The sequence below is a fragment of the Pseudomonas sp. Marseille-Q5117 genome (genome assembly GCF_946901175.1).
Lineage (GTDB): Bacteria > Pseudomonadota > Gammaproteobacteria > Pseudomonadales > Pseudomonadaceae > Aquipseudomonas > Aquipseudomonas iranensis.
This window is the reverse complement of sequence record NZ_CAMPPP010000007.1, coordinates 57062-114732: the sequence shown is the minus strand read 5'-3', so window position 1 is coordinate 114732 and position 57671 is coordinate 57062. Positions and strand designations below refer to the sequence as shown.

The 57671-nt window shown below is 55.4% G+C and carries 48 protein-coding genes and 6 pseudogenes (1 of these 54 cut by a window edge); 47 read left to right on the top strand and 7 right to left on the bottom strand.

All coding sequences use genetic code 11. The features are described 5' to 3' along the window. The 17 genes and pseudogenes from peaA to ccmI all read left to right on the top strand — a co-directional run. Positions 1-876: the 3' portion of a quinohemoprotein amine dehydrogenase subunit alpha gene (gene peaA, locus OC605_RS13545; RefSeq protein WP_262137670.1), read on the top strand. The gene continues 732 nt to the left of window position 1, outside the view; only the last 876 of its 1608 coding nucleotides appear in the window; its start codon lies off the left edge, out of view; it ends in the stop codon at positions 874-876. An 18-nt stretch (positions 877-894) separates the two neighbouring features. Continuing rightward, a complete protein-coding gene (gene peaB / locus OC605_RS13540) occupies positions 895-2337 on the top strand; it encodes a quinohemoprotein amine dehydrogenase maturation protein (protein WP_262137669.1) in 1443 nt (480 codons plus the stop codon). Next, positions 2334-2651 carry a quinohemoprotein amine dehydrogenase subunit gamma gene (qhpC, locus tag OC605_RS13535; RefSeq protein ID WP_262137667.1) on the top strand — a complete coding sequence of 106 codons (318 nt, stop codon included), beginning with the start codon at positions 2334-2336 and terminating at the stop codon, positions 2649-2651. Before peaB ends, qhpC begins: the two co-directional genes overlap by 4 nt. Before the next feature lie 48 nt (positions 2652-2699). After that, positions 2700-3812: a quinohemoprotein amine dehydrogenase subunit beta gene (peaD, locus tag OC605_RS13530; protein WP_262137665.1), complete on the top strand. Its 1113-nt coding sequence runs from the start codon at positions 2700-2702 to the stop codon at positions 3810-3812. 45 nt (positions 3813-3857) lie between these two features. Then, positions 3858-5561 carry an ABC transporter ATP-binding protein gene (locus tag OC605_RS13525; protein WP_262137664.1) on the top strand — a complete coding sequence of 568 codons (1704 nt, stop codon included), beginning with the start codon at positions 3858-3860 and terminating at the stop codon, positions 5559-5561. Continuing rightward, a complete protein-coding gene (locus OC605_RS13520; RefSeq protein WP_262137662.1) occupies positions 5558-6223 on the top strand; it encodes a S8 family serine peptidase in 666 nt (221 codons plus the stop codon). The genes OC605_RS13525 and OC605_RS13520 overlap by 4 nt, the downstream gene beginning before the upstream one ends. Then, positions 6220-8379 carry a cytochrome c biogenesis protein CcsA gene (gene ccsA / locus OC605_RS13515; protein WP_262137660.1) on the top strand — a complete coding sequence of 720 codons (2160 nt, stop codon included), beginning with the start codon at positions 6220-6222 and terminating at the stop codon, positions 8377-8379. Before OC605_RS13520 ends, ccsA begins: the two co-directional genes overlap by 4 nt. Beyond that, positions 8376-9755 carry an NAD(P)/FAD-dependent oxidoreductase gene (locus tag OC605_RS13510; RefSeq protein ID WP_262137659.1) on the top strand — a complete coding sequence of 460 codons (1380 nt, stop codon included), beginning with the start codon at positions 8376-8378 and terminating at the stop codon, positions 9753-9755. The genes ccsA and OC605_RS13510 overlap by 4 nt, the downstream gene beginning before the upstream one ends. Positions 9756-9979: 224 nt before the next feature. Beyond that, positions 9980-10583 (top strand): annotated as a pseudogene (ccmA, locus tag OC605_RS13505) (cytochrome c biogenesis heme-transporting ATPase CcmA); the annotation flags it as partial. Further along, positions 10576-10713 (top strand): annotated as a pseudogene (locus OC605_RS13500) (heme exporter protein CcmB); the annotation flags it as partial. The pseudogenes ccmA and OC605_RS13500, both read left to right, overlap by 8 nt. Positions 10714-10791: 78 nt before the next feature. Beyond that, entirely contained in the window at positions 10792-11547 is a 756-nt protein-coding gene (locus OC605_RS13495) for a heme ABC transporter permease (protein ID WP_262137657.1), read from the top strand. Next, positions 11544-11720 (top strand): heme exporter protein CcmD, encoded by a 177-nt coding sequence (gene ccmD / locus OC605_RS13490; RefSeq protein ID WP_262137656.1) that lies wholly within the window; start codon positions 11544-11546, stop codon positions 11718-11720. The genes OC605_RS13495 and ccmD overlap by 4 nt, the downstream gene beginning before the upstream one ends. Continuing rightward, entirely contained in the window at positions 11717-12172 is a 456-nt protein-coding gene (gene ccmE / locus OC605_RS13485) for a cytochrome c maturation protein CcmE (RefSeq protein ID WP_262137654.1), read from the top strand. The genes ccmD and ccmE overlap by 4 nt, the downstream gene beginning before the upstream one ends. A 3-nt stretch (positions 12173-12175) precedes the next feature. Continuing rightward, entirely contained in the window at positions 12176-14164 is a 1989-nt protein-coding gene (locus tag OC605_RS13480) for a heme lyase CcmF/NrfE family subunit (protein WP_262137652.1), read from the top strand. Next, the gene (locus OC605_RS13475; protein WP_262137650.1) at positions 14161-14697 is read left to right on the top strand and encodes a DsbE family thiol:disulfide interchange protein; all 537 of its coding nucleotides are present in this window, start codon (positions 14161-14163) and stop codon (positions 14695-14697) included. Before OC605_RS13480 ends, OC605_RS13475 begins: the two co-directional genes overlap by 4 nt. Beyond that, complete coding sequence (locus tag OC605_RS13470) at positions 14694-15167, top strand: cytochrome c-type biogenesis protein (protein WP_262137648.1); 474 nt, start codon at positions 14694-14696, stop codon at positions 15165-15167. The genes OC605_RS13475 and OC605_RS13470 overlap by 4 nt, the downstream gene beginning before the upstream one ends. After that, entirely contained in the window at positions 15160-16362 is a 1203-nt protein-coding gene (gene ccmI / locus OC605_RS13465) for a c-type cytochrome biogenesis protein CcmI (protein ID WP_262137646.1), read from the top strand. The genes OC605_RS13470 and ccmI overlap by 8 nt, the downstream gene beginning before the upstream one ends. Positions 16363-16435: 73 nt before the next feature. Here ccmI and OC605_RS13460 read toward each other — a convergent pair. After that, a pseudogene (locus OC605_RS13460) lies at positions 16436-17092 on the bottom strand (Tn3 family transposase); the annotation flags it as partial. Between the two features lie 8 nt (positions 17093-17100). Between OC605_RS13460 and OC605_RS13455 the strand changes: the two are divergent. The 6 genes and pseudogenes from OC605_RS13455 to OC605_RS13430 all read left to right on the top strand — a co-directional run. Beyond that, a pseudogene (locus OC605_RS13455) lies at positions 17101-17404 on the top strand (Tn3 family transposase); the annotation flags it as partial. A gap of 346 nt (positions 17405-17750) precedes the next feature. Further along, entirely contained in the window at positions 17751-18632 is an 882-nt protein-coding gene (locus tag OC605_RS13450; protein ID WP_262137645.1) for a transporter, read from the top strand. Positions 18633-18662: 30 nt separating this feature from the next. Next, a complete protein-coding gene (locus OC605_RS13445) occupies positions 18663-19841 on the top strand; it encodes an MFS transporter (protein ID WP_262137644.1) in 1179 nt (392 codons plus the stop codon). Positions 19842-19919: 78 nt separating this feature from the next. Continuing rightward, on the top strand, positions 19920-21368 hold the full coding sequence (locus OC605_RS13440; RefSeq protein WP_262137642.1) for an amidase: 1449 nt from the start codon (positions 19920-19922) through the stop codon (positions 21366-21368). A gap of 186 nt (positions 21369-21554) precedes the next feature. Continuing rightward, positions 21555-22613, top strand: coding sequence for a response regulator transcription factor (locus OC605_RS13435; protein WP_262137640.1), 1059 nt, complete (start codon positions 21555-21557; stop codon positions 22611-22613). Positions 22614-22874: 261 nt separating this feature from the next. Beyond that, positions 22875-23008: pseudogene (locus OC605_RS13430) on the top strand (hypothetical protein); the annotation flags it as partial. A gap of 208 nt (positions 23009-23216) precedes the next feature. On the opposite strand, the gene OC605_RS13425 reads toward OC605_RS13430, so the two are convergent. Further along, a complete protein-coding gene (locus OC605_RS13425) occupies positions 23217-24671 on the bottom strand; it encodes a tyrosine-type recombinase/integrase (RefSeq protein ID WP_262137638.1) in 1455 nt (484 codons plus the stop codon). A gap of 689 nt (positions 24672-25360) precedes the next feature. Between OC605_RS13425 and OC605_RS13420 the strand changes: the two genes are divergently transcribed. The 16 genes from OC605_RS13420 (at position 25361) to OC605_RS13345 (ending at position 41701) form a co-directional block, all read left to right on the top strand. Then, positions 25361-26887: a CoA-acylating methylmalonate-semialdehyde dehydrogenase gene (locus OC605_RS13420; protein ID WP_262137637.1), complete on the top strand. Its 1527-nt coding sequence runs from the start codon at positions 25361-25363 to the stop codon at positions 26885-26887. Between the two features lie 75 nt (positions 26888-26962). Then, positions 26963-27772 (top strand): NAD-dependent epimerase/dehydratase family protein, encoded by an 810-nt coding sequence (locus tag OC605_RS13415; RefSeq protein ID WP_262137635.1) that lies wholly within the window; start codon positions 26963-26965, stop codon positions 27770-27772. After that, the gene (locus tag OC605_RS13410; protein WP_262137633.1) at positions 27772-28860 is read left to right on the top strand and encodes a mandelate racemase/muconate lactonizing enzyme family protein; all 1089 of its coding nucleotides are present in this window, start codon (positions 27772-27774) and stop codon (positions 28858-28860) included. Before OC605_RS13415 ends, OC605_RS13410 begins: the two co-directional genes overlap by 1 nt. 42 nt (positions 28861-28902) lie before the next feature. Beyond that, positions 28903-29718, top strand: a complete 816-nt coding sequence (locus OC605_RS13405; protein ID WP_262137631.1) for an HpcH/HpaI aldolase family protein — start codon at positions 28903-28905, stop codon at positions 29716-29718. After that, complete coding sequence (locus tag OC605_RS13400) at positions 29718-30500, top strand: alpha/beta fold hydrolase (RefSeq protein WP_262137629.1); 783 nt, start codon at positions 29718-29720, stop codon at positions 30498-30500. The genes OC605_RS13405 and OC605_RS13400 overlap by 1 nt, the downstream gene beginning before the upstream one ends. 125 nt (positions 30501-30625) lie before the next feature. Continuing rightward, positions 30626-31396, top strand: coding sequence for a lysine/arginine/ornithine ABC transporter substrate-binding protein (locus tag OC605_RS13395; protein ID WP_262137627.1), 771 nt, complete (start codon positions 30626-30628; stop codon positions 31394-31396). A 70-nt stretch (positions 31397-31466) separates the two neighbouring features. Continuing rightward, the gene (locus OC605_RS13390) at positions 31467-32177 is read left to right on the top strand and encodes an ABC transporter permease (RefSeq protein ID WP_262137839.1); all 711 of its coding nucleotides are present in this window, start codon (positions 31467-31469) and stop codon (positions 32175-32177) included. A 3-nt stretch (positions 32178-32180) separates the two neighbouring features. Next, the gene (locus OC605_RS13385; RefSeq protein WP_262137625.1) at positions 32181-32864 is read left to right on the top strand and encodes an ABC transporter permease; all 684 of its coding nucleotides are present in this window, start codon (positions 32181-32183) and stop codon (positions 32862-32864) included. Positions 32865-32931: 67 nt separating this feature from the next. Then, positions 32932-33723: an amino acid ABC transporter ATP-binding protein gene (locus tag OC605_RS13380; protein WP_316044670.1), complete on the top strand. Its 792-nt coding sequence runs from the start codon at positions 32932-32934 to the stop codon at positions 33721-33723. A gap of 33 nt (positions 33724-33756) precedes the next feature. Beyond that, positions 33757-34503, top strand: coding sequence for a GntR family transcriptional regulator (locus tag OC605_RS13375; protein WP_262137623.1), 747 nt, complete (start codon positions 33757-33759; stop codon positions 34501-34503). 61 nt (positions 34504-34564) lie between these two features. After that, a complete protein-coding gene (locus OC605_RS13370) occupies positions 34565-35644 on the top strand; it encodes a phosphotransferase (protein WP_262137622.1) in 1080 nt (359 codons plus the stop codon). An 81-nt stretch (positions 35645-35725) separates the two neighbouring features. Further along, the gene (locus OC605_RS13365) at positions 35726-37075 is read left to right on the top strand and encodes an aspartate aminotransferase family protein (protein WP_262137620.1); all 1350 of its coding nucleotides are present in this window, start codon (positions 35726-35728) and stop codon (positions 37073-37075) included. A gap of 69 nt (positions 37076-37144) precedes the next feature. Then, positions 37145-38101, top strand: a complete 957-nt coding sequence (locus OC605_RS13360; protein ID WP_262137618.1) for a Gfo/Idh/MocA family protein — start codon at positions 37145-37147, stop codon at positions 38099-38101. 22 nt (positions 38102-38123) lie between these two features. Beyond that, positions 38124-39053 (top strand): amidohydrolase family protein, encoded by a 930-nt coding sequence (locus OC605_RS13355; RefSeq protein WP_262137616.1) that lies wholly within the window; start codon positions 38124-38126, stop codon positions 39051-39053. 27 nt (positions 39054-39080) lie between these two features. Next, entirely contained in the window at positions 39081-40814 is a 1734-nt protein-coding gene (gene araD / locus OC605_RS13350) for an L-arabinonate dehydratase (protein ID WP_262137614.1), read from the top strand. A gap of 110 nt (positions 40815-40924) precedes the next feature. Beyond that, complete coding sequence (locus OC605_RS13345; RefSeq protein ID WP_262137612.1) at positions 40925-41701, top strand: lysine/arginine/ornithine ABC transporter substrate-binding protein; 777 nt, start codon at positions 40925-40927, stop codon at positions 41699-41701. A 45-nt stretch (positions 41702-41746) separates the two neighbouring features. Here OC605_RS13345 and OC605_RS13340 read toward each other — a convergent pair whose 3' ends face one another. Both OC605_RS13340 and OC605_RS13335 read right to left on the bottom strand, forming a co-directional pair. Then, positions 41747-42499 carry a GntR family transcriptional regulator gene (locus OC605_RS13340; protein WP_262137610.1) on the bottom strand — a complete coding sequence of 251 codons (753 nt, stop codon included), beginning with the start codon at positions 42497-42499 and terminating at the stop codon, positions 41747-41749. Positions 42500-42664: 165 nt separating this feature from the next. After that, entirely contained in the window at positions 42665-43552 is an 888-nt protein-coding gene (locus tag OC605_RS13335; protein ID WP_262137609.1) for a D-hexose-6-phosphate mutarotase, read from the bottom strand. Positions 43553-43684: 132 nt separating this feature from the next. Here OC605_RS13335 and OC605_RS28175 point away from each other — a divergent pair. The 4 genes and pseudogenes from OC605_RS28175 to OC605_RS13320 form a co-directional block, all read left to right on the top strand. Then, positions 43685-44899 (top strand): annotated as a pseudogene (locus OC605_RS28175) (hypothetical protein); the annotation flags it as partial. A gap of 267 nt (positions 44900-45166) precedes the next feature. Next, complete coding sequence (locus OC605_RS28170) at positions 45167-45808, top strand: methyl-accepting chemotaxis protein (protein ID WP_410055999.1); 642 nt, start codon at positions 45167-45169, stop codon at positions 45806-45808. Positions 45809-46015: 207 nt separating this feature from the next. Next, positions 46016-47047, top strand: coding sequence for a 1-aminocyclopropane-1-carboxylate deaminase/D-cysteine desulfhydrase (locus OC605_RS13325; RefSeq protein WP_262137605.1), 1032 nt, complete (start codon positions 46016-46018; stop codon positions 47045-47047). 32 nt (positions 47048-47079) lie between these two features. Then, on the top strand, positions 47080-48462 hold the full coding sequence (locus tag OC605_RS13320) for an amino acid permease (RefSeq protein ID WP_262137603.1): 1383 nt from the start codon (positions 47080-47082) through the stop codon (positions 48460-48462). Between the two features lie 202 nt (positions 48463-48664). Here the strand turns inward: OC605_RS13320 and OC605_RS13315 are convergent, their stop codons facing one another. The 3 genes from OC605_RS13315 to rtcR all read right to left on the bottom strand — a co-directional run bounded on the left by OC605_RS13315 (position 48665) and on the right by rtcR (position 53880). Further along, the gene (locus OC605_RS13315) at positions 48665-49516 is read right to left on the bottom strand and encodes an AraC family transcriptional regulator (protein ID WP_262137601.1); all 852 of its coding nucleotides are present in this window, start codon (positions 49514-49516) and stop codon (positions 48665-48667) included. Between the two features lie 254 nt (positions 49517-49770). Next, positions 49771-51225, bottom strand: a complete 1455-nt coding sequence (locus OC605_RS13310; RefSeq protein WP_262137600.1) for a tyrosine-type recombinase/integrase — start codon at positions 51223-51225, stop codon at positions 49771-49773. Positions 51226-52275: 1050 nt separating this feature from the next. Then, positions 52276-53880, bottom strand: coding sequence for an RNA repair transcriptional activator RtcR (rtcR, locus tag OC605_RS13305; RefSeq protein WP_186565476.1), 1605 nt, complete (start codon positions 53878-53880; stop codon positions 52276-52278). Positions 53881-54075: 195 nt separating this feature from the next. Here rtcR and OC605_RS13300 point away from each other — a divergent pair, with 195 nt between their 5' ends. The 4 genes from OC605_RS13300 (at position 54076) to OC605_RS13285 (ending at position 57601) form a co-directional block, all read left to right on the top strand. Beyond that, the gene (locus OC605_RS13300; RefSeq protein ID WP_186565474.1) at positions 54076-55302 is read left to right on the top strand and encodes an RtcB family protein; all 1227 of its coding nucleotides are present in this window, start codon (positions 54076-54078) and stop codon (positions 55300-55302) included. 11 nt (positions 55303-55313) lie between these two features. Further along, on the top strand, positions 55314-56102 hold the full coding sequence (locus tag OC605_RS13295; protein ID WP_262137597.1) for a nucleotidyltransferase domain-containing protein: 789 nt from the start codon (positions 55314-55316) through the stop codon (positions 56100-56102). A gap of 9 nt (positions 56103-56111) precedes the next feature. Further along, the gene (gene rtcA, locus OC605_RS13290; RefSeq protein WP_262137596.1) at positions 56112-57140 is read left to right on the top strand and encodes an RNA 3'-terminal phosphate cyclase; all 1029 of its coding nucleotides are present in this window, start codon (positions 56112-56114) and stop codon (positions 57138-57140) included. Positions 57141-57313: 173 nt separating this feature from the next. After that, the gene (locus OC605_RS13285) at positions 57314-57601 is read left to right on the top strand and encodes a hypothetical protein (RefSeq protein ID WP_071171742.1); all 288 of its coding nucleotides are present in this window, start codon (positions 57314-57316) and stop codon (positions 57599-57601) included. The last annotated feature ends 70 nt before the right edge of the window (positions 57602-57671 follow it).

The following is a 57671-nucleotide window of genomic DNA, read 5'->3' as shown; positions in this document are numbered from 1 at the left end:
AATTACGCCAATGGTAAGACTGAAAAGGCCGAGGGCAAGGCAATTGTCTACACCGGCTATGAATGGCGCGGCAGCATGAAACAGGGAGAGCTCCAAGTTGCTCAGGTGTTCCAGCTATCTCAGGATGGTAAGACGTTGAGTGGACGCTGGCATCAAGCGGGCGTGGACTCTGTTGGTGGGCATCTGAAGGCAGTTAGGATCGATAAAAACGCGCCTACTCAGATCCTGGCCATAGCACCAATAGCAATCAAGGCCGGCTCGACTAAGGAAGTCACCATTTATGGAGCCAACCTGAGCGGCAAGGTCAACCTCGGTCAAGGTCTTACAATCAAGCGGGTGATATCAGAGTCAACGGACAAGGTCGTTGTCGAAGTCGCGGCTGATGCAAATGTTACAGATGGCATACGCAGTCTGGACGTTGGTGGTGTTCCGGCCCAGCAGGGGCTAGCGGTTTACAGCAAAATCGATTTTGTCGGTATCGAGCCCGACGCCGCCATGGCTCGGATAGGTGGAGGAGGTGGTCCGCTGCCAAAAGTACCGGTGCAATTTGAAGCTGTTGCCTACGCAGTTGGTCCAGATGGCAAAAAAGATACCGCCGATGATCTACGACTCGGATATGTGCCCGCAACTTGGACGATGGAAAATCTCAACGCCAATGCTGAGGAAATGAAAGATCTTGAATTCGCCGGGACCATAGAACCAGGCGGCTTATTTATACCAGGCGATGCGGGTCCAAACCCCAAACGTAAGTACTCCACAAACAACGCTGGTGAACTTAACGTTATTGCGAGTGTTGATGATGAGGGGAAGAAAGTTAAAGCTGCCAAACCCCTGATTGTGACTGTACAGCGTTGGAACGATCCACCCATCCGCTAATAAATAGGATACGCAGTCATGTCCATGTCCAATGTGTTCTACGTGAATCGCTATAGCTTTCATGATGTAGCAGTCGACGGAAAGCGGATGCTTTTTCATATTCCATCGAGTGGGTTGTTTCAGCTAGACGAAGTAGGAACCGCGTTAATCGATTTTTTGAAAGAGCACGATCAGATTTCGCTTGTAGATGTTCAAAAACGCTTCGGTAATTTGATATCGGATGATCATATTGCGGAAACAATGGGCAGCTTCAAGGAGCTTTCCATTCTGTGTGATGAGCCAGCAACACCTGATGATGGTATGAAGGTCGAGATTCGCGAATTTCCGCTGAGTACGATTATTCTCAATGTTAATACAGGCTGTAATCTGAGTTGCACTTACTGTTACAAAGAAGATCTGGCTATTCCCTCGAAGGGCCAGAAAATGAATTTTGAAACGGCAAAAAAAAGCGTCGAACTACTGTTGGAACAAGGTAAGTCGCGCGAGCAACTTAATGTCGTCTTTTTCGGCGGTGAGCCACTGACGAATTTAAAACTGATTAAAGAGGTCGTTGAATACACCGAAAAGCGTTGTGCGGAACTTGGGAAAAAAGCTGATTTTTCCATGACCACTAATGCCACATTATTGAACGAGGAGGTCGTGGACTACCTCGACAGTCATCGATTCGGAATTTCGATCAGCATGGATGGCCCGCAAGCTGTGCATGACCGTCGGCGCATTACCGTAGGGGGGCAGGGTACCTATCATGTGGTCGCAGCCAAAGCGCGTATGTTACTTAGCCGCTATCGCTCCAAACCTGTCGGTGTGCGTGTGACGTTGACTGCTGGCCATACCGACGTTGTTGGTATTCACGAACATTTAAAGAATGACCTGGGATTTGCGGAAGTAGGCGTTGCGCCCGCCACATCGGGGCCAGTTACGGTGTTCAACTTGAGCAGCAAAGAACTCCGTGAAGTCTTTGATAGTATGATGGAGTTGGGTCGGGCCTATCGGGATGCTGCCCTGCAGGGTCGAAATAACGGTTTCTCGAACATGCATCAGTTGATGAGCGATCTCTATGAGGGTCGCAAGAAGGCCTTGCCGTGCGGCGCGGGCGTCGGTTTGCTGGCTGTTGATAACAATGGCGACTTGAATCTTTGCCACCGTTTTACAGGGTCCGACATGCCTAAGTTCGGTAATGTCGATGAGGGAATAGAAAAAGAAAAGCTTGGGAGTTTTTTGGAAGCTGCGACCGACCGTTCAAATAAAGGTTGTTCGACTTGCAGGATTCGAAATTTGTGTGCAGGTGGTTGCTATCATGAGTCCTATGCCCACTTTGGTGATCCTCTTTCTCCTACCTATCACTATTGCGATTTGATGCGTGAATGGGTCGATTTCGGAATTGGCGTTTATACCGAAATTCTCGAAAAAAACCCAAGCTTCTTCAGAAAACATCTGAGTACTAGGAGTGTCCAATTATGAATCATATGAAGCCCATGAATCAGAAGGCGCATCAAGTTGAAGTGGCCGTGGCAAAAGGTGAAACCGAAGAAGTCTTGGCCATGTCGGCAGTCGCGGGTTGCGCCACGACCTTTGATCCAGGCTGGGAAGTCGATCCCTTTCTCGGTGTAGCGGGACTCTGCCAGCCTATGGAAGCAGACTTGTACGGCTGTTCGGACCCCTGCTGGTGGCCAGCACAGGTTCCCGATAGTTTGAACACGTATACCGAGTGGAGTGTGAGTAGTGATTCTGCGCCACAGGACTGGACTAATCTTCAATCCGTCTTCCCAAAATAACGAGATTCCACTAGTCATAATCCACGTGATGGGTTGATAGGAAGTCATATGAACAAAAATAATCAACTTCCAGCTCGTTCGGCGCTGTTTGCGACCGCGATTGCTGTTGGTCTTGGCTTTTACAGTCAACTGTCCTTGGCCAAGGATTTTCTGATTACTGCAGCGCGTCCAAACCTGATTATTGTAGCCGATGCAGAGCAACGAAAAGTTGTCAATACATTTAAGATTCCCAATACTTCCATGGGTAACAGCCCAGGTGCCTTGGCAGTGTCGAAAGATGGGAAGACTGTTTACGTGATCCATAATCGCTGGGAAAGCGTTTCAGGTATTGACTTGGAAAGCGGCAAAGAAGTTTTTCGCGCCGATCTATCAAGTGGTGGCGTACGCGGTAAAGCCCCTTATGCAATCGACATAAGTCCAGACGGCAAAGAGCTGGCCGTATATGTAACACAAACCGAGTTGCTGCCGGGCGAATATAAAATTAATGACCCCTTTATTGCCATCTTCGATACATCAAGTGGACTCTCCGCTAAACCCGTAAAAAAGCTGAAATCACCGCGGCGGGTCTCTACGCTTGTCTACTCGCCGGACTACAAGCGCCTTTATGCGTTCAGTTGGGACATGTTGGTGCTCGATCCAAAAACGGGCGAGCAGATTGGCAAACATCCTTGGCGCAGTTGGAAACGCAGCAATTTCGGGGAGCCGGATACTCTGGCAATCTGGCCGCAGTTCGAACAAGCCAACGAGTTTGCCACTCCGTACTACATTAATTACCAGAATAATGATAAATCCGTCACCCAGCGGGCGGGAATTTGGTCTTTGGATATTGTCAACGATAAGGTTCGCTTCAGCGAGTTCGAAGATGCGAAAATCGTCCTCTTTTCGACTGTGATCAACCCGGTTCGTCGTAACGAGGCATACACCGTTTACACACAGCTGACCAAAACAGACGTCGATACTGGCAAATTAATCAAGCGCATCGACTTGGACCACACATACTATAACGTGAACGTCTCCAGTGATGGTAAGGAGTTGTATATTGGCGGGACTGTTGATGACATTGCTGTATATGACTCGCAGACCTTGGACTTCAAGGGGAAAATCAAAATTCCCGGTGGCGGTGACCAGGTTCTAACGTCGCTCCGTATCGTACAGCGTTAGCCCTAAATCATGGCCTCAATGTTTCGCCATCAGGGCCCCGGGAGCATGCCTAAAGGCATGCTCCCATTACGGGCAAACCCCAGCCATTCGATGTGGCGTTGGCTAATGGGGTTTGTTCGTCCTCATTGGGCAGCTCTGTCTCTTGTTCTCGCTCTATCGCTGACTGCAGCGGCCGCAGGTCTCGTGCAACCTTACCTAACCCAGCGACTGATCGATGATGGCATCTTGAAGGGACAGTTGAGTGTCGTTTATGTGGTTGTCGCGATCATCGTCGTGATGGCTCTTCTTTCTGCCTTGTTGGGTGGCGTCACCCGCTATGTGTATGTAGGCACCTCGGCGAAGGTGCTGCACTCAATAAGGGAAGATCTGTTTTCTCATCTGTTAACATTGTCTCCCGTTTTTTTTGCTACGACCCGGCAAGGCGATATTTTGCAACGTCTCGATGGCGATATCGCCGAGATTCAGCGGTTCGCCGTTGACGCCATTTTGAGCGCGATCAATAACAGCGTAATGCTGATTGGATCGTTGATTATGTTGGCCTACATGAGTATTGAACTCATGTTGCTGATGCTGGTTGTACTGGTCATTAATGGAACCTTTCTGAAACTGATCAGACCTGCCTTGGAGCGCCTGACAAGGCTTACTCGCGAAAGCGGGGCGGACATTGCTTCGTTCTTTGTTGAAATTCTATCCACTTCGAAATGCGTTCAGATGTTCAATGGCCAGGATCGGGAAAAGGCTCAGCTCGCGGTTTTGCATAAAAATCTGCGTATCCAGACGTTGTCGCTGCAGATCTACAGTTACCTCGCGGGCTCTTTTCCCAGCGTTGTGTTCTCCCTGGCGGTTGCCGCGGTGTTTTGGGTAGGAAGCAACCGGGTTATCAATGAAGACGCCATGACTCTTGGAGTGCTCATTGCGTTCGTCACTTATATGCAAAAAGCCAACGGTCCCTTGCAAGCACTGCTGGGTCTTTACGTCGGCTACCAGCGTGCCAAAGTCTGTCTGAACCGTGTCCAAGAGCTAACACGACAAGAAACTGCGGTACCACAAACCAAATCGAACAGTATTTACAGCGTGCGCGGTGGAGGGGAGATTTGGTTCAAAAATGTGTTCTTCAGCTATCCCACAGCGGAAAAGAGCGTCTTCGAAAATCTGAGTTTTCATATCCACCCCGGAAGTAGAGTGGCGCTTCGCGGGGATTCCGGCATGGGAAAATCTACTATCGCAGATTTATTACAACGACATTTTGATCCTGATACTGGGCAGATTATCGTCGATGGTGTAGACCTTCGACAACACGATATTAAAGCATTGCGCCGCTCGGTCGTGGTGGTATCTCAAGATATTCACCTATTTAGCAAGAGTGTCTTGGAGAATATTCGCTACGGCCGTCCCAATGCATCCGACGAAGAGGTCCTTAAGGCGGCCAGCTTAGCAGGACTGGATAATCTCATTGAGCAATTGCCTAATGGCATCATGACCTCGATAGGACAACGGGGTGCAGCACTGTCGGGCGGACAGCGTCAGCGGGTTGCACTTGCAAGAGCTCTATTGATGAGCCCCTCTATCCTTATTCTCGATGAGAGCACGAGCGGCATCGACATGCGCCTAGAAGAACAAATCCATCAAGAAATCGACACATTGTTTGTGGGTAAGACACGGATATTCATTAGCCATCGTCCTTCGCTCCACAAAAAATTCGATGTGGTAATCGATTTGAACGTCCACGAACTGGAGAGGGTGAAGTGAACCCACGTATCGGCATTATCGATAGCGGAGTATCAGAGGCCTTGTTTCCTCATGTTGCCGTATCGAAGCGATTCGACGAGCTTCCCGGTGCCGATCCCGCTCAGCCCGATGCAGTGGGCCATGGAGATCAACTGGCGCGAATCATTTTGCGCCATTGCAACATGGCGGAACTTCACATAGCACAAGTTTTTCAGGCTACGCGGCAAGCGCCAATTAGTAGGGTTTTGGATGCTATCAACTGGCTGGTTGTAAGTGGTGCGCAGATAATCAATATGAGCTTCGGCATCGGCTTACCGTCCGATAAGCTCCGCGATGCTTGTGAATATGCCAAGGCACGAGGCGTGCTGTTGGTTGCGTCTGCGCCATCTACGGGAAAGATTGTTTTCCCTGCGGCTTATACGAGCTGTCTTTCGGTGACCGGAGATGTGCGCTGCAGTGTGGAACAGATTTCCTGGCTTAACCAAAAACATGCCGAATTGGGTGCCTGTTCGATGATCGACCCCAGCGACGCAGGACAGGGAGGCGGGGCCAGTCTGGCTTGCGCACGGGTAACGGGTATGGTTGCCCACCTAATGGCGGCGGAAAATATTCCTCTGCATAAAGTTCCTAACTATCTACGAAGTAATGCGTTCTATTTTGGCCCTGAGCAACGTCGAACATGATCCTTTCGCAGATGGGAGGAACACCTCGCTGGGTGTGGGTTAGTGTGGCCATGATCCTGACTGCGGCAGCGTTATATGCAAACTTCGCAATTGGTAATCCCCTGCTCTTGGCCACCGGCACTATTACGTTGGCGAGCATATTTCTCCCCAAATTGCGCAAGAAGATCCTCAGTCTATCTATCGGCGTGCTCGTGGGGACAAGCATCGCACTTGCTCTCGCTTTGGTTTTGGACAGGTTCGACATTCGCTATGTCTGGCTCTATAGCAGCGAAGCTTTGCCAAATTATCTGAAGATCGCCAACGTATGGGGGGGCGATGAGGGCACCGTTCTACTGCTGGCTACTTTTTGCCTGCCAGCAGCCCTCCGTGTTGCCGACGCTAATAGTTTTGAGGGGCGCTTCGCGCCATTGATTCCAGCCTGGTACATACTCACCGCAGCGTATCTTGGCCCCTTTACGCACACACCATCCGACTGGCAGGCAGCACAGAGCAGCCAGGGTATGAACGCTCACCTGCAGACATTCTGGATGGCGTTCCATGCACCGCTAATTCTCGCTGCATACGCCTGGGCGCTAGCTCCCGCGTCGAGCGCAGTACAAGCGTTGGTTGATGGCTCCGGAAGCTTCCGCAACACAGCTACACTTTATGGGCGTCGAGCATGGCTGGTGCTCACAGCCGGTATCGGCTTCGGCATGATCTGGGCCTTGGAGGATTTCACTTTCGGTCAACTCTGGCACTGGGACCCGGTCCAGACGTCGGCCTTCATTCTCTGGGCGCTCTTGGGTGCAGTTCTGCATGGAGTCCGCACCTGGAAGGTTGATGGCGCATTCGCGCATACTTTACCGCTTTTCAGTCTTACCATTGCTGCTTCGGCTTGTTTGGCCATGGCCATAACGCGTTCCGAAGTTCTCGCCAGCTCGCACCGCTATATTGGTACGACCTCCTGGATGAGTCATCTGTGTCTGGCGACTTTGATACTCCTAGTTGCGTTCGGGGTGGTACTGCGCAATTTCATTAGTAAAAAGGCCAACGCGCCATTGAGCCGAAGCACCACACTGGAGACGTGGCTATCTGTATATGGCTTTGTGTTCGCCGCGTTCTTCGCTATCTTCGGCCTCGCACAAGCTTATTTCTACGCCGGGATGAGCGCATCAAAGCCCAGTAGCCTGAGGCCTTTCTTTGAGACACTAAGCAATTGGGCCAGTTCGGCCGAAATGGATTCTCTGCGTCAGGCCTTCTCGCGCTGGGATGTCGATGGTCATACCTTAGGCCGCTGGCTGCTGCCAGTCATCGTCACGTTGGGCTTAGCTGGCAGTCATGTATTCATCCGGAAAGCCTTTCGAAGGGGCGTCTCTCGTACTTTTACCCTCATAGCAACTGTTGTCGTGGCACTCGTGTGCTGGCGTGGTGGTTATCTCTCATACGCCTATAAAGGTACCGGCGTATTATCCCAAACCATCGTATCAGCCATCCACCTAATAGATGCTGCTCTAGTAGCTGGCTTGTTCCTGTTGCTGGCCAGCCTGCTTTGGTGCATCACCAGCGTATGGCGTGGCCGAGGAGTTGGGGCGTTTCGCTATACCGGTAGTTTGGCGCTTATCCATGGTGGAGCAGTTATTGCGCTGGTAGGAGGTCTTGCGGCGACAGTGCTCAATAGTTATGCACCCGTGCTCGTACCTCCGACTGATGATCCTGCTCAGTGGCACAAGGTCGCTGAGGGTATGGAACTGCGTGTTTCGCCCGATAGTAACGCCGCTAATTTCTCCGGATATAAGGCAGTAGCCAATGTCGAGATCAGGCAGAACGGTGTGGTACTTGCTGGCCAAGCGCTCTTTCAAGACGCACGAAGTTTGCCACCAGGTTATCAGGGCCCGGTTAGACAATTGTGTGAACTCCTCGATTATCGCTATGCCAGGCATGCTGGAGATCCGGGATATCTGTTGCACCCGTTCATCGTGCGGGGCTGGGCGAGTGATCTGCAAATCTGGCTTCCCGCATCTCCTAGGCTTATGGACTCTATGAATGCTATTGGAGCGGACAACCAGACATTGATTATGGTTCGGCGCTATCCGTTGGTGTCGTTTGTCTGGGTTGGTTTTATATTGATGCTTCTAGGGATGTTGTTAATTCCTAGGGGCCAAGGGAGGTCAAAATGAAACGCATCACCGTGCTTGGCGCTGGACCTGCAGCGGTGGTTTCTGCATTGCTGCTACAGCAAATGAATTTTGCAGTGCAAGTTCTTGGTCGACGTCGTCGAGATTCACTTCTCGAGGGTGCCTCTTCTCGGGTTGCGGAGGGCCTGCGTCGCGCCGGTTGCAAGTATGCCCTTGAAGTTATGGGCCCCATATGGGAGCGCGCTTCCTCTTGGGGTGGCGAGTACCAGATAGCCAACGGAGAACATGTGATCGAGCGCAGTCTGTTCGATAGCGCTCTGATCGACGATTTAGAAGAGGCAGGTATCGACTTCCATGATCTGACAGTGATGGGTATTGATCGCATCGATGATGAGGTCCGTATTTACACTAGGCAACCCGACAATAGGCCGTTGACCTTCTTTGCTGATTATCTGATCGACGCACGAGGCAAGTCGACACCCAAGGTGGCGAAAAATATCCTGGCCGGACCTTTGAGCGTAGCACTCAGCCGCCACTACTCCGGAGGAAAGTGTGGAACTAGACGAACAATTTCCGAATCGTTCGAGGATGGTTGGGCGTGGGGCACTGCGGATGTGGACGGTAAGTGCAGTATACAGTTTGTTGTCGATCCATCCGTTCTGGAAAAGAGTGGTGAACTTAACACGAGGCATGACTATTTTTACACTAAACTGCAGGCCATCCCCAGAGAGTTGGGTGACGTCAGAGCCTGCAGCGAAACAATAGCTCGCGGTGCGCAAGCGGTTCTTCGCGGTAACTTGATAAACCCATTCTCATTACGTGTTGGGGACGCTGCCTACAGCAACGATCCGCTTTCGGGGCATGGTATGTACGAAGCAATATCCAGCGCCTTCGCGGCGGCGCCAGTGATCAATACGATTCTGAACGAGCCCGCCCAAGGGCTATTAGCGATGCACTACTACGAGGATCGTGCTGCACTGACGTTCGCTCAGCGCGCAAAAGCTGGAGTGTCCTATTATCAAAATGAGCTTCGATGGGCCGAGCGTGGATTCTGGGCTACGCGGAGCACATGGGACCAGTGGAAACCTATTTTAGCAAGCAAATGTAGCGGAGGCTTACTTACGGTTGCACCGGTTGTGGAGGATGGCTTGATTAAGTTGAGAAGCGTCGTAATTACTGATCAGCATCCTCAAGGTGTCCGCTTTTTGGGTGGTATAGACTTGACCGAACTTATTAGCCACCTTTGCGAGCATGGGGCATCTGACGCAATGCAAACAGCTGAATCGCGATTAAAGGCGGACTCGCATCAGATCTCCGCGGCTATCCATTGGTTATCTAATCTGCCAGAGCTTTCTGCCCCGTCTTTCGACAATTTCATAGCGCGACTTAGGATGGTGACAATCGCCACTGCAAACTGACAGCTGCTATCTAATGAGTCGTGGGGATTGATAGTTTCCAAATTTTTAAATCAAATAATAATTCAAGCCCGAGGATTCGATGCTGACAGTATCACCGTACCCCATAATCTTTGATTTCGTTGTTCGAAGCTGACCGGCGAATTGAACTATGAGGAGGTTCCCCAACATTTAGTGTGAGTCTCGATAGATTCCACTGACGGCTTGAATCTAAAAGAGCGCGATCCTTGACCAATCCCGTCCTGCCAACCGTTGCTATTGCCTGTGAGCGAGGCCTGCGTCTGCTGTTCGAAAATCTCGAATTGAGACTGGCCAGTGGTGAAATGGTGCAAATCAGTGGCCCCAACGGCAGTGGCAAGACCAGCTTGTTGCGCCTGTTGTCCGGCCTGATGCAACCGACCGCCGGTCAAGTGCTTCTCAACGGCCAGCCGCTCAACGAGCAGCGCAGTGAGCTGGCGCACGACCTGCTGTGGATCGGCCATGCCGCCGGGATCAAAGACCTGCTGACCCCGGAAGAGAACCTGAGCTGGCTCTGCGCGTTGCATCAACCGGCTTCCCATGAGGCGATCCGCCAGGCGTTGGCCGCTGTCGGGCTGCGCGGATTCGAGGATGTTCCTCGCCACACGTTGTCTGCCGGTCAACAGCGTCGCAGCGTTGGCGCGGTTGTATCTGGAAAGCCCGTCGCTATGGATCCTCGATGAGCCGTTCACCGCGCTCGACAAGCAAGGCGTGGCGCAACTCGAAGAACACCTGGCCTCACATTTCGAGCGCGGCGGCATGGTGGTCTTAACTACTAACCACGCGCTGACCCGGATGCCGGCCGGCTGGCGCTTTGCAGGCGGGATTGCAGGGCATGCCGGCGACTGGTTATCTCCTGTGGCTTGGCAGCTTGACCGCCTTGGCGATAACCCTGACACCTTTTGCAATAGCGGCTGGCCTGAAGATCAGTGTCGGCGAATAATGAGATCTGGTTGTTTTTTAACCAGTAAAGACCCTGGCTGGAGCGTGACAACGCACAGCAACCGTGATGGAAACAGTAATGAACTGGACCTGGTTTCATAAGCTCGGCTCACCCAAATGGTTTTATGGCATCAGCGGCAAACTGTTGCCGTGGCTGAGCATCGCAGCGTTGCTGCTGATCAGCGTTGGTGTCGTTTGGGGCCTGGTCTTCGCGCCGCCGGACTACCAGCAAGGCAACAGCTTTCGCATCATCTATATCCACGTTCCCGTCGCCATGCTGGCGCAGTCCGTCTACGTCATGCTGGCGGTGTGCGGCATCGTCGGGCTGGTGTGGAAAATGAAGCTGGCCGACGTCGCCCTGCAATGCGCAGCGCCCATCGGTGCCTGGATGACCGCCGTGGCGTTGGTCACCGGGGCGATCTGGGGCAAGCCGACCTGGGGCTCGTGGTGGGTCTGGGATGCACGCCTGACGTCCATGCTTATCCTGTTGTTCCTGTACTTCGGTCTCATTGCGCTGGGCAACGCCATCAGCAATCGTGACAGCGCGGCCAAGGCCTGCGCGGTGCTGGCGATTGTCGGCGTGATCAACATCCCGATCATCAAGTACTCGGTGGAGTGGTGGAACACCCTGCACCAGGGCGCGACCTTCACCCTCACCGAAAAACCGGCAATGCCGGCCGAGATGTGGCTGCCACTGCTGCTGACGGCGTTGGGTTTCTATTGTTTCTTCGGTGCGGTATTGCTGCTGCGCATGCGCCTTGAAGTGCTCAAGCGCGAAGCGCGCGCCAGTTGGGTGAAAGCCGAAGTGCAGAACAGCCTGGAGGCCGCTCGATGAGTTTTGCGTCATTCGGCGACTTTATCGCCATGGGCCATCATGGCCTGTATGTCTGGTCCGCCTATGGCATCTGCCTGGCGGTGCTGGCCCTCAACGTGGCGGCGCCGGTCCTGGCCCGCAAGCGGTATCTGCAACAAGAGGCGCGTCGTCTGCGCCGGGAGAACGGCAAGTGAATCCGCTGCGCAAAAAGCGTCTTACCATCATTCTCGCGATCCTGGTTGGTGTCGGCGCTGCCGTCGGCCTGGCCCTGAGCGCCCTGCAGCAGAACATCAATCTGTTTTACACACCGACGCAAATTGCCAATGGCGAAGCGCCGCAAGACACGCGCATTCGCGCCGGCGGCATGGTCGAGGCCGGTTCCTTGCAGCGCTCCGGCGACTCGCTGGACGTGAAGTTCGTCGTCACCGACTTCAACAAATCCGTGACTATCACTTATCGCGGCATCCTCCCGGACCTGTTCCGCGAAGGGCAGGGCATCGTCGCTCTGGGCAAGATCAACGCCGATGGCGTGGTGGTCGCCGACGAGGTGCTGGCCAAGCACGATGAAAAGTACATGCCACCGGAAGTGACCAAAGCGTTGAAAGACAGTGGTCAATCCGCTCCAACACCCGCGAAGGAGGGTTGATCCATGACTTCCGGCATTTTTATTCCTGAGTTGGGCCACTTGGCGATGATCCTGGCGCTGTGTTTTGCGCTGGTTCAAGCCGTGGTGCCGTTGCTTGGTGCCTGGCGCGGCGACCGTTTGTGGATGAGCCTGGCGCAGCCGGCCGCGTGGGGCCAGTTCACTTTTTTGCTGTTCGCCTTCGGCTGCCTGACCTACGCCTTCATGGCTGATGACTTCTCCGTCGCTTACGTCGCCAACAACTCCAACAGCGCCTTGCCGTGGTACTACAAATTCAGCGCCGTGTGGGGCGCGCACGAAGGTTCGTTGCTGCTCTGGGCCTTGATCCTCGGCGGCTGGACGTTCGCGGTGTCGGTGTTTTCCCGGCAATTACCGCAAGTCATGCTGGCCCGCGTATTGGCCGTGATGGGCATGATCAGCACCGGTTTCCTGCTGTTCCTGATTCTTACCTCGAACCCGTTCAAACGCATCCTGCCGCAAGTGCCCAGTGATGGCGCCGACCTTAATCCACTGCTGCAAGACATTGGCCTGATCGTTCACCCGCCGATGCTGTACATGGGGTACGTCGGTTTCTCCGTAGCGTTTGCCTTCGCCATCGCGGCGTTGATGGGCGGTCGCCTTGATGCGGCGTGGGCGCGCTGGTCGCGTCCGTGGACAATTGTTGCCTGGGCCTTCCTCGGCATCGGCATCACCCTCGGCTCGTGGTGGGCCTACTACGAACTCGGTTGGGGCGGCTGGTGGTTCTGGGACCCGGTGGAAAACGCCTCGTTCATGCCGTGGCTGGTGGGCACTGCGTTGATTCACTCGTTGGCGGTCACGGAAAAACGTGGCGTGTTCAAGAGCTGGACCGTGTTGCTGGCCATCGCCGCGTTCTCGCTCAGCTTGCTGGGGACCTTCCTCGTGCGCTCCGGCGTGCTGACTTCGGTGCACGCCTTTGCGTCGGACCCTGAGCGCGGCGTGTTCATCCTTATCTTCCTGCTGTTTGTGGTCGGTGGTTCGTTGACGCTGTTCGCCCTGCGCGCACCGGTGGTCAAGAGCCAGGTGGGCTTCAACCTCTGGTCCCGGGAAACCCTGCTGCTGGGCAACAATCTGGTGCTGGTGGTGGCGGCTTCGATGATTCTGCTCGGCACCTTGTACCCGCTGATTCTCGATGCGATGACCGGCGCCAAGCTGTCGGTGGGCCCGCCGTACTTCAATGCGCTGTTCATTCCGCTGATGGCATTGCTGATGGTGGTGATGGCGGTAGGCATGCTGGTGCGGTGGAAAGACACCCCGGTCAAATGGCTGATGAGCATGCTCACGCCTGTATTGCTCGGCAGTGCCGCGCTGGCCGTGGTGGCTGGCGTCGCTTACGGCGATTTCAACTGGGCAGTGCTGGCGACATCCATGCTGGCGGCCTGGGTGTTGCTGGCCGGTGTGCGTGACATCTTCGACAAGACGCGGCACAAAGGCCTGATCAAAGGCTTGCCGACGTTGACCCGCAGTTACTGGGGCATGCAGGTTGCGCACTTGGGCATCGCGGTCTGCGCCCTCGGCGTGGTGTTGTCGAGCCAGAACAGCGCCGAGCGCGATCTGCGCCTGGCGCCGGGCGAATCCATGGATCTGGGCGGCTACCAGTTCGTCTTCGAAGGCGCCAAGCACTTCGAAGGTCCGAACTTCACGTCCGACAAGGGCACCGTGCGGGTGATCCGCGATGGCAAGGAAGTCAGCGTGCTGCACCCGGAAAAACGTCTGTACACCGTGCAGAATTCGGTGATGACCGAAGCCGGTATCGACGCCGGTTTTACCCGTGATCTCTATGTCGCCCTTGGCGAGCCATTGGGCGAGGGCGCCTGGGCCGTGCGCGTACACGTCAAACCGTTCGTGCGCTGGATCTGGTTCGGCGGTCTGCTGACTGGTTTGGGCGGGTTGCTGGCGGCAATGGATCGTCGTTATCGGGTCAAGGTGAAAAGCCGCGTGCGTGAAGCATTGGGCATGACGGGAGCGACGGCATGAGACGTTGGTTGATGCTGTTGCCGCTGGTGATTTTCCTGGTGGTGGCTGTGTTCCTTTATCGCGGTCTGTACCTGGACCCGGCCGAGTTGCCTTCGGCAATGATCGGCAAGCCGTTCCCGGAGTTTTCCCTGCCAGCGGTGCAGGGCGACAAGACCCTGACCAAGGCTGACATTGTAGGTAAACCGGCACTGGTCAACGTCTGGGGCACCTGGTGCATTTCCTGCCGGGTCGAGCACCCGGTGCTGAACAAACTGGCGGAGAAGGGCGTGGTGTTCTACGGCATCAACTACAAGGACGTCAACGCTGACGCCTTGAAGTGGCTGGTGGAATTCCACAATCCGTACCAACTGGACATCCGTGACGATGCAGGCACGCTGGGCCTGAACCTTGGCGTTTATGGCGCTCCGGAAACCTTCTTCATCGATGCCAAAGGCATCATCCGCGACAAGTTCGTCGGCGTGATCGACGAACAGGTCTGGCGTGAAAAACTGGCGGCCAAGTATCAGGCGCTGGTGGACGAGGCCAAGCCATGAAGCGCTGGATAGCCGCTGTTGCATTGGGCTTGAGCATGGCCGGCGTCGCGCATGCCGCCATCGACACCTACGAGTTCGCCAAAGAAGGTGATCGCGAGCGTTTTCGCGAGCTGACCAAAGAGCTGCGTTGCCCCAAGTGCCAGAATCAGGACATCGCCGATTCCAACGCACCGATCGCCGCCGACCTGCGCAAAGAGATTTACCGCATGTTGGGCGAGGGCAAGGACAATCAGCAGATCATCGACTTCATGGTCGATCGCTACGGTGATTTTGTCCGCTACAAACCTGCGCTCAACGCCAAGACCGCCTTGCTCTGGTTCGGCCCCGCCGGCCTGCTATTGGGCGGTTTCGTGATCATCGCCGTGATCGTCCGCCGTCGTCGCGTGCAATGCACGGACACCAAAGACGAGCTTTCTGCCGAGGAGCGCGAGCGCCTCGACCATCTGTTGGATAAAACCAAGAATGATTGATTTCTGGCTTGCTGCAGGTCTGCTACTTCTGGTTGCCCTGAGTTTTCTGCTGATCCCCGTCCTGCGTGGTCGCCGCGCCCAGCTTGAGGAGGATCGTACTGCCCTGAACGTCGCGCTGTATCAGGAGCGCGTGGCTGAGTTGCAAACCGAGCAGGAAGAGGGCGTGCTCAACGCTGCGCAACTGGAAACCGGTCGCGCCGAAGCGGCCCGTGAGTTGCTCGCCGACACTGAAGGCGCCGATGCACCGCGCGCGGCACGCCTGGGCAAACCGTTGCCATTGCTGGCGGCGATACTGGTGCCGGTGTTGGGGCTTGGGCTCTACCTGCATTTCGGCGCGAGCGACAAGGTCGAACTGACCCGCGAATTCTCTCAGGCGCCAAAGTCGATGGAAGAGATGACCCGCCGCCTGGAGCGTGCTGTCGCCGCTCAGCCGGATTCGGCTGAAGGCCTGTATTTCCTCGGTCGCACCTACATGGCTCAGGACCGTCCTGGCGATGCGGCGAAGATTTTCGAACGCACGGTGAACCTGGCCGGTCGTCAGCCGGAGCTGTTGGGTCAATGGGCCCAGGCCCAGTACTTCGCCGATGGCAAGAAGTGGTCGGACAAGGTTCAGGCCCTGACCGACGAAGCGCTGAAAGCCGATCCGAAAGAAGTCACCAGCCTTGGCTTGCTCGGTATTGCTGCCTTTGAAAGCCAGCGTTATCAGGACGCCATCGACTACTGGAATCGCCTGCTGGTGCAACTGCCACCGGAGGACAGTTCCCGCGCCGCGCTGCAAGGCGGCATCACTCGGGCCACCGAGAAACTCGAAGCCAGCGGCGGCAAGGTCGCCCAGGCGCCCGCCGCCAAAGTGGCGGCACTGCTCAAGGTGCGAGTGGATCTGGCGCCAGAGCTGGAAGCCAAGGTCCAGCCGGGCGACAGCGTATTCATCTTCGCCCGCGCCACCGCAGGGCCTCCGGCACCTCTGGCCGCCAAACGCCTGACCGTGGCTGACTTGCCGGCGACCGTCGAGCTGGGCGACGCCGACGCAATGATGCCGCAGTTGAAACTGTCGAACTTCCCTGAAGTCCAACTGGTTGCACGCATCTCCCGCGCCGGTCAACCGACTGCCGGCGAATGGATCGGTCGCAGCCAGCCTCTGGCCAGCAGCACCACCGCGCCGCAAACACTGACCATCGACAGCCCGGATAAATAGTGATGATCGTTAATGATCGTTGACGCGAGATTTCACATAGGGGGGGGGCTATAGAATTCGGAAAAATCGTACGCTATGGTTTTCCGACCCGCCGTAGCGGCCTGAATTTCCCGTCTTCCAGCTTGCAGTTCTGCCGCCAGATATAGTCGCCGGTCGAGTTAATGTGCTACCAGCCCAAGAGAGACAGGTACTGATACAGGTCGGTATTCACCGGCTTTCCGGCGTCAGCCAGCCCTTGGGTAGCGCGCTCTAGGTAGACTGTGTTCCACAGCGCAATGGCGGCGGTCACCAGGTTAAGACCGCTGGCCCGGTAGCGCTGCTGTTCGAAGCTTCGATCCCTGATTTCACCGAGGCGGTCAAAGAACACTACCCTGGTCAAGGCGTTGCGCGCTTCGCCCTTGTACAGCCCAGCATGCACACGACGACGCAGCTCGACGCCTTGCAGCTAGTCCAGGACGAACAACGTGCGTCCAATTCGGCCCAACTCCCTCAGGGCGACGGCAAGGCCATTTTGACGCGGATAGCTGCCCAGCTTGCGCAGCATCAACGAGGCGGTAACGGTGCCCTGTTTGATCGATGCGGCCAGGCGCAGAATCTCGTCCCAGAGAGTGCGGACTTGCTTGATGATCAGCGTGGCACCGATCATTGGGCGCAGTGTCGGGTAGTCCTGGACACTATTTGGTACATACAGCTTGGTTTCGCCCAGGTCGCGGATACACGGCGCAAAGCGAGAGCTGCATTGACCGGCGCTTTTACGAGGGCGGCGCCTTGTCCGAACTGAAGAGTGCGCTGCGCACCGGTGACATTTGGGTGAAAGGCTCACGGCAGTTCCGTGACTTTGACGCTTACCTGCTACCACCCGCGAAGTTTGTCGCGCTCAAGAAGGAACAGACGCGGCCATTGGCGATCAACCCCAACAGCGAGCAGTACCTGGAGGCGTTTACAGCTGCTGGACGAGCAACTTGCGACAATCGCCAAGCGGGCCAATGGCAACGAGTTGCCCGACGCCATCCTCACCGAGTCCGGACTGCGGCACTGGCCGAACCGCCAAACGCAACACTGACATAAAACGCTTAGTTTAATACTGCCCAAATGACGCGCTTGCAAGTTAGGCGCGCATGGCTTCCAAAAGACTGGCTGCGGCCCCGCAAGTTGGCACTAGCTGCAGTAGTAAAGGGCGCGCGGAGACAAGGTGAGAGCTTTGCCCGCGCTGTGGCCGTGCCATCGGGGGACTTGTCAGTAATCATTATCTATCTCAAGACCTCTCCTTAGCATCACCCACTTGGGGGATGGCTCTGCACCTGCTTAAACAGCAAGCTTTACGTGCAAGTGAATAAAAACCTGAACCTAATGTCAGGAATTATAACTTCTCATTCTGGATGGGCGAAATGCGGAAGATAACAATAAAAAAAACTGCAATCTTGTCGATTCTGGCGACTAGTATCATCGCCAGTAAAAGCCATGCAATAGATCTCAACTCGCGCGACTTCATTCCTGCTCCTTTAGATACAGATTTCGCAGTCGTTTACCTACCGACTGCATTTTCAAATGACTTTCACGGACCGGCGGACAACCTCGGAACTGCTGAAGTACGTGCCTCAGCGCTTGTATACCGACAGGTATGGACTACTGACATTTGCGGACTTAAATGCACGCCTCAGTTTATCATCAAGTATGTTGATATCGATTCGAAAGCGCCCGGCATGTCCCGCTCTGACCAGGATAGAGGCATAGGGGATCCTACGGTTGGCGCGACACTTATGTTGCTCGACGAACCGGCGTCAGGCACATATATCGGCTTGATGGGTCTTCTTACAATCCCAATCGGCGAATACGATTCCAGGTCACCTAGTACATCTCCAGGAGGAAATCGCTGGGCCTCTGATATCAATCTGAACATAACTAAGAGGCTTGGGCATAACTGGGTTGCTGAAATCAATTTTGATGTAGAGGGTTATGGAAAGAATGACGATTTTGCGGGAAGCGAACTCAAACAACGTCCACTTTTCCGATCGCAAAATTTCATATCTTACGATTTCTCCCCCTCCACCTACGCTGCATTGAAGCTTGAAATCACTCAGGGTGGTGAGCTGGAGATAAACGGCCGCACCATTGCAGACAGTAAACAACGATATACACAACTCGGTGTTGAGGCTGCTCACTGGCTCGACAAGAGTAATCAAATAGCAATCTTTGCGGGCAAAAACATTTCATCAAGCAACAGTTACGACATGAAAAGTATGGGGCTTAGATACGTTCACGTCTTTTAACTCCCCCAAAACTAGACGAGAGGATGTGTGATGGGCGTATCTAACGATCGAATGAGAATGCTGACGGTAGTACTTGCCAGTAGCTTGACAATCATGGGGTCAATAGTCATTACCCCTGTGTTTCCTAAAATGCTCGACGTTTTTGGAGGAGGCGATAATGCGCAGTTACTGCTCCAATTGGCAATCACTGGGCCTGCAATGGCTATATGCCTGTTCTCTCCGTTGCTCGGATTGCTATCCGATAAAATAGGTCGTAAGCGCCTGGTGATAGGCGCTACTTTCTTTTATTGCGTCCTTGGTGTGGCTCCCGTGTTGTCTGACACGATGAGTGCGTTTGTCGTACTTCGGATATTATTCGGGTGTACCGAAGCCGTCATAATGACATGCTGCTTGGCGCTAATCGGTGATAATTGGAGCGGCCCACAAAGACAGAAAGTTCTGGCTTGGCAGGTAACATCTATCGGATTGGTAGGTGCTTTATTTTACGCGCTGGGAGGAGTGCTCGGCGAGTTTGACTGGCGTGCCCCATTCTATCTATATGCTCTTCCGATTTTCTTACTGCCGCTGATGTCACGCTTCCTCCAATCTAAACCTAGCGCCTCCAAACCAACCAAAGTAAATTATATCGCTCGCACTAACTACACTGTCGTAGGCATAGGTTACTTTACCATCTTCCTATCGATGGTAATGTCGTTTACCTTGCATGTGCAAATGCCTATCATTTTAGGTCGCCTCGACATAGCGTCACCGTTACTAATTGGAATTGCTTCGGGATGTTCGCTTCTGTTTACCTTGGTTGGCGCGGCGATTTGGCCAAAAATGCGAAGCTCGCTCGGCATTAACTTCGGAAACTTCGTGGTTTTTGGTCTTTATGCAGTCGCCATTTACCTTCTCTATTCTGTGAGCACGTATGAAATGATCATAGTAGCGGCGGTCCTGCATGGCGTTGCGTCCGGCATCGCGCCCCCAAACACGATATCGCCAGTTATGGAAGCTTTAGCATCATCACACCGAGGTCTTGGTATGGGTCTATTTACCTCCTTACTCTATTTAGGCCAATTTTCCAGCCCGCTTATTATTGCTTGGCTCAGTTGGGGATTGGGTGGCTTCTCTATATCGCTGCTAGCAATGTCCATTATAAGCCTCGTTTATAGTTTACTTTGGTTGATTCCGCGACGCCGTGACGGCCACGCTTTTCAGTCAACTTAATGCGTTGAACCATGTAGTGCTTGAGGTCGAGCTAGCTGATAGCCCTTCGCTTGAACAATTCGAACCAAGGAGTATTTGATGAGTAATACGAGACACGCAGCGGGAAACTCCAATATCTGGTCTTGGTCTGGCGCTGAGATCGCCCAGGCTATCAAAGAAAAACAGATAAGCTCGGAAGAAGCGACAAGAAGTTGCCTCAAACGCATCGAGGAAATTAACCCTGTAGTAAATGCGCTCAACAGAGTCGACGCGGAGAGCGCGATCAGAGCCGCTCGAACAGCAGATATCGCCTTATCTAAAGGAGAGTCATTGGGGCTACTCCACGGCGTCCCGCTTGTGACCAAAGACAACTCTGACGAGATTGGATTACCAAATACAAACGGTAATCAGCTTTTGCGTCATGATGTAGCACCCTCAGATTCACCCCAAATTAAACGCTTACGTGACGCTGGTGCCGTTTTTATTGGACGCAGCAACACGCCTTTGTATTCCTTCCGATGGGACTCAGAAAATACTCTGCACGGTGCGACACTTAACCCGTGGAGTAAGGATCACACTCCGGGCGGCTCTAGTGGGGGAGCGGCAAGCGCTGTGGCCTGCGGCATGGCGCCGCTCGCTCATGGAAATGACATTGGGGGATCGATTCGGCAACCGGCCTACTGCTGCGGGGTCGTCGGATTACGGCCGACTCCGGGGCTTGTTCCAAGCTGGCTCGGGCCGCGCGGCGGAAATCAACCATTGTCATTTCAGATAATGTGCTCAGAGGGCTCTATCGCTCGATCCGTGGCCGACGCATCCTTGATGGTACAAGCGATGGCTGGCTACGATCCCCGCGCCTCCAATGCCTACCCCTCCACCAGCTCCCGCGCTAAAACTCCCGGCTCTATCAAGATTGGTGTTCTGCTCGATGACGGCGTGACACCTAGAGATCCGCTAGTAAATGACTCGTTGATGAAAGCTGCAACGATCTTACAAGAACGCGGTTACACAGTTGAGGAAGTGAAGCTCCCGATGGTCGTTGAGGCATTTAGGCTGTGGTATTTGTTGGTACTTGAAGAAATGCGTGTCGTTGCAGCGGATATCTATGCCTATGGTGATGAACTCACCAGGAAAACTACACAGCATAACTATGAGGTTGCTAAGCGTTGGTGGGGAGCAGCACCGACGCTAGCGGACTATTCCGAAGGGTATGCTCGAAGGGGTACCCTTGCGGCACAGCTTCAGGCTGTACTAGAAGAAAACCCTGTCATCCTTCTCCCGGTGAGCAATGCACGCCCCTGGTTCAGAAATCAGATTTCTCTGAGCCTGGAGTCCGCGCAGGAGTCTGTTGACCAGGGCTGGTCGCTGATGGGCATCGCAGCTCTGGGCTTCCCGGCTATGTCCATTCCAATGGGTATCGTGGACGGGCTGCCCACCGGAGTGCAGCTCTTAGGTAAACGTTTTCACGAGGCGGATCTCGTTGAGGTAGCAGCAGTGGTTGAGGCTGACACGGGAACGTTCACCCCAATCGATCCGAAGTTTCGATAAGTCTCATTTAGACTCCTAGCCCCTGCTGTAGAAATGGAGCGGGGGCATTTCCATACCGCTATTTCCACAGGTATGCTAGACCCTGATGTGCAGCGCACGTTTCGCCTCATTCGGTTACATAGTCGTGATGTGGCACATTTCTTGCTGTCTCCGGTAGTAGTTCGAGGCTTGCGAAGAGGCTATGAAATGAATATAAAGATGAAGCCAACTGCCCAAAATCAAGAAATAGATAGAGCTCTCGGCCAAAACCTTGCTAATCAGGCTATTGAAATCAGGAGCGAACAGCACAAAGTCAATACCGCAATCAGCGCTATATACAGAGCAGCGCTGTCAGGTTCTGCGCATTATCAACAGGAGTTACACGCAATAATAGGCTCCTGCTTCAATTTTGATTCCAGCTGGAAATTTCGCACTTCTGATCGCAAGAAATGGAGTGTGAATTATAGCAACTTATTCAACTTGCCGACATCTTTCATGCGCGACTGGGAAGTCGATGACATACCTGGGATTGATGTGTTGGCCAAGATATCTCATGATTCAGTTGGAAATGCTGTTGCTCTTTCGTTACCAGAGGTTGATGGGCCCAAAAAGTATATTCAATGGTGTCAGTCTCGCGGATTATCATCGATGATGACCATTGAGATTGAGGATGAAATGGAAGGCGGAGTATTCAATCTTTCGTTCTACCGTGCGAGGCCAGAATCGTTTTCAACAAAAGACCTGTTGAAACTTGAATTGCTTGCGCCGCACATTGCTGCTTCGATAGAAATCAATAAGCAAGCAAAATTTACGCAGCTTTCGAGAGAGCGCTCAGGAATAGCTGTTGCTGATCGCACTGGTAAGATCCGAGACGTCGACAAAAGGTTTACTGATTACTTGGAATCAAGATACGCTTGGACGAGCAATTGCCTCCTGCCTTCGCCCCTGTTAGTCGATGCAGAGAATTTAATAGGAGGTGCTGCATCGGAGAATATAGAAGAATTTACCATTATACCAGTTGATGGTTTTTACTTTCTATTCCTTCAAAGCAATTCGTTAGTTAGTGAGCTGAGCCCAAGAGAACTGCAAATAGCAAAATTATATCAGTCTGGACAAGCTCACAAATTGATTGCGAAAAGCCTGGGTATATCTCCAGAGACAGTCAAACATCATTTGAAAAGTATTTACCGAAAACTTGGGGTAACTAGTCGCTCGCAGGCAGTGGAGCAGATACGGGACGGCATCGCAAACTGCGTTTATCGGTGAAAACAATCACCGCTTATAATACCATTCGCTTTGTAAGATGCTTCTGATTACGGCTGCACCTAAATGAGCAATCTCATGCCCGTTCACGCGCGTGTACCGCGTCAGGCTCTTGATCGCGGCCCTTTATCAGCTGCGCACAGAATTCACAGATCTAACAGCTGGATCGGCCATAGTGAAGGGCTACTATCGGCACAGAGCGTGTAAAAGCGCGCTTTCAAACCCTTGCTATGATTTCTGAGGATTTTATCGCAAGAATCGCCTATGAAGCGCTTTATCCAAGTTGAACATCGAGGCCAAAGTACCTGCTTCCCGATACCCTCGACGATTACGTCAGCGATACCAATCCGGTGCGCGTAGTCGATGTCTTCGTTGACGAACTTGAGATGATCTCGTTGCGGTTAGCTTTGGTAGCGGCGACGTTGGAGACACCAACGTTGTGGACCAATTTGACTGGGCTTTTGACATACTTTGTCGAACAGTTCTGCGGCGGTGAAGCTCACGAATATATACATGCAATCTGTCACCTTTGCTCATCGCAAATTTAAGGTCACAACACGGGTTGTCGCAGACTTTAAATTCCGCAGAACGCAGGGTGCAACAGGCCTATGAGGGGGGGCGCGGCTCTGTCGCCGGGTGCGCTGGAAAAGACAATATTGACTCGTTTGGCGTGTGCTCGTAAGTTGAGGACAGCACGGCGCTGAGTCGATCGCCCAACAGGTTCCAGGCACACTTCTTCTCTTCGGCATAATCATGATGCAGGTAGTGGCGCCTTACTCGGGAGCCAGCCAGTACATGATTTTGACAGCGATCGATAACGTCCAGGCTGACACCTAAGGCCTGCATCGTAGTCGCGCCTGTGCGGCGCAGGTCATGAGGCGTCCAGTCACCGTTCTGGCCGTCGGCAAGCACCAGCGTATCGTCATGGCGACGTCTTGAGAGGGCTTTGCGGTTTTTGAAACGGGCCTGGCGGTCACCCACCTGCTTGCTCACCACTTTCACGTCAACATGCCCATCATTTTTCTTATTCGGAAAGCACCATTGGCTATGTCCAGTCAGGGTTTTCAGATCCTGAAAGAAGTGCAGAGCAAAGGGGGAGAGGAAAACATGATGGTCTTGTTTTTTGCGCCGGCTGCCTTTGACGTTCCCGCTCGGGATGAACCAGGTATGGTTCTCCAGATCGATATTCTTCCATTCGGTTTGAAGCAGTTCGCCGATCCGGCATAACGTTCCCAAACAGATCCAAAGCGCAAGTTGGGACTCCGGTTTGAGTGGGCGAATCCCATCGTACTTTTCGCCGGCAGGTAGCGCTGCATAGTCGGCAGTCATTTTCTGAAAGCGTTGGTGTAATTCTTGAAGTTCGGTGGAGGAGAGGAGCCGAGTTCTCTCCTCCTGGTAGTCACTAGGTATAAGCTTATCAATTTCGACCAAGTCTGCTGGATTTCCGTGGACCAGCAGTGTTCGCCATGGCTGGCGTTTCTGCGCCCATCCAAACATCTGGACGATATCCGAAAAAAGACTGATGGCCTGACGAGTAGCACCTCGAGCTATTACGGAACGCACCAGACTCCGCAAGTCATGTTCACTGACCGTACTGATGACTTTTGAGCCAACGGCGGGGTAAAGATCTTTCGCGAATTTTCTCCGTAGCTCGGCATTGCCATCCTTTCGTGCGACACCATCGCGAAGCCAATCTCCCGCTAAGTCTAGCAGCGTTAGCTCCATAGATTTTTGCTGATCGGCTTCTGCGAGTTGTGCAGCCAGCTCCGCTTTTAGTCTGACCTTCCCTGCGCGCTTGTTCTCATTAGGATTGATCCCTTTGGCTACAAGGTCTCGTGCCTCGTTGCGCTCCTTGCGGATTTCGGTCAACGGCTTGCTTGGCCAGGTACCGCACGAGAAACGGGTGTAAATTCCTTCCCAGCGAAACTGGAAGTAAAAGGGGATGGCGATACCTTTTTTGCGGAGTGACACCCTGCCCGCGAGGCTGCCTTCGTCGCGTATGATGGTGCCGACATCCTGCTCGGTCAGTGCTTCCAATTCCTTGGCAGTGAGCTTGACCACAATCAACCTCCTGAAAAGTTTACTCCCACATTTACTCCCACTGATTCATCAGCTAAGGGTAGATCAAGATAGAGGTCGTTGGAAGAGTTAATCACTGAAAGGCCTTGTTTTACTGAGCTTTAGGATTCTATAGGGGAGCAGCGCGAACCATGGATGCATAGTGTTTAACTGCATGGGGTGCTAGGGGTCGAGTGTTCGAATCACTCCGTCCCGACCATATAATTCAAAGGGTTGTGAGATTTTATCTTGCGACCCTTTTTATTTTTAGTCGTTTTTACCCCCACAAAACCACCGGCTCTGGGTGGAATCCTCAGGGCTTCCGCGTGGTCTCTTTACCAATGTTGCTTGGCTTGGTCTTTCTCTGTTGGCGCCTATGCTGAATTACCCCCCAGTAGCTGAGATTTCACTGACCCAGTCTGACTACTCCCGAATCATTGTCTGCGCTAGATTTTTGAAGATTTGGAGATGGGCAGTCTTGCCTCGGCACTTGGGTCAATTCAGCGTTGGTGTAAACATCATGCGTCGCTCCAGTGAGCTGACATCCGTGTCACAGGAATGTCTGCTTGCTATAAATATACTGATATATTAGTGTATTGAAATGAGTGGTCGACGAACTCCCGCTGTCCTCAGCGTTTTCGGATCGTGCCCCCCATGACCCTTGGCTATTCCAACAATGAACAGGTGATTGCATGAGCAGCAGTTCTTCCCAGTACGACGCCCAGTCCGGCCTTATTGGGCATTTCATCGATGGCAAGGTTGTTTCGTTCCAGGGGGAGCGTTCGACTGATGTGTTCAATCCTGCGCTGGGCAAAGTCCAGGCTCAGGTAGCGCTGGCCTCCGCAATGACCGTCAACGAGGCGGTCGCCGCGGCCAAGGAGGCATTCCCGGCCTGGTCGCAGCAGTCACCGTTGCGTCGCTCGCGCGTTCTGTTCCGCTTCAAGGAGTTGCTGGATCAGCACCATGACGAATTGGCGCGCCTGATCACCGCTGAACACGGCAAGGTGCTTTCCGATGCGAAGGGCGAGGTCACTCGTGGTATCGAGATCGTCGAGTTCGCCTGTGGCGCACCGCATCTGCTGAAAACTGCATTCACCGATAACATCGGTGGTGGCATCGATAACTGGAATCTACGCCAGGCATTGGGCGTTTGCGCCGGGATTACACCGTTCAACTTTCCCGTGATGGTGCCATTGTGGATGATCCCGATGGCGCTGGCTGCCGGTAATACTTTTATCCTCAAACCTTCCGAGCGCGACCCATCGGCCAGTTTGCTCATGGCCCGTTTGCTCAAGGAAGCCGGTCTGCCGGATGGTGTGTTCAACGTGGTCCAGGGCGACAAGGAAGCGGTGGACACGCTGCTTCAGCACGACGATGTGGAAGCAATCTCCTTTGTCGGTTCGACCCCAATCGCCGAGTACATCCACCGCGAAGCGACCTCCCGGGGCAAGCGTGTCCAGGCCTTGGGCGGCGCAAAAAACCACATGATCGTGATGCCCGATGCCGATCTTGACCAAGCCGCCGACGCACTGATCGGTGCTGCCTATGGCTCCGCTGGTGAACGTTGCATGGCCATTTCCATTGCCGTAGCGGTAGGTGATGTGGCCGATGAACTGATTGAGAAACTGCTGCCGCGTATCGATGCGCTTCGCGTGCGCAACGGTGCAGATCCGCAGGCTGACATGGGCCCGCTGGTAACGGCGGTGCATAAGGCCAAGGTCGAAGGTTATATCGACAGCGGCGTGAGCGAGGGCGCGAAACTGATCGTGGACGGTCGTGGCCTGACGGTGCCGGGCGCCGAGGAAGGTTTTTTCGTAGGTGCGACGTTGTTCGATGAAGTTACTCCGGACATGAAGATATACAAGGAAGAAATCTTTGGCCCAGTCCTGGGCATCCTCCGTGTGCCGGACTTCGCAACCGCGGTGAAGCTGATCAACGCTCACGAGTTCGGCAACGGTGTGTCCTGTTTTACCCGTGACGGTGGCGTGGCTCGGGCCTTCACCCGGAGCATTCAAGTAGGCATGGTCGGCATCAACGTGCCGATCCCGGTGCCCATGGCTTGGCACTCCTTCGGGGGATGGAAACGCTCGCTGTTCGGCGAGCACCACGCCTACGGCGAAGAAGCTCTGCGTTTTTACACCCGTTACAAGAGTGTCATGCAGCGTTGGCCGGACAGCATTGCCAAGGGGCCCGAGTTCAGTATGCCAACTGCCAATTGAGCACCGCGCACGCCGGCCCATGGTCGGTGTGCGTCTACCAACAACAAGACAGCCCACGAGTCTGCGAGAATCCACATGAGCAAACCCAAGCTGCTGATTACCGGCGCCGCGGGCCGGGTAGGGACATTGTTGCGTCCGATCCTGCTCGACGATTACGAGCTGCGTCTGTGTGATCTGGCTCCCATCGACAACCTGCGTGAAGGCGAGGAAGCCCTGATCGGCGACCTGGCTGACCCAGTCATCGCCAATGCCGCAATTCAGGGCACGGTAGGCGTGGTGCATCTGGCTGCCGCCGTAGCACCGGATATCGCCTTCGCGGCCACTATCAACCCCAACTATTTTGCCGTGCTGAATCTGTTGGAAGCCTGTCGCGAATTTGGTGTGCGGCGCTTTATCTTCGCCAGCAGCCATCATGCAGTGGGCTTGCATCCGATCAGTGACGAGCCATACACCGTCAGCGCCGATATCGCGCCGGACGGTTTCTACGGTCTGAGCAAAGCCTTCGGCGAGGCCGCCTGTTCGCTCTATGCCCACCGCTTTGGCATCGACTGTCTGGTGATACGCATCGGCAATGCTGACCCGCAGGTAGTAGATGGCCGTCGCGAGCGGTTGTGGGTCAGCGCATCCGATCTGGTGCAGATGATACGGCTCGGTCTGGAGGAACAGAGCGAATCGTTCAAGGTGGTTTACGGGATTTCCAACTGCCCGCAGCCGTTGCTGAAAAATGACGAGGCTTTCGAGCGGCGCTATCGGCCGATTGATGACTCCTCCCGCAATCACAGCGACTCCTACCGCCCATTCATACAGCTGACTGATGAAGAGGGCGCCGGTTTCGTCGGCGGCTTCTTCGCCAAGAGTCTGCTTCCTGATCCGAGGAAACACTGATGAAGATCGTCAAGGCAGAAGTCTCCATCGTCGAGATTCCCTTTCAACTACGCGGCACTGGTGTCGGCATCATGCCCACCGCCTGGAAAAGCCTGGAGTTCGCTCTGATCCGTCTTGAAGACGAGCTGGGTAATGTCGGCTGGGGTGAGGGATTTGGCTATTTCACTGTGGACGCCACTAAAGCAATTATCGACCGGTTGATTCTGCCGAGCCTGGTTGGCGCAACCATCGAGGACATCCCGGCTTGGAATCGGCAGATGCAACGCTCGATTCATATGTTCGGCCGCTACGGCATCACCATCTTCGCCATTGGCGGAGTCGATATCGCCCTCTGGGATCTCGCCGCCAAGCGCGCTGGCAAACCGCTCTATCAATTGCTCGGTGAAGGCCGCCGCGAGCAGATCCCGTTCTATGCCAGCATGGTCCGCTACGGCACCGAAGAGCTGGCCACTATGACTTGTCGTGAGGTGATCGATGCAGGATTCAATAGCATCAAACTGCATGAGATCGATCTCGACATCATCGAGGCCTGCCGGCAGGTCGCCGGGCCCGACAAGAACATCTGCGTCGATGTGAACTGCGCCTGGTCGGTGGAGTTCGTCGAACGCAATCGCGAGCGTCTTGAGGCACTCAACCTGACCTGGCTGGAAGAACCGGTGTATCCGCCGGAAGACTTCAAGACCCTGTCCAGCTTGCGAGGTTCGTTGCCTATTGCCGCCGGCGAAAACTGGACCACTGCGTTTCAATTCGCCAACGCGTTCCAGGCCGGTGCGGCCGACATCGTTCAGCCCAGTGTGACCAAGGTCGGCGGCATTTCGGAGTTTTTGGCCATCATCGAACTGGCAGGCAAGGCCGGCAGCGCATTGATGCCCCATTCTCCGTATTTTGGTCCGGGCTTCTTTGCCAGTCTTCATCTGGCGGCGGCGAACCCTTCAGTTCAGGCACTGGAATACAACTTTGTGCAGCCGGATGCCTGGCTGGCGGACGTCGAGGGGCTTCGCCAAGGTGACCTGATCACAGTGCCACAGGTGGCCGGTCTGGGCTTTGAACCGGATTACGAAGTAATGAGCAAATACCGTCGCGCGTGAACATGCGGCACAACCTTAACGATCCCTGGTCGAGGTGCGGCTATGCAACCCAACAAAATCAAAGCGCTGTGGAACGAAGGCAAAGCCGTGGTCAACGGTTTCCTGTCGATACCCTGTGCGTTCGTCAGCGAGCTGATGGCCGAGCAGGGCTATGACGCTCTGACCATCGATCTGCAGCACGGCATCGTGGACTATCAGACCTCGGTGAGCATGCTCCAGTCCATGCGTGCCAGCGGCGTGGCGCCCATGGTCCGAGTGCCCTGGCTGGAGGCAGGCAGCATCATGAAGGCACTGGATGCCGGAGCCTACGGAGTGGTCTGCCCAATGATCAACACCGCCGAGCAGGCGGCACGATTGGTGTCCTATATGCGTTATCCCCCTGTGGGTGTGCGCAGTTTTGGCCCGACCCGTGCGAGCATTTCCGCGGGTGCCGACTATGGCCGGCAGGCCAATGAAAATATGCTCTGCTTCGCCATGATCGAAACCCGCGAAGCCATGGACAATCTTGCTGAAATCGCCGCTACGCCTGGACTGGACGGTCTCTATATCGGCCCAGCGGACTTGACCATCGGCTTGACGGGTATGCGTTATCCAACCGGTTTCGACCGGGAGGAGCCCGAAATGCTCGAGGCCATTCAGCACATCCTCGCGACTGCTCACGCCCACGGAATCAAGGCCGCACTGCATTGCGGTTCGCCAGCTTATGCGCTGCGAGCGATCCAGTGGGGTTTCGACATGGTTACCCTGGCCAATGATGTGCGCATGCTCACCAATGCCTCCAGTGCGGCACTCAAGGAGGTCCGAAGTGCCCTCACCGAAGTGGAAAGCACCGCCGACCGCGCTGGATGCCAGTACTGATGAGCGTCATGGATGGGGTGCGGCTCGTGGGGAGCGGTCCGCGCAGGGTAGTCGTGGTGCATGGATGGATGGCCGCAGCCGCCTTGTTCGATCCGATGCACGGTTGGCTCGATGGTGAGCGCTTCACCTATGCGTTCATGGATTGCCGGGGTTATGGCGCGCGACTGGAAGAACCCGGGCCATTTACTGTGGTGCAGATTGCCCTGGACATTCTGACGCTGGCTGATGAATTGCAATGGGAACGTTTTAGCGTAGTCGGACACTCCATGGCCGGCATGTCCGCGCAGTGGCTGCTGGCGTACGCCGCGCAGAGGCTGGACTCAGTGGTGTTGTTGGCCGCTGTACCGGCTAGCGGGGCAGGGGTGTCCAACGAACGCAGGGCATTATTGAACAATGCGCTACGCGATCCAGAGGTGCGTCTCTCGCTGATCTCGACAAATATCGGTCATAGTCGTCCCGAGCAATGGTTACGCAGAATCCTCGCCCTCAGCCTGCGTACGACCTGGCCGGAAGCGATGAATGCGTACATGACCTCGTGGATTGACGACAACTTTGCCAGCACCTTGCATGGGGTCAGGGTTCCTGCGCTGGTACTGGTAGGGGAGCTGGATCCGGGCTGCACTGCCGGGTTGATGGATGAGACGGTGATGCGCTGGCTTCCGGATGCTTACCTGGAGATATTGCCGGGTGTCGGACACTATCCGATGCAGGAGTCGCCGCGGGCCCTGACGCAGACGATCGAGGCATGGCTCTTGCCCGAGAAAGAGGCAGCCGGGAAATAAAGGAGCGTTTTTCCATTCCAAAAAAGAAACCTGATACACCCTTGATAAGCTGCCCAATCCTGTTATTGTCGTTTGCATACTAATATATTGGTATGCGGGAACACCGGAATTCGAGGAAACCAACAATGAATAGCTCGAAATACCTCGCCTGTGCGGCCGTAGCCCTGACCGTTTTGTTCGGTGCGGGTGTACAGGCGGATCAGAAAAACATCCGTATTGCTACCGAAGGCACTTATCCCCCTTTCAGTTACCTGGAGAACGGTCAGTTGACCGGCTTCGACGTCGATATCGCCAATGCGCTCTGCGAGCGGATTCAGGCGACATGCGAGATTGTCTCGCAAGGCTGGGACGGCATGATCCCCGGGCTGATATCGGGCAAGTACGATGCCATCGTGGCGTCGATGGCGATCACCGAAGAACGTAAACAGAAGATCGACTTCACTAACAAGTATTACGCCACCCCGGCACGTTTCATCGCCGAGAAAAACAGCGGCATTACCGATACTTCGGTCGAAGGCATGTCTGGCAAGGTCATCGGTGTACAGGGCTCCACCACCCAGGGCAGCTACCTGGAGGACTTCTACAAAAACTCCGAGGTGAAGATCTACAAGACCGTCGACGACGCGGCAATGGATCTGGCCAACGGCCGTCTCGATGCGGTGTTCTCCGATTCAGCGATTCTCTATCCATGGTTGCAGACCCGCATCGGCTCTTGCTGCGACTTCATCGGTCAGGAAGTGCGTGACGAAAAGTACTTCGGTGTCGGCAAGGGCATCGGCGTGCGCAAGGAGGATCAGGCCCTGCGCGATCAGCTGGATACGGCAGTGAGCGCTCTGGTGGCCGACGGCACCTACCAGCGGATCAATCAGAAGTATTTCCCCTTTGCTATCTATTAAGAACGCGGCCGAGCCGCGCCTCTCAACCTACCGATAGCCCCATGCGGCACGTATGGGGATGGGCCTGATCATGAGCGAATACCTGCAACTGCTTTCTTTCTCACCCGAGGGCTGGGGCGCCGCGCTGCTCTCCGGCGCCTTGTTGACCTTGCAACTGGCACTGTCGACTTTGCCCTTTGGCGTGGTACTGGGGTTGACCCTGGCTCTGTGCATGGACAGTAAGCGTCCGCTGTTGAGCCGTTCGGCCACGGTGTTCGTCACCGTGTTCCGCGGACTGCCGGAGCTGTTGACCATTTTCATCATCTACTACGGCGTACAACTGTTGGTGAAGGAAGCCTCCGAAGCCATGGGGCTCAGGGCTTTTCAGGTCAACGGATTCTTCGCCGGCATGCTGGCGCTGGGGCTGGTGTTCGGTGCCTTTTCCAGCGAGGTTTTTCTCACTGCGATTCGCGCCATCGCCAAGGGGCAGCGTGAGGCGGCTTTCGCCCTGGGTCTGTCACGAGTCGATATGTTCCGCTTCGTCACCGCGCCGCAACTCTGGCGCATTGCGTTACCCGGTTTGGGCAATCTCTGGCTGGTGCTGCTCAAGGAGACATCGCTGCTCTCTGTGATCGCGCTGACTGACCTGATGCGTCAGACCTACCTGGCAGTAAGCAACACCAAAGAACCGTTCTTCTTCTATGCCGTGGCCTGCAGCATCTACCTGCTGTTCTCCATCATTTCGGGGCAAGTCCTGCACCTGATGGAGAAGCGCGCCAACCGATTCTACGTGCGGAGCTGAACCATGGAGCTGGAACTTCTTTCGACCTATGGCCCGCGGATGCTGGCCGGCCTGGGCATGACCTTGAAAATCGTCCTGCTGTCGGTGGCCCTTGGCGCCATCCTATCGCTGCCTCTGGCCGCGGCACGGATGAGCCGGATCGGCTGGCTGCGACGCCTGGCATTCGGCTACACCTATCTGTTCCGGGGTACGCCTCTGCTGGCCCAGACCTTCCTGGTCTACTACGGCGCTGGCCAGCTGCGTCCCGAGCTGCAGGAACTGGGGGTGTGGTGGTTTTTCCGTGATGCCTACTGGTGCACGGTCCTGACATTCACCCTCAACACCGCAGCCTATCAAGCCGAGATCTGGCGCGGCGCCGTGCAGGCAGTGCCCAGGGGGCAGTGGGAAGTCGCGCATGCACTGGGGTTGTCGAAACTGTCCGGGGTCAAGGATGTGATTGTGCCCCAGGCCTTTGTCGTTGCCCTGCGTCCGTTGAGCAACGAGCTGATCCTGATGCTGAAGTCGTCGGCCATCGCCAGTGTTATCGCGGTGCCCGAACTGATGGGCATGACCAGCATGGCCTTCTCGCGCTCGTTCGACTTCCAGGTTTACCTGTGGGCGGCTGTGCTCTACCTGAGCATGGTTGAAGCCATTCGGCGGCTCTGTGGCTGGATCAGTAACCGCATCACCCGACACATCACTCATTGAGGGCAGCGCGATGATGCGAACACTCCCTATCGACAACAACCAGGACATCCAAGTGGAGGCGCGAAGCATGGGCGCAGAACAACAGGTCGAGGCGGGCATCGCTCCCGCTGGCAAGGCCGCGACCGGGCAACCCGTGGTGATCATGCGCGACCTGAAGAAGTGGTACGCCGACTTCGCCGTGCTTGACGGCATTGACTTGGAAGTGCGCAAGGGCGAGCGAATCGTCGTTTGCGGACCGTCCGGGAGCGGCAAATCAACTCTGATTCGTTGCATAAACGGCCTGGAGGAATATCAGGCGGGCAAGCTGATCGTCAACGGTACAGAAATCGGTACCGATGGCAGCGGTGTAGACATCGTGCGCAAGGAAACCGGCATGGTGTTCCAGGGTTTTCACCTGTTTCCGCACCTCACCGCGCTGGAGAACTGCATGCTGGCGCCCATGCGGGTGCTGAAGAAGAACAAGGCTCAGGCTCGGGAACAGGCCCAGGCATTGTTGGAGCGCGTCGGAATGGCGGCAAAAGCCAATCACTACCCGAGCCAGCTGTCCGGCGGTCAGCAGCAGCGTGTTGCGATTGCCCGTGCACTGTGCATGAACCCGCAGATCATGTTGCTGGACGAGCCTACCTCGGCACTCGACCCCGAGATGGTCAAGGAGGTCCTGGACGTGGTGTTGGGCCTGGCAGAAAGCGGTATCACCCTGTTGTGTGTGACACACGAAATGGGCTTCGCCCGCCAGGCTGCGGATCGGGTGATCTTCATGGATCGCGGCCAGATCGTCGAACAGGCGTCGCCGGATGAGTTCTTCAAGGCGCCGAAGAGCGAGCGGGCAAAACAATTCCTCAGCCAGATCTTGCACTGATTGGGCGCAATGGCGTGCAGAGCGGGGCAGGGTATGCGAGGCATTTTCAACATAGACATGATCGATCAGGGCAGGCCCAAGGCGGCTCAGGTTTATCAACTGCTGCGGGCGGCCATCATCGGTCTGGAATACACACCGGGCGATGTGCTCAGCGAAAAGGATATTTGCGATTCACTAGAGGTATCGCGAACGCCGGTTCGAGAGGCGATTCTGCGGTTGGTCAGTGAGCAGATGCTGGTCGTTCGACCCAATGCCGGCACCTATGTGACTCCGATCCGCCTGCGTGATGTGCTTGAGGGCCAGCTGGTCAGGGAAACGTTGGAAACCCGGTGCGTGCGCCTGGCTGCGCGGTTTTTCAAACCACGTTATGAGGACGAGTTCGAAACCCTGTTCTTGCGCATGCAAAAAGCCTACGAGCGTATGGAGTGCAACGAATTTTACGCTCTGGACGAGGCGTTTCACCGGTTGATCTGTGATTGCGCCGGTTACTCGCACCTGTGGCATGTCATGCAGAGCGCCATGGGGCCGCTGGACCGGGTCAGGCGACTGGCGTTTCCAGTACAGCTGCATTTTGACGAAGTGATCGATGAGCATCGGCAGATATACCTGGCGATCCAGGCACAGGATGAGGTAGTCGCCGAAGTACTGATGACGGGGCACGTGAACAGCATTTTCGAGACCCTGGAGCATTTGGTGCGGGATCAGCGCGGACTGCTTATCGAAGGGCTCCGCAGGGACGATCCCCAGGCTTTGAAACAACTCGGTGTTCGCGTTCGTTAACGGGCTTGTTTTTTTTCGGCAAACTAATATATTAGTATTTCAAAAGTGAGGTTTTCCTCTTATGAGTAATGAACACGAGCCGGGCGACACCCACGCAAGTCTGACCACCGAAGCTGGCGACATCAGCGTGGAGCAGGCGCAGCAGATCGCCGCCGATCACTTCGGGATCCATGCGACGACAGTAAAGCGCCTGATTAGCGAGCGAGATCACAACTTCCATCTGCACTGCACCGATGGTGCGTATGTGCTGAAAATCGCTCACCCGGCGGAGGATCGTCTGCTGGCCAATTTCCAGAGTGAAGCCCTGCTGCATATCGAACAGCGTGATCCAGGTCTGCACGTGCAGCGGGTTATCCGTGGCCTCAATGGCAAGAGTGAACTGGAGCTGGAATTCGAAGGCCAGCCACGCATCGTGCGCATGGTCAGCTACATGGAAGGCACTCTGTTGCGTCACGCGCCGGTATCCCTGGAGCAACAGCGCAACCTCGGCATCGAGTTGGCCCGCCTCGGACTGGCCCTGCGGGATTTCGATCATCCCTCGGCCGACCACATGCTGCTGTGGGACATCCAGCACGTAGAGCGCCTGCAACCGATGTTCGAGGTGTTCGACGCGGTACGCCGGCCCTGGGTAGAGGAGGCGCTGCAGCGCTACGTGAGTCACGTAAAGCCGGTGCTGTCGGGTCTGCGGCGGCAGGTCGTGCACAACGATCTCAATTCCGACAACGCGCTGGTTGATCCGCAGGATCCTACGCGCATCGCCGCGATCCTCGACTTCGGTGACATGGTCCGCACCTCGCTGGTCAACGATGTGGTCGTTGCGGTGGGCTACGCCTTTGGCGAAGGCGAGAACCTGCTGGAGGCACCGCGTTCCTTCCTCGAGGGTTACCAGTCGGTGACCCCGCTGACCGAAAACGAACTTGAAGTTTTTCATGACCTGTTGATGGTGCGCATGGCTCTGCGCCTGACATTGACTGAGTGGCGCGCCAGCCGCTTCCCCGACAACCGCGATTACATCCTGCGTAACACCCCGCGCACGTGGCAGCAGTTCGAGCAATTACGTGCCATGCGGCGTGACCAGATCGAGCAGGCACTGTTTGGTGAACCCGCCTCGACGGCGGTCGACATCGAGTGGCGCGCCTGAACCGCCACCGCACCTTTATTCCATGACACACGGATTCCAGGCCAGCCAGGCCATTCAATAATCGATTTTCTGGAGGTTTAAATGTCTGAGAAATATTCCGCCACTGCCGGCATGCAAAATGGCTTCGACCTGGCGCTGTTGCCGACCCTGAACGCTCACGAGCAAGCGGTGGTCGAGCGCCGTCAGCGCCTGTTGGGGCCGTGCTACAAGTTGATGTACCAGCATCCGGTGGAGTTCGTCCGCGCCGAGGGTGCCTATATGTACGGCCCGAACGGCGAGCAGTACCTGGATTGCTACAACAACGTGCCCTCGGTCGGACACTGCCATCCGCGCGTGGTAGAGGCGGTGTCGCGTCAACTGGCGACCTTGAACACTCACACCCGCTACATGGATGAGAAGATCCTCAACTACACCGAGCAACTGGTGGAGACCTTTGGTGGCGGCATCGGCAGCGTGATGTACACCTGCACGGGTTCCGAGGCGGTGGATTTGTCGTTGCGCATCGCCAAATTCCATACCGGTGGCACCGGGATCATCGTGACTGACTTTGCCTACCACGGCATCACTACCGCGGTGGCGGCCATTTCCACCACCATGGGCAAATACGTACCAGTGGACCAGCACGTGCGCACCGTTCGCGCACCGGACGCCTACCATGCCGAGCCCGGAGTGGATGTCGGCGAGCGGCTGGCAGCGGACATTGAAGCGGCGATCGCCGATATGCAACGGCACGGCATCAAGTTCGCAGGTTTCATTGCCGACAGCATTTTCTCCACTGATGGTCTGCTGCCTGGCACTCCTGGTCTGCTGAAGAAAGCCATTGAAGTCGTGCACAAGCACGGTGGCCTGTATATCGCTGACGAGGTTCAGCCTGGCTTCGCCCGTACGGGCCTGAATTTCTGGGGCTATCAGCGCCATGGCATCCAGCCCGACATCGTGGTCATGGGCAAACCCATGGGCAATGGCCTGCCGATCGCCGGCGTGGCAGTCAAACCCGAATTGCTCGCCGACTTTGGACCGAAGGTGCGCTACTTCAATACCTTCGGTGGCAACGCCGTGTGCATCTCGGCGGCGCAGGCGGTACTGGACGTGATTCGTGATGAAGGCTTGCAGCAGAACTGTCACGACCTGGGTAACTACCTGCTCGATGGTTTCCGCTCCATTGCTCGCAACTATCCGGCCATTGGTGACGTACGGGGAGCCGGCCTGTACTTCGCGGTCGAGTTCGTGACTGACCCCGAGAGCAAGGCCCCGGATGCCGAACTCACGACCAAAGTGGTCAGCGGGCTGCGTGATCGCAAAGTGCTGATCAGCACCACCGGTGTGGGTGAAAACTCGCTGAAGATCCGTCCGTTGCTGTGCTTCAAACAGGCCCAGGCAGATCAGTTGCTGGAGACCTTTGCCGAGACGATGGCCGCCATTCAGCGTTGAGATGTAGGGACCGCAAGGCGGTCCCAACCAACCCCAAACCAGCCATGAGAGCCTCGAGGGGAAATCAAATTGAATATCTGCATGATCGGCCACGGCATGATGGGTACTTGGCATTCGCAGAGCCTGCAGAATACCGATTGTGTACTGCATACCCTGGTCGGACGCGAGGCCGAGGCAACCGAAGCCTTCGCCCGGGAATACGGTTATCGCCACTGGTTCGTGGACTATCAACAAGCACTGCGCTCGCCCGAGATCGATATCGTCATCATTGCCGGCCCGAGCCAGAGCCATGCGCAAATGGCTCTGGCGGCGTTGGAGCAGGGTAAGCATGTGCTGGTGGAAATCCCTCTGGCACTGTCGCTGGAGGACTGCGAACGTATCGTCGACACCGCCAAGCGCCTGAACCTGACTGTTGGTGTGGTCCACCCAATGCGCTTTCGCCGCGAACACCGGCAATTGGTAGAACGCCTGAAGGCCGGGACGGAAAGGGTGCTTCAGGTTCAGTCCCGGCTGTTCCTTCACCGTCGGGAAAACGTTGGTTCTACGGGGCTCAAGCGTTGCTGGACCGATAACCTGCTCTGGCATCACGGTGCGCACCTGGTGGATGTGGCCTTGTGGCTGACCGGCAATGGTGACCCGGCCGCATCTGCAGCGAGCATCAGCAACTTGCAGGCAACAATGCCAGTGGCTGATGAGGTTACCGGCATCCCGATGGAGCTGGCCGTATTGATGGAAACTGAACAACGCCAGTCGATGGTGTGTACCGGCTCCTACAACTCCCCCGACCGAATCTTCGACATTTTTGTCATCACTGATTGCGACTCGTACCGCCTGAATATTCTCGACGCGACCCTGAAACAGGGCACGTATCTGCTCGATGTCGATCCGGAGCAGGACAACAACGCTCAGGTTGCGCGGGATTTTGTCGCAGCTGTGCGTGACGGGCGTGAGCCATTGGTACCCGCTCACTCCGTATTGCCAGCCATGCGACTGCTGCATCGTATCGAGCAGGCGCAAATCTCTTAGCCATCACTTCAGGACTACCGCAATGGCCGAGCAAACTTCCAGCGATAACAGCGTCAGCATTCTCCGGGTCGTTCATCAACGTCCGGCGATCAGCATTCCGAGCGGTGCCTGTGACTGTCATGTCCATGTGTTCGGCCCCTCCGAGCGTTTTCCCTATTCCGCATCACGGGCCTACACCCCGGCACCGGCGTTGGTCGAAGACCTGATGGAGCACCAACGCATTCTTGGCCTGGATCGGGTGGTGGTAGTCCAGCCGAGCGTCTACGGTAGCGACAACCGCTGCACCCTTGATGCCATTGCCCGAATCGGCAGCGGTGCGCGTGGCGTCGCGGTGATCGACGAACAAACTTCACTGGCCGAGTTGGAAACCCTGGCCCGCTCCGGCATCAGCGGTATTCGACTGAACCTCGCTGCTGCGTCCGCGGATGCCACGGCGGCCTTGCGTGCACTCAAACATGCCAATGAAGTGGCCACACAGTTCGGTTGGCATATCCAGGTGTTTGCGCCCATTGAAGTGGTTCAGGTTCTGCGTCATGAGCTCAAGAAGCTCGATGTATCACTGGTGCTCGATCACTTTGCTGGTATGCATGCCAGCGCCGGGGTCAAGAGCGAGGGCTTCAAAGTGTTGTTAGGTCTACTGGCCAGCGGTAACTGCCACGTAAAGGTCTCTGCGCCTTATCTGGTGTCGGAGCAGCCATCGCTGGAAGAGGTCGCGCCGCTGCTATTCGGTCTGGTGTCGGTAGCACCGGAGCGATTGCTGTGGGGGTCGAACTGGCCACATCCACTGGGTGGCATTGGCGACATAACCCGCGGGCCGGTGTCGATGTTCCGCGAGATCGACGATGGCGCGGCCCTGCAACGGCTTGCCCACTGGCTGGAAGACGACGCGTTGTTTGCCAGGATTCTAGTGGACAACCCGGCGGCCCTCTACGGATTCAACAACCCGGCGTGAAGCTCGACGCCTGACGGACGATAACCAATGAACAATAAAAAACCTGAAGACCTGAGAAGTGCGCGCTGGTTTGCACCTGACAACCTGCGCGGCTTCGGCCACCGCTCGCGAATCATGCAGATGGGTTATGCCCCGGCAGACTGGGCGGGGAAACCCGTGATCGCCATCCTTAATACCTGGTCTGATATCAATCCGTGTCACGCTCACTTCAAGACCCGCGTCGATGACGTCAAGCGAGGTATTCTCCAGGCGGGCGGATTCCCGGTAGAGCTGCCGACGCTTTCTTTGTCGGAGAACTTCGTCAAGCCGACCACCATGCTCTACCGCAACATGCTGGCCATGGAAGCCGAAGAACTGATCCGATCCCATCCAGTGGACGGCGTGGTGCTGATGGGTGGTTGCGATAAGACCACCCCAGGGCTGTTGATGGGTGCGACCAGCGCCGGGCTGCCGTCCATCTACGTGCCCGCCGGGCCTATGTTGCGGGGTAACTGGAAGGGCAAGATTCTGGGTTCCGGTTCGGACGCCTGGAAATATTGGGACGAGCGACGCGCCGGCAATATCAGTGACAAGGACTGGCAAGACATTGAAGGCGGTATCGCCCGCAGTCACGGCCACTGCATGACCATGGGCACAGCATCCACCATGACCGCCATTGCCGAGGCTATCGGCATGACACTGCCGGGCGCGTCCTCAATTCCAGCGGCGGACGTCAACCATATCCGCATGTGCGCCGAAGCGGGACGTCGGGCGGTGGAGATGGTTTGGGAAGATCTGACTCCGGCCAAGGTGCAGAGTCGTGGCGCCTTTGATAACGCCATTGCCGTCGCCATGGCCATGGGCTGTTCGACCAACGCGGTGATTCACCTGATTGCGATGGCCCGCAGGGCAGGGCACGCACTGACACTGGACGATCTGGACGCGGTCAGCCGCTACGTTCCGGTTATCGCCAACGTACGCCCCAGCGGCAGCCAGTACCTGATGGAAGACTTTTTCTACGCAGGGGGACTACCGGCGTTGATGCGGATCATCAGTAAATTCCTCTCGTTGGAGGAAATGACGGTCAATGGTTGCACCATCGGACAGAACATTGCCGAAGCCGAGGTGTACAACGATGACGTGATCCGTCCTTTGAACAATCCGATTTATGCCGAGGGCGCGCTGGCCGTACTCAAAGGAAACCTGGCCACCGATGGCTGCGTGATCAAGCCTTGCGCCATGGAGACGCGACTGCTGAAGCACACAGGTCCTGCGATTGTTTTCGATGGCTATCCGGCTCTCAAAGAGGTGATCGACAGCGATGATTTTGACGTCACTGCCGACCATGTGCTGATTCTGCGCAATGCCGGCCCGCAGGGCGGCCCGGGCATGCCCGAGTGGGGCATGTTGCCAATCCCTGCCAAGCTGGTGAAGCAGGGCGTGCGCGATATGGTGCGGATTTCCGATTCGCGGATGAGCGGGACCAGTTACGGTGCCTGCATCCTCCACGTTGCACCAGAAAGTTACGTCGGCGGCACCTTGGCGTTAGTCCGCAACGGTGACCTGATCAGCGTGGATGTGGAGAAGCGCAGCATCGAGTTACTGGTGAGCGCGACTGAACTGGCGACCCGTCGTGAAGCGCTGCTACAACCGGAACCGCGATTTGGTCGTGGTTATGGCTGGATGTTTGCGCAACACATTCTCCAGGCAGACAAAGGATGTGATTTCGATTTCCTCGAAAGCGGTTTCGGCGAGCCGGCTGGCGAGCCGGCGATTTTCTGATTCTTAACGACTCTTCTCAGGAGAAAAACCACACCCAAGCGACGCTAAAAAATGGCCTGTATGTTGCAACAAAACCAATATATTAATGTACGGCAAAGAAGGTGATGTTTATGAAACTTGCTAAATGCGTTCTTTTTGCAGCCCTTGGCCTTGGCTCGACCTTGATGGTCGGTCTGGCTACCGCAGATGAAATCAAGGAAATTCGTATTGCCACAGAGGGCACCTACCCACCATTCAGCTATCTGGACAAAGGCAAGCTGACTGGCTTTGATGTGGATATCGCCAACGCCATGTGCGAGCGGATGAAGGTCAAGTGCGACATCGTTTCGCAGGAATGGGACGGCATGATTCCCGGTCTGATCGCCGGCAAGTACGACGCCATTGTCGCGTCGATGAACATCACCGAGGAGCGCAAGAAGAAGATCGATTTCAGCAACAAGTACTATGCCACGCCGGCTCGCTTCATTACGGCCAAGGATGCCGGCATAACCAATATCACCGCAGCCGATCTCGCGGGCAAGAGCATCGGCGTGCAGGTCTCCACCACCCAATCGAACTATCTCGAGGAAAACTATAAGCAATCGGAGATCAAGCAGTACAAGACCGTGGATGACGCTGCAATGGATCTGGCCAATGGTCGCATCGACGCAGTGTTCTCTGATGCTGCGCTGCTCTATGTCTGGATGAAAACCAAGGACGGCGCCTGCTGTGCTTTCGTCGGGGGGGATGTGATCAACGAGAAGTACTTCGGCGTCGGCAAAGGGGTGGGGGTTCGTCAAGGGGACACGGCGCTGCGCGAGCAGTTCAGCAAGGCGATCGCCGAACTTCGTGCGGACGGAACCTACGAGAAGATCAACCTGAAATACTTCCCGTTCTCCATCTACTGAGTGCGGAACAAGGCCAGCCGGAGCGATCCGGCTGGCCTTGTCGCATCAGGCATAAAGGCGTTTGAAGTCTTCCAGGGAGTCACAGTTGGTAATGGTCGCGGAGTCTTCCGCAAAGAAGTCAGGGTGTTTTACCGAGAGGACTTTCAGGGTCTCGTAGATGCTATCGATGTGCACGCGCATGGCCGCCACTGCGGCGTCCTCGTCCGAGGCCCGGATGGCATCGGCGATGCGCTCGTGTTCGTCAATCACTTCGGCGAACTGGTTCTGCGCCGGAAAGGCCATTCGCCGCACCCGGTCCAGTTGCCCTTTGGCGCCATTGAGCAAACGCCATAGGTTGGGGTAGCCGGAGCACTCGCAGATGACCCGATGAAACTCTTCATCCAATGCGTAGAACTCATCGACGTTACGGTGCTCGGAGGCGAACCTCTGGCGCATCAGGAGCGTGGTGAACGGATCGATCCGGTCCTTCTCGTAGAACCGTGCTGCCAGGCACACGGTGCGATACTCGATGCTTTCGCGGACGATCTGGCCTTCGATAACGTCCTTGAGTTTGATCAGGCTCACGGCGGTGCTCGAGTTGGGCTTGATCGTGATCAGCTTCTGATTGGCCAGCTGCAGCACCGCTTCGCGCAGCGGGGTTCTGGAAATATCCAGTTGTACGCACAGCTCCTTCTCGCTGATCACGTCCCCCGGCTGCAATCGAAGTGAGATGATCGCCGAGCGCAGCAGTTCATAGACCTGGGCGGTCTTGGGCAGACGATGGTCGAGCATCTCGGGATGGAAGACAGGGGCATTCAATGGGAGAAACTCCGCGAGGGGTTGAAAAGATGTACTCGTATATTAGCGAAAGTTCACGGGCTGAGGCGAACCCCATGTAAAGGCGCTCGGATTGCCCGGAAAGGACCTGGAAGCAGTGCCGATCCGGGTCAGTAGCAAGCCTACAAAGCCTGGAACCAAGATGAGTCAACGCTGAACCAACTGTCGTGATATTCGCACACCCAGCCCACCGCTGGCCCCCGGACCAATTGTGAACATATCCTCCAGTACTCGCGTGGTCTCGATGCACAGCATTGCGCGCCAGGCGTCGGGGTGAAACTGATCCAGCGTTGCGGCCCGTTCCGGCCCCGGATTCCACAGCACCGCGGAACGGCTTGATCGGGTATTGATGAAAATTCTCCGCTGCCAGGCAGGATCCTCAATGACAATTCTCTCGCCCAAGCCCTGATAAACCTGTTCGGTCGGCCCGCTGATGCGAGGTTCGCTGACCTGTTGACATAGAGTTCGGTCATTCAAGTTGTCGTAATAGCATGCACCGGCAAATCCCTGCAGCGTCACCTCACGTACATCACTCACAGCGTAGTAACTGTGCAATGCGGCCGTCATGGTGACGGCTCGTGGGCCGTGGTTACTGATATCGAGGTCAAGTTCCAGCGAGTTTTCATCCAGCTTGAGATGTATACGTGCGGTCAACCCATGCAGTGTGACAGGCGACGCGAATGTGAGACGGGCTTCGTGTTCATCGGCCTCCATGTGCTCCACTTGCCACAGCGCCTGCCTGACTAGCCCGTGAAAGGGTGCATCGGCCATTTGCCAGTCCCCTTTTACCGCCTCGGGATTGTTTTGCAAGTCGGCAAACCAAGGCCAGCAAACGGGCACGCCACCACGAATCGGGGTGCCCGCAATGAAGCTGGCGTGGGCGTTGTTCCAAATCACGGGCGGCTCATTACGAAAACCGTACTCCAGCAATTGCGCGCCCTGAGTGCAGATCAGGGCGTAAGCCTCGCCGTACTCAATGCACCATGCACCGAGATCATACAGGGGGTAGGGGTGGATTGTTGCAGCAATCGACATTGAGTGAACGCTCGCTATGGCCATTCGCCTTGACGTGGGCGCAGGGAGTTGTCATTTTGGCTGGGTACTGATTGTAATATATTAGTATAACGACAACAAAACAAAACTCTGGACAGGAAGGGGAGCGAGCGGATGAAGCTTATGCAGTGGGGAGTTTCAGCGATGGAGCGGCTGGCGTTCGTGCGCAAGTTCCAAGTCCTGCTGATCGTGTTCCTGATCCCTCTGGGCTACGGGCTCTGGGCGCTGTGCTCGCGCTACCACAGCGAATTGAACGGCATTGAGAAGGAACGCGGCGGCGTGGCGATACTGCTTGAGCTGGTTGATGATCAGGCCCGTGCCGCCCTCGAACGTAACTTGGCAGCACGCTGGAGAGCCACCGATGTGGCGTCCCGTGGAGTAGGTGATTCCACAGTGGATATGAATGCCTGGCTGCGCAGTCAGGGGGCGCGCTTGCAAAACTTGCAGGTCATGATGATCGAACGACAGACCAGTATTTCGGGGAAGATGCAAGACGCACTGGCGGCCGAAGTCGAACAGCTTTTCAGCGCCCAGAAGCGTCTTGACGCCGCACGCCACGACGCTCAGGCCATGGTGAGTTGGTGGGTCGACGCCTATAACGCGAGTACCCGTGCTTTACAGGCAATGCGCAAACTTAGTGAAGCTGCCGCTGATGAAAGCGGCCTGCGCCGGGACCCCAGAGCGGATACCTCCGAGCAGGTCAACATCGTTACCTTCGACGCACCTGCCCTAAATTACCAATTGACCAGTCTAGTCAGTGTCGGGCAAGGCATCATCGGGTCTGGAGGCTTCAACCTGCTGACCCGCTCGCAACTCCGTGAAAGCATCGCAACAATCAACGCGACGCTGATCGCTCTCGGCCAGAGCGCATCCAGTGCCACCATTACAATGCTTGATGGCGCGAACTGGCAGCGATCTCATCAGACTGCACTCGGGCGAATCGGTGGGCTGGTCAAGCAACTGGAGCAAGACTTTTTCCGTCGCGATCTCAATTCATTGGAGCCCTCCAACGTCAGCCAGCGAGTAAGCGACGCACTGGAACTGTCCATTGGCCTGCAGAAAGAAGCGCTGCTTGACCTCGACCAACGCTTGGCAAGCTATCAACAGGCTGCTTGGCACGGCTCGGTAGTGGCAGTGTCGTTGTTCAGCCTGATGGCGTTGCTGGCGCTCTATGGCGTGCTCTGCGTACAGGTTTCGATTCGCCGCAACACTGTGGGTATCACCCACATTGCTCGCTCGATGAGCGAAGGCGATCTTTGCTCTCGAGTGGAAGTAATCGGTAAAGATGAGCTGGCGCACATCGGCCATGCCCTCAACGCTGCCCAGGATCAACTACGGGATTCGCTCCAGGCCATCAGCGAGCAGACCCGCGGTGTCACTGATACGGTGGCGGTACTGGATGATCAGGCCGGCGCCTCGGTGCAGGCCGCGGACCATCAACGTCAGCAGGTGGCCCTGATTGCCGCTGCTGCACTTGAGCTCGCAAATACCGCACAAGGCGTGGCACTGACCTGTGAGACTGCGGTTAGCTTCTCCAGCGAGGCTCGCAATCTGGCAAACGAAGGCCATCAGCAGAGCAGTCAGACCACCTTGGGCATGCAGCAATTGACAGGCCGTTTGGATGAAGCCACTGCTGCTCTGGACTGCCTGCGAGAGCGTACCCAGCGTATTGACGTGGTGGTGGCAGTGATCAAAGGAATCGCCGATCAGACCAATTTGCTGGCGCTTAACGCGAGTATCGAGGCGGCCCGTGCTGGCGATCAGGGCCGCGGCTTCGCTGTCGTAGCTGATCAGGTACGTGAGCTATCGGCGAAAACCCAGGCTTCCACTGCTGAAATCGGAGCCACCATTGCCGATCTTCAGCAGGGCGTGCGCGCCACTGCCAGCTTTATGCTGACTGCTTGCGAGCAATCCAAGAGCGACGCGGCAGAAGTGGTCCGCCTGGGCGAGCAACTGAAACTGATTGCCGGGGCGTCGCAACAGGTAGGGGAAATGCTCGAGCAAATCGCCACGGCCGCGCGAGAACAGGCGAGTACGGCAGAAGACGTCAGTGCCAATATCCTGCGGGTGGATGAGGCATCGTCGCGGATTCTGGAGAGTGCCCGGGAAGTCAATGGGGTGGCAGTGACGCTCAAGCAGGGGTGCGATGCACTGAAGGAAAATACAGAATGCTTTGGCTTGGAGCATCCCACTGGTGAAGTGCTTGATACTCGGCGCAGTGCAGTGTGTATGCCTTGAAGAACCGCTTGGCGATGTAGTCGCGGGGCGCCCGGTAGATCCCAAGATTTTTTACATTCAAAAAGGGCGCCTCTACAGCCCGCTAACTATTGAGCTAAGAGTCGTACCGGGTTTTTACTTATTTTGTCAGAGACTCAGTATGTGGTGTCCGGACTTCGTTATGTTCGTCGTAGCAGCATGAAGACTCATCATTCTGAGGGTTTTCGTATGACCGCTTTGAAAGCACTTGAAAGCTTACCCCGTCTTGACCTACGTGGATTCACTACGCCTGTACAACTGCTCGAAAGATTCAGTGAGTCGATTGGAGTCGAGGTATGGTGCAAACGAGACGATATAGGCTCCGTTGGTCTTGCGGGAAATAAGGTTCGAAAGCTTGAAGTCGAACTTGCATATGCAGTGGCGAGCGGCGCAACCCATTTAGTTGCGGAAGGTTCGCGGCTCTCCAATGCGACTCGAGCTGTGGCTGCTGCCAGTGCAGCGCTTGGATTAAAATGCACGCTGATCCTTTCTCACGAAGAGCCCCACGAGCCTGTGGGCAATTTAATGTTAGACGGACTATTCGGCGCGAACTTGAATTTTGTTGGAGACGTAAGCTGGCTAGAGCTTAGTCAGCATGCACAAAGTGTTGTTCGCGAACTCGAGGAGGCAGGCGAAAGCGTTTACAGGCTTCCAATTGGATGTGCTTCTGAGCGAAGTTGCTTAGGGTTTGCGCTCGCTTATGCTGAGCTTCGTGAGCAAATGAACGAGCAGGGTCGTAAAGTCGAGACAATTGTACATGCCTCATCTTCGGGTGGAACGCATGCGGGTTTGGTTCTTGGTAATGCACTCTATGGGGATCAGACTAAAATTCGCGGTATTGTTGTCGCGGAAGATGTCTATCCGGATGTGGAGGGTACTTATCTTTCATACGCTCGCGGTGCTGCGAAAATAATTAATTCTGATGTTGATATCTCGCGCTCTCATATCAATATCAGTCAAGAGTATTTGGGTGATGGGTATGGGATGCCATCAGTCGGGATATATGAGGCCATTGACTTTCTAGCTTCAAAAGAGGGCTTGCTGGTTGATCCGGTTTACAGTGGTAAGGCCGTAGCTGCGATTATCGATTTGGCTTCAAAACAAGACCTTAAAGGGCCAGTAGTGTTTTGGCATACAGGAGGGTATCACGCTCTATTTGATCCGAACTACGCTAAGCGCGTTTGGAGTTCAATTGACCGCCTATCAAAAATAAAGTTGTAATTTTTAGAAGAATAACAATAAGGTGCACCAAGATGAATGACAATAATCTTCGACGGGGCCTAAGCACTAGGCACATCCGTTTTATGGCTCTTGGATCGGCCATTGGGACAGGGCTTTTTTATGGCTCGGCATCAGCCATAAAATTAGCAGGCCCTTCAGTTTTGCTTGCCTACTTGATAGGTGGTGCAGCGATTTACATGATGATGCGCGCCCTTGGTGAAATGGCGGTTCACAATCCGGTATCTGGATCCTTCGGACACTACGCTAGTCAGTACCTGGGTCGTTATTTTGGTTTTCTCACAGGCTGGAGTTATGCGTTCTCGATGCTGGTGGTGTGCCTGGCTGACGTAACCGCGTTCGGTGTGTATATGGGATTATGGTTTCCTGATACGCCACCCTGGATCTGGGTGCTCGGAATAGTGCTGTTTATCGGTGCCTTAAACCTATGCAGTGTCAAAGTATTCGGGGAAATGGAGTTCTGGTTATCGTTGTTCAAGGTGACTGCTATTGTTGCCATGATTCTAGCAGGGGGTGCTGTACTGTTGTTTGGCATTCAGTTGGATAACGGAACTGGAGCGGTTATCGGGTTCTCCAACTTATGGATCCATGGTGGTTTTTTTCCTAATGGCGTTAGTGGGATGATTGCCTCTTTCACCGTGGTAATTTTTGCTTTTGGCGGTGTCGAAATGATTGGCATCACAGCCGGCGAGGCAAGAGATCCCAAGCACGTGCTGCCCAAAGCAATCAATTCGGTACCTTTACGTATCCTGCTTTTTTACGTACTTACCTTAGTCGTACTGATGGCCATTTATCCCTGGACGAAAATTGGCAGTCAAGGTAGTCCCTTTGTTCAAATATTCAGCGGCCTAGGCATAAGCTCGGCAGCAACTGTCCTGAATATCGTAGTGATTTCAGCTGCTGTTTCCGCAATAAATAGCGACATATTCAGCGCAGGGCGAATGATGTATGGTATGGCTCAAAACGGCCAAGCCCCCTCAGGTTTCGCCTCCCTGTCGCGTTTCGGCGTGCCTTGGATGACTGTCGCAGTGATGAGTATCGCTCTACTTTTAGGGGTGGTGCTAAACTACTTGGTGCCGGAAAACTTATTTTTGATCCTCGCCTCGGTAGTGACTTTTTCAATTGTATGGGTCTGGCTGATGATCCTTCTGTCTCAAGTCGTGATGCGCCGTGGCATGAACAAAGATGAAGCGGCTGCTCTAGATTATCCAGTACCTCTATGGCCGGTAGCCCCAGCATGCGCCATTGCTTTTATGGTATTTATATTTGGTGTGCTCGGGTGGTTCCCCGACACGCGTACAGCCATGTTCGTCGGGCTCGGATGGTTGACACTACTATCGGTGGGCTACTGGTTATGGGTAGCGCGCACCCCACAGCCTGCGTCGGCCAACGCTTGACTCGATAAACATTATACGTCCGGCAAAGGAATGCCGAGACGTCCCTATCAGTAAAACGGACCGTATCCATACACTTTGAAATTGTTAGTTTCACAAAAGTATAATTCGACTTCATCTGGTGTTTAAAGCGCGTTATAAGTTGCAAGGATTTTTTATTGAAGTCTGATAGATAATTTATCTCGCGACAGCCACTCTCGGGTAGTTAAGGCTTGCCAGTATTCCCTCCTGTCTCTGGAGAGTCTGAGGATACCTTGCTAATGTCAGAGCTAAACTGTGTATTATCCGATGACTTACTACGAAAAGCGTTCGGGGTTGCGCCCATAGCTTTTTGAAACATTGCGATAAATGCAGAAGGTGTGCTGTAACCCAATTTTTTGGCCACCGATTGCACAGTCAATCCATCAGAAAGCATTGCAAGTGCTCTTGACAAGCGAAGCCGTTGCTTCCACTTAATAAAACTCATCCCAAGATCACGGTCGCAGCGGCGTGCAAGGGTGCGTTCGGTGCTGTTAACGTGTCTTGACCAATCTAGAAGTGACCGATTATTTCCAGGATCTTTGAGAAGCACTTCGAGTACCAGCTTTAATGCAGGGTCATTAGACATAGGCAAAAAATTCTCAATGCACGATCCGGCGCTTAGCTGATCAATCAAGACCCGCATCAACCGGCTATCTTCTTCATTTTCAGGCTCCTGAGTTCCTCGTTTTTTTAGGTCTAGGAGAATCGCCTTGGCAATAGGTCCTACTGAGATGATGCTAGCGACAGTTGGCATGGTTTTGCATAGCGTGGCTTCGACGTTTAGAAGAAAATATGCGGCGTCGTTGTCTGCCCAGGCGAGATGATCTGTGTTAGGTGGTAACCATATCCCAAAATCGGGAGGCGCCGCATAACAGTTGTTTTCAACGGTTAGCTCAATAACTCCCTTGATCAAGTATACAAATTGTCCCCAAGCATGTTGCTCTGTCGAAAACGAAGTTACTTTGTTTATTTCTACGATTCCAACTGATACTGAACTCATCTCTGAAGTCTTATGGTGATCTGAGTGGTTGGTCATCGTTCAAACTCCGTATAGTACGTTGACATTGTATCCTGCTAATTATAGCAGTGTATGATTTCTTCTCCCATTTTGCTGATTATGCATGCACGATGAAATTAATAAACTCCATCTCGCAGTCGGTCGCCACTGAGAAAGTCCTGAGCGAGTTGGATTCCATCAATGAGCGATGGGGTATGAAGCCGAAATCAAGCTGAAGAACGTGCTCGGCGATGTCTACGACGCTATGAGGACGCAGCACTAAAGACCCCGACTTATGAAGGCGGCAGTGATCCAGTGGCGACATAGGCTGGAAAAGAAATCATCGACTCGTTTGGCGTGTGCTCGTAGGTCGAGGACAGCACCGCACTGAGTCGGTCGCCCAACAGGTTCCAGGCAATTCTCTTTTCTTCAGCATAGTCGTGATGCAGGTAATGGCGCCTCACCCGCGAGCCGGCCAGTACATGATTTTGGCAGCGATCGATGACGTCCAGGCTAACGCCTAAGGCTTGCATCATGGTCGCCCCCGTACGTCGCAGGTCATGCGGCGTCCAGTCGCCGTTTTGGCCGTCGGCAAGGACCAGGGTATCGTCATGGCACCGTCTGGAGAGGGCCTTGCGGTTTTTGAACCGGGCCTGGCGATCGCCGACCTGTTTGCTCACCACTTTCACGTCCACATGCCCATCATCCAGCTTGTTCGGAAAGCACCATTGGGAGTCTCCCGTGAGGGTGTTGAGTTCCTGAAAGAAATGCAAGGCGAAGGGGGAGAGAAAGACATGGTGGTCCTGTTTCTTGCCCCGGGTGCCTTTGACGTTTTCGCTGGGGAGGAACCAGGTCTGTCGGTCCAGATCGACATTCTTCCATTCGGCCTGGAGCAACTCACCAATCCGGCATAGCGTGCCCAGGCTAATCCAGAGCGCGAGCTGCGTTTCCTTCTTTAGCGGTCGAATTCCCTCGTATTTTTGGCCCGCGGGGAGGGCGTCGTAATCGGCGGTCATTTGCTGAAAGCGGTTGTGCAGTTCCAACAGCTCAGCCGGGGAAAGGATGCGGCTTCTTTCTGCCTCGTAGTCGGCAGGGATCAGGGGGGAGATGTCGACGAGCTCAGTCGGATCACCCTCAACCAGTAACGCCCGCCAAGGTTGGCGCTTTCTAGCCCAGCTGAACATCTGAGTGAGGTCGGCGAAGAAACTGATGGCTTGCCGGTGAGCACCGCGGCTGACCACGGTGCGGATCAGCGCCCGAACATCGTGTTCGGAAACATTGTTCACCGCGGTCCTGCCAAGTGCCGGGAATAGGTCCTTGTTAAAACGGCGCTGCAACTCTGCATTGCCGTCTTTGCGCGCGACGCCATCCAACAGCCAGGCGCTAGCCAGATCCTGGACGGTCAGCGTTTGCACCTTCGTCGTTATTGCATGTTCGGCCTCTACGTTAGCTGCGGCGTATGCCTTTGCCTTGGCGGTTTTCTTCTGCTCGTTGGGATTGATCTGCTCATCGATGAGCGCCCTAGCCTGGTTACGCGCCTTGCGGATGTCCGTCAGTGATTTGCGTGGCCAGGACCCGCAGGCGTATTCTTTGTTCTGGTCGCCCCACCGATAGCGATAGAAAAAGCTGACCGACACGCCGTCCTTACGCAGGGCAATTCGACCCGCGAGATTGCCATCCTCCCGTAGGATCCGGCCGGCATCATTGGCGGTCAGCGACTCAAGTTCTTTGATGGTGATTTTGGCCATGAAATGAACTCCCCCTACTTTTACCCCCACAAAAACGTCGGCTCTTGATGGACGTTGCTGGACTCTCGTAGAGCAGAACACCGCTGGAGCTCAAGTAAATACTAGCTTAGAAAAATCCAGAGTGAAATTTTGGAAGCTTTCAAGAAGTATGAAAAAGGAGATGGGGTGCTAGGGGTCGAGTGTTCGAATCACTCCGTCCCGACCATATTTTTCAATGACTTAGGCCAATGTTCACAGCATTGACCTTTTTCATGTGTGTGAAATTTGCGGGGCTACTCGATCACGCCTGCGACTCGCATCACCAAGTGTTTGGGTTAGTCAGAATGTCCGCTCGTCGAGCAAATAGCACTCTCTGTGCGCCGATCTTCTCTCACTTATTAAGCGCAGCCCCTGCGCCACTGACGGGAGAGAATGATGATCGACGACAACAATGGCCCTGAAGCCCCATACCCGGGTCCAAGCGAGCAAACCCCTGATTCTGGCGAGGGTCATGACTCCGGCCTGGAGCAAGCTGACTCTGAGCCAAAGCAAGGTACCGACGAACGACCAGAGGACTGGAATCCGCCACCCGGCAATCCTGGTTCAGATCAAGATGCCCAGACGGGCCGAAATAACGGCGGCGCAAAATAGGCGCATCGAATTATTTCGTGTACGAGACCCGGCCATCGCGCCGGGTTTTTTATTGCCACCGAATCCTCTCCCAACGTAGCCGAGATTTATGTGGGGACGGTTATCTGGGTTTTAAGGGCGAAGCCGAGCGGCGCCGGCACCTGAATGATCGATCCAGGCGCCGGCAACAAGCGTGTTTACTCGACTATGCAGATCCAGCGGTGGTTGTATCGGTACGGCGCGCGAGTGAAATGAACATCTGAAACCATCTTCATGCCGCGCTCTTGAAGCGCTTCGGTCAGTTGTACGAGTGTCTCTGCCTGGATAGTCATTGCTGTCACCTCGTCAGATTTACTGCGTTCATAATTCTTGACCGAGGGATCAGGCGGCTAATTCATTTTTTCTACAGCAGTCATTGGCGCCGTGAGCGTGAATGTCGTGTCACTTCATGCCCACTACTCCGCCCCACTCAAGCCCGAACCGCCCCAGATACTTCCTCAAGCGATCGGCATCATTGGGTTGCGCCTTGGCCTGCCGGGAAACACTGAACAGCTGTCGACCGGCATCCGAGAGGCTGTCCGCCTGCTGGCACACCTCAATGACAGCCTTCAATTGCAAGCGATCGAACAAGTCCATGCTCTCACCATCTCCTGGCAACTCAGTCGATAGCGCAGAGGGTTGCGCCAAGCTCCATGCATACCGCAATCGATCGATCTCATCATCGACCTGCGCTTCATCGATGCGCCCGCTGTCGGCCAAAGTCGCCATCCGCGTAATCGATGCGGACAGTTCGCGAAAGTTGCCCAGCCAGGCTGCTGCGGGTGAGCTGGCGAAGGCCAGGTAGCGTCGGCGTGCTTCGAGATTGAAGCGCACCCGCTCACCCTGTTCGCGAGCATGGCGTTCCAGTTCGAAATCGAGGTTTGGCTCGATATCCTCGCGACGGCCAGCGAGGCCGGGTAGATCGAATGTCCAGAGGTTGATGCGTGCATACAAATCTTCGCGAAACAGCCCTTCGGCGACACGACTGCGCAAGTCGCGGTGGGTGCCGGCAATGATCAGAAAATCGCTCTCGACTTCCTTGTCCGAGCCCAGCGGGAAGAAGCGTTTCTCTTCGATCGCCTTGAGCAGCATCGCTTGTTCGTCTGCGCCGAGCTCACCGATTTCATCGAGAAACAACATGCCACCATTGGCGGCGCGCAGCAGGCCATCGCGAGAGCTCTGCGCGCCGGTGAATGCGCCTTTGACGTGGCCGAACAAGGCCGACATCGCGCCGTCGCCACGCAAAGTGGCGCAGTTGACTTCGACAAAGCGTCCCTGCATCTGATGGCGATTGCGTTTGAGTTCGTAGATGCGCCGCGCCAGGAAGGATTTGCCGGCGCCGGTCGGGCCGATCAGCAGCATGGGGGCTTTGGAGCGCAGCGCAACGCGCTCGATCTGTTCAATGGAGCGGTTGAAGGCCGGGTTGCGCGTGGCGATGCCGGACTTGAGAAATTCCAGGCCTTCAAGACGTTTGCTGGCGAAGCGTGAGGCAATCCGATCATAGCGCGACAGATCGAGATCGATCAGCGCATGAGTGCCGCAGGCGGGCTCGTTCTCGCTCTTGCGCTTGGCGGGGGAGGTCTGGATCAGTCGGGCCGGCAGATAGCGCGCCTCGGTGAGCAGGAACCAGCAGATCTGTGCGACGTGGGTGCCGGTGGTGATGTGGACGAGGTAATCCTCGTGCTCGGTGTCAAAGTTGTAAGCAGTGGTGAAGTCGTGCAGGGCGCCGTACACCTCTTCGAAATCCCAAGGGTTACGCAGCGACATTGGATGCAGGCGCACTTCGGTGCTTGGAGAAATCTGCTGAATGTCCGCTCGGACACGCTCGGCGAGGCTGACGTCGCGCGCGTCGAGGCCGTGAATCAATTCAAGCCGATGGATAGGGAGGTCTGTTTGTTGGCACAGACCTACGCTTGGCCGCCAATAATTCCAACGACTGGCGCCCTTGCCGACGCGATCGAGGGTGGCTCCGATAAATCCGATGGCGACCGTGCGTTTGCTGGGCATGCTTATCTCATAAGATAAATGACGATACGCAATGATAATTTTGCTGGTCGGATTTGTCTTCCATAGATTATCAAGACTCGTCGCATCATGGATAAAAGCTATTAAAAACAAGAACATAACAGAAACAACCATAGCCGCATCCAAAGCTGGCACAGCGGCTGCAATGCTGATGGAAACGAACATGGACACCAAGATATGAAAGACCAAACCTACCAGCTTCTCGAAGTCGCCAACGGCAAGCCCATCAAACTCTGGACCGAAGGTGTCCCGGTTGAAAACGAAGCCCGCGCACAGTTGATGAACACGGCAAAAATGCCGTTCATCTTCAAGCATCTGGCGGTCATGCCCGATGTGCACTTGGGCAAGGGCTCGACAATTGGCAGCGTGATTCCAACGGTCGGCGCGATCATTCCCGCAGCGGTGGGCGTCGACATCGGTTGCGGCATGATCGCTGCGCGTACGTCGCTGACGGCTGCAGATCTGCCAGACAACCTGCATGGATTGCGTACTGCAATCGAACAAGCGGTGCCGCACGGCCGCAGTTCGAATCGTTCGCGGCGAGACAAAGGCGCCTGGGACGAGGTTCCGCAGCAAGCCGATCAGGCCTGGGCGGGGTTGCAGCCGCGCTTCAAACTGATCACCGACAAGTATCCGAAACTGGCCAATACCAACAACCGGGCGCATTTGGGGACGCTCGGCAGTGGCAACCACTTCGTCGAAGTGTGCCTGGATGAAGCCAACCGTGTCTGGTTCATGTTGCACAGCGGTTCGCGTGGCGTCGGCAACGCTATCGGCAACCTGTTCATCCAGATGGCCCAAGCCGATATGCGTCAGCACATTGCCAACTTGCCGGACCGTGACCTGGCCTATTTCGAAGAGGGCAGTCAGCATTTTGATGATTACGTGGAGGCGGTTGGCTGGGCGCAGGATTTCGCCAGACAGAACCGTGAACTGATGATGCGTGCAGTGATTCAGGCCACGCGGCAGATCATCCGCAAGCCTTTCGAGGTCGCGCTCGAAGCGGTCAATTGCCATCACAACTACGTGCAGAAGGAACGGCATTACGGTGAAGACGTGCTGATTACCCGCAAAGGCGCCGTGTCTGCGAAGAAGGGCGAGCTGGGGATTATTCCGGGCTCGATGGGCGCCAAGAGCTTCATCGTTCGCGGTCTGGGCAATGAAGAGTCATTCAGTTCCTGCAGCCATGGCGCCGGGCGCACCATGAGCCGCACGAAGGCCAAGAATACCTTCACCGTCGCCGATCAGATTCGCGCAACCGCCCACGTGGAATGCCGCAAGGACGAAGCGGTGATTGACGAAATTCCGATGGCCTACAAGGACATCGACAAAGTCATGCACGCCCAGCGTGAGCTGGTGGAAGTGCTGCACACCCTGCGTCAGGTGGTGTGCGTCAAAGGATAAGGAAAGAGGTTATGGAATTCGAAGAGCGTCACCCGCTGTGCGGCACGATGCGCACACGGGTGCTGGCCGAGCTGACGCGTTTGGAGCGCGAGCGCAATGTCACTGTTTTATATGCGTGTGAATCCGGTAGTCGGGCCTGGGGCTTCGCCTCCACCGACAGCGATTACGACGTGCGGTTTGTGTACGTGGAAAAACCTGAGTGGTTCGTCCAGGTCGATACGCCTCGTGATGTAATCGAGCGACCGCTGGACGATGAGCTCGACGTCAGCGGATGGGAATTGCGCAAGACCCTCGGTCTGTTGCGCAAATCCAATCCGACGTTGCTCGAGTGGCTCGATTCGCCGCTGGTCTATCGCAGCGAGAGCGCTCAGGTGGCGCAGTTGCGCGAACTGGCCGAAGCGTTCTATAGCCCGCCAGCGGCACGCAACCACTATCTGTCGATGGCGAAGAAGAACTTTCGTGGTTACCTGCAAGGCGAAACTGTTCGCTTCAAAAAGTATTTCTATGTGCTACGGCCCTTGCTCGCGGTGCGCTGGATCGATCAGGGGCGAGGCCGACCACCGATGGTCTTCGCCGACCTGCTGAGCACAGTCGATGATCGCGCGCTGCTCAGCGAAGTCGACGAACTGCTGGCGCTCAAGCGCAATGCCGACGAGAGCGCTTACGGGCAGCGTCGTCCGGCGCTGCACCGGTTCATCGCGGCTGAGCTTGAGCGCGAAACGCCAACATTACCCAGAACTCAGGCAGACTCGCGGCGGCTGGATCGCTACCTCAGGGACGCCGTCGGGCTGTACGCGTAAGGAATTGCAATGAAAAAGGATGTAATTGAACTGGACGGCGCCATTGGTGGTGGCCAGGTGTTGCGCAGTGCGCTGAGCCTGTCGATGGTGACAGGCCGGGCGTTTCGTATTAAACAGATCCGCGCCAGACGCAGCCGTCCGGGATTGCTGCGTCAGCATCTGACAGCCGTGATGGCGGCGGCCGAGGTTTGTGGTGCAGAGATATCTGGTGCGCATCTGGGGTCGCAAGCCCTGAGCTTCGAACCGGGCGAGATTCGCGGAGGCAACTTCCAGTTCGCTATTGGCACGGCGGGCAGTTGCACGCTGGTGCTACAGACGCTGTTGCCAGCCTTGTTGCAGGCGCCGCAGGCCAGCCGAGTGACGATCTCCGGTGGCACCCACAATCCGCTGGCACCGCCGACGGATTTCCTCTCGCGCAGTTGGCTACCGCTGCTGCGGCGCATGGGCGGCAATGTCGAGCTGGAGTTGCTGCGTCATGGTTTCGTACCGGCTGGCGGTGGCGAGCTTGCCGTGACGGTGCAGCCGTCGCGCCTGACGCGACTGGATGTGTGTGAGCGCGGCGAGGCGATTTCACGGCAGGCTCTGGCGCTGACTGCCGGACTTGCGCCTACCGTCGCTCAGCGAGAACTGAGCCAAGTGGCCAAGCGGTTGAACTGGCTTGCGGAGGCGCTGCAAGCGGTGACGCTTGATCCGGCACGCGGCCCGGGCAATGTGTTATTGCTGGAGTACGTTTTCGAGCACGTCACTGAAGTGTTCAGCGCATTTGGCCAAGTGTCGTTACGCGCTGAGAAAGTAGCGGATGCCGCGATCAATCAGGCTGCTGACTGGCTGCGTAGTGGTGCTGCGGTGGCTGAGCATCTGGCCGATCAGTTGCTGTTGCCGATGGCGCTGGCCGGCAGTGGATCGTTCACCACGCCGCGCATGACTGATCATTTGCGCAGCAACATTGAAGTCATCCAGCTGTTTTTGCCGGTCCGTATCGATTGCCAGGAGGAGGGCAGTGATCGCTTGCGGATAGCAGTTTCACAAACTCATTAGTAGCGACCTGCGGTTCCGAAGGCAGTCGCAAAACTTCTCTGAGAGCGCCACTAGCCCTCAGCCATTAGCACATCCGACCTAATTGCCCCTGTTCCGGCTCGACCTTAAAGTCCTGTCGCTTGGCAGCTGACTGTCAAATATTTCCGGTACAAAATCAAAAAGGTCGATCTGCAATGAACTCATCAAGGACTATTCCGGTTCTCGCTTTATTCGCAACACTGGTCCTCGCGGTCACTGGATGCCAGACCGTAAAGCCGGGGGAGAGTGATCTCAAGAATCGCGCACAGACCACCATTGGCAAACCCGTGATCAAGGTTTCAAACATCCGCAGCGACTTCAATACAACGTTCTATACCGCTCAAACCGAAAGCGGTGAATATACGTGCGAGCTGCCGAGCGGCCCGATGGTAGCTCTGGGTTCCATGGGCATGGGACTGGGCGCTCAGTGCACCAAGCAATGAAGAACCAGTCTCTTCGCCGCTAAAAAAAGAAAGGCCAATGTCGATGACATTGGCCTTTTTCTTTAACGAA

Excerpts from the sequence above, each read along its gene's own strand:
- peaB (WP_262137669.1), top strand. The coding sequence starts at position 895 with ATGTCCATGTCCAATGTGTTCTACGTGAATCGCTATAGCTTTCATGAT.
- qhpC (WP_262137667.1), top strand. The coding sequence starts at position 2,334 with ATGAATCATATGAAGCCCATGAATCAGAAGGCGCATCAAGTTGAAGTG.
- peaD (WP_262137665.1), top strand. The coding sequence starts at position 2,700 with ATGAACAAAAATAATCAACTTCCAGCTCGTTCGGCGCTGTTTGCGACC.
- OC605_RS13525 (WP_262137664.1), top strand. The coding sequence starts at position 3,858 with ATGCCTAAAGGCATGCTCCCATTACGGGCAAACCCCAGCCATTCGATG.
- ccsA (WP_262137660.1), top strand. The coding sequence starts at position 6,220 with ATGATCCTTTCGCAGATGGGAGGAACACCTCGCTGGGTGTGGGTTAGT.
- OC605_RS13510 (WP_262137659.1), top strand. The coding sequence starts at position 8,376 with ATGAAACGCATCACCGTGCTTGGCGCTGGACCTGCAGCGGTGGTTTCT.
- OC605_RS13495 (WP_262137657.1), top strand. The coding sequence starts at position 10,792 with ATGAACTGGACCTGGTTTCATAAGCTCGGCTCACCCAAATGGTTTTAT.
- ccmD (WP_262137656.1), top strand. The coding sequence starts at position 11,544 with ATGAGTTTTGCGTCATTCGGCGACTTTATCGCCATGGGCCATCATGGC.
- OC605_RS13480 (WP_262137652.1), top strand. The coding sequence starts at position 12,176 with ATGACTTCCGGCATTTTTATTCCTGAGTTGGGCCACTTGGCGATGATC.
- OC605_RS13475 (WP_262137650.1), top strand. The coding sequence starts at position 14,161 with ATGAGACGTTGGTTGATGCTGTTGCCGCTGGTGATTTTCCTGGTGGTG.
- OC605_RS13470 (WP_262137648.1), top strand. The coding sequence starts at position 14,694 with ATGAAGCGCTGGATAGCCGCTGTTGCATTGGGCTTGAGCATGGCCGGC.
- ccmI (WP_262137646.1), top strand. The coding sequence starts at position 15,160 with ATGATTGATTTCTGGCTTGCTGCAGGTCTGCTACTTCTGGTTGCCCTG.
- OC605_RS13450 (WP_262137645.1), top strand. The coding sequence starts at position 17,751 with ATGCGGAAGATAACAATAAAAAAAACTGCAATCTTGTCGATTCTGGCG.
- OC605_RS13445 (WP_262137644.1), top strand. The coding sequence starts at position 18,663 with ATGGGCGTATCTAACGATCGAATGAGAATGCTGACGGTAGTACTTGCC.
- OC605_RS13440 (WP_262137642.1), top strand. The coding sequence starts at position 19,920 with ATGAGTAATACGAGACACGCAGCGGGAAACTCCAATATCTGGTCTTGG.
- OC605_RS13435 (WP_262137640.1), top strand. The coding sequence starts at position 21,555 with ATGAATATAAAGATGAAGCCAACTGCCCAAAATCAAGAAATAGATAGA.
- OC605_RS13420 (WP_262137637.1), top strand. The coding sequence starts at position 25,361 with ATGAGCAGCAGTTCTTCCCAGTACGACGCCCAGTCCGGCCTTATTGGG.
- OC605_RS13415 (WP_262137635.1), top strand. The coding sequence starts at position 26,963 with ATGAGCAAACCCAAGCTGCTGATTACCGGCGCCGCGGGCCGGGTAGGG.
- OC605_RS13410 (WP_262137633.1), top strand. The coding sequence starts at position 27,772 with ATGAAGATCGTCAAGGCAGAAGTCTCCATCGTCGAGATTCCCTTTCAA.
- OC605_RS13405 (WP_262137631.1), top strand. The coding sequence starts at position 28,903 with ATGCAACCCAACAAAATCAAAGCGCTGTGGAACGAAGGCAAAGCCGTG.
- OC605_RS13400 (WP_262137629.1), top strand. The coding sequence starts at position 29,718 with ATGAGCGTCATGGATGGGGTGCGGCTCGTGGGGAGCGGTCCGCGCAGG.
- OC605_RS13395 (WP_262137627.1), top strand. The coding sequence starts at position 30,626 with ATGAATAGCTCGAAATACCTCGCCTGTGCGGCCGTAGCCCTGACCGTT.
- OC605_RS13390 (WP_262137839.1), top strand. The coding sequence starts at position 31,467 with ATGAGCGAATACCTGCAACTGCTTTCTTTCTCACCCGAGGGCTGGGGC.
- OC605_RS13385 (WP_262137625.1), top strand. The coding sequence starts at position 32,181 with ATGGAGCTGGAACTTCTTTCGACCTATGGCCCGCGGATGCTGGCCGGC.
- OC605_RS13380 (WP_316044670.1), top strand. The coding sequence starts at position 32,932 with ATGGGCGCAGAACAACAGGTCGAGGCGGGCATCGCTCCCGCTGGCAAG.
- OC605_RS13375 (WP_262137623.1), top strand. The coding sequence starts at position 33,757 with ATGCGAGGCATTTTCAACATAGACATGATCGATCAGGGCAGGCCCAAG.
- OC605_RS13370 (WP_262137622.1), top strand. The coding sequence starts at position 34,565 with ATGAGTAATGAACACGAGCCGGGCGACACCCACGCAAGTCTGACCACC.
- OC605_RS13365 (WP_262137620.1), top strand. The coding sequence starts at position 35,726 with ATGTCTGAGAAATATTCCGCCACTGCCGGCATGCAAAATGGCTTCGAC.
- OC605_RS13355 (WP_262137616.1), top strand. The coding sequence starts at position 38,124 with ATGGCCGAGCAAACTTCCAGCGATAACAGCGTCAGCATTCTCCGGGTC.
- araD (WP_262137614.1), top strand. The coding sequence starts at position 39,081 with ATGAACAATAAAAAACCTGAAGACCTGAGAAGTGCGCGCTGGTTTGCA.
- OC605_RS13345 (WP_262137612.1), top strand. The coding sequence starts at position 40,925 with ATGAAACTTGCTAAATGCGTTCTTTTTGCAGCCCTTGGCCTTGGCTCG.
- OC605_RS13335 (WP_262137609.1), bottom strand. The coding sequence starts at position 43,552 with ATGTCGATTGCTGCAACAATCCACCCCTACCCCCTGTATGATCTCGGT.
- OC605_RS28170 (WP_410055999.1), top strand. The coding sequence starts at position 45,167 with ATGCAGCAATTGACAGGCCGTTTGGATGAAGCCACTGCTGCTCTGGAC.
- OC605_RS13325 (WP_262137605.1), top strand. The coding sequence starts at position 46,016 with ATGACCGCTTTGAAAGCACTTGAAAGCTTACCCCGTCTTGACCTACGT.
- OC605_RS13320 (WP_262137603.1), top strand. The coding sequence starts at position 47,080 with ATGAATGACAATAATCTTCGACGGGGCCTAAGCACTAGGCACATCCGT.
- OC605_RS13315 (WP_262137601.1), bottom strand. The coding sequence starts at position 49,516 with ATGACCAACCACTCAGATCACCATAAGACTTCAGAGATGAGTTCAGTA.
- OC605_RS13310 (WP_262137600.1), bottom strand. The coding sequence starts at position 51,225 with ATGGCCAAAATCACCATCAAAGAACTTGAGTCGCTGACCGCCAATGAT.
- rtcR (WP_186565476.1), bottom strand. The coding sequence starts at position 53,880 with ATGCCCAGCAAACGCACGGTCGCCATCGGATTTATCGGAGCCACCCTC.
- OC605_RS13300 (WP_186565474.1), top strand. The coding sequence starts at position 54,076 with ATGAAAGACCAAACCTACCAGCTTCTCGAAGTCGCCAACGGCAAGCCC.
- OC605_RS13295 (WP_262137597.1), top strand. The coding sequence starts at position 55,314 with ATGGAATTCGAAGAGCGTCACCCGCTGTGCGGCACGATGCGCACACGG.
- rtcA (WP_262137596.1), top strand. The coding sequence starts at position 56,112 with ATGAAAAAGGATGTAATTGAACTGGACGGCGCCATTGGTGGTGGCCAG.
- OC605_RS13285 (WP_071171742.1), top strand. The coding sequence starts at position 57,314 with ATGAACTCATCAAGGACTATTCCGGTTCTCGCTTTATTCGCAACACTG.